Origin of the sequence: Citrobacter sp. RHBSTW-00029, assembly GCF_014104295.1 — a bacterium.
Taxonomy (GTDB): Bacteria; Pseudomonadota; Gammaproteobacteria; order Enterobacterales; family Enterobacteriaceae; genus Citrobacter; species Citrobacter youngae.
The window spans coordinates 746985-804655 of sequence record NZ_JABXRT010000001.1 but is presented as its reverse complement, the minus strand read 5'-3'; the positions used below and the strand labels follow the sequence as shown (position 1 = coordinate 804655).

Genomic DNA, 57671 nt, shown 5'->3' with positions numbered 1-57671 from the left:
TGCTGACCATACGAAACAGCAGCGCACGTCCCAGCGGCCCCGCCAGCACGCGTTCACGTACGGGCAGAACCCGGTGTGCCGAGCTGTCTTTTTTGGCCAGTTCAACCGCGGCTTCCAGCAAAATGGTCTGTGGTACAACTTCATCCACCAACCCCACTTTTAGCGCCTGTTTTGCCCGGAGCTGTTTTCCTGTCAGGATCATATCCAGCGCAGTACTGACACCAATAAGACGGGGCAATCGCTGGGTGCCCCCGGAGCCGGGAAGCAGGCCCAACTGTACTTCCGGCAACCCCAGTACGGTTTTAGCATCATCGGTACAAATACGGTTGTGGCACGCCAGCGCCATCTCCAGCCCACCGCCCAAACAGGCACCATGAATAGCGGCAACAACCGGGATCGGCAATGCATTAATTTCCGCCATGATCTGCTGCCCCTGACGGGCCAGCGTTTCGGCTTCCTGCGCGCTGCGACAGCTACCAATCATGTTGATATCCGCCCCGGCAATGAAGTTATCGGGTTTAGCCGAAATAAACACCACACCACGCAATGCTTTGTTATCGCGGATTTGTTTCAGAATGGCCCTCACCTGAGAAGCGAACTCCGCTTTCAGGGTGTTCATTTTCTCTCCGGGCACATCAATGGAGACAACGGCGACGTTATCCAGACGCACGTTGAGCGTAAAAGCCGATGTCATTTCCATTATTCTGCCTCCAGAACCATTGCCGCACCCAGACCACCTGCCGCACATGCGGTGACTAAACCAAACCCACCGCCACGGCGGCGTAGTTCATGGAGGGTTTGGGTGATCATACGTGCACCGGTGGCGGCGAAGGGGTGCCCATAGGCAATTGAGCCACCCAGCACGTTAAATTTACTGTCATCGACTTCGCCAGTGGCGTGGGAGCGCCCCAGCACTTCGCGGGCAAAACGCTCGCTGCCCAGCAACTGGAGGTTCGCCAGCGTTTGTGCGGCAAAGGCTTCATGCATATCAATAAGCGTTAAATCCGCCATGGTTAAGCCTGCACGCTCCAGGGCAAGCGGCGTTGACCACGCCGGCCCCAACAGCATGTCCTGCCAGACATCAATGGCGGTAAAGGCAAAACTACGCAGATATCCCAGCGGTACCAGCCCTAACTCTTGCGCACGCGACTCCGTCATCATAATCACGGCGGCTGCGCCATCCGTCAGCGGAGTGCTGTTAGCCGCCGTAACGGTACCGTGTTTTCTGTCAAATGCCGGACGCAACCTCGCGTAATCCGCCATCGTCGAGTTACCGCGAATATTGTTATCTTCTGAAAAAGGATCTTTAAAGGGGGGAGCGTAGGTCGTCATCACCTCATCTGCGAGTTTTCCTTCAGACCAGGCCTGAGCTGCGCGCTGATGAGAGCGGTGCGCCAGCGCATCCTGCTGCTCACGCGTGATGCCATAGGTTTTGGCCATTTGCTCGGCGGTATCTCCCATGCGTAAACCAGTGGAATATTCAGCCACTGCAGGTGGCACAGGCATCAGGTCGCGCAAGCGTAGTCGGGAAAAGAGCTTCAGACGTTGCCCGGTTGTGCGGGCTTTATTAACATCCACCAGTACTCGCGCCAGCTTTTTGCTGACGCCAATAGGCAGAACGGAAGAGGAGTCTGCACCACCGGCAATCCCAGCACGAATAGTTCCGGCCATCAGGCTTTCCGCGACATTTGCCACGGCCTGAAAGCTGGTTGCACAAGCCCGGCTTACGCTGTAAGCATCTGTATGCACATTCATCCCGGTTCCCAGAACGATTTCCCGGGCAATGTTGGGGGCTTCTGGCATTTGCACCACCTGGCCAAAAACCAGCTGTTCAATCACTTCAGCAGGTATTTCGCTGCGGGCCAGCAATTCACCAACAACCATTTTTCCCAAATCAACGGCGGGAATGCCATGAAACGCGGTAGCCTGACGGGCAAATGGCGTACGCAATCCGCTCACGATGGCGATACGGTCGCCCTGGCGGGTAACCAGCGATAAAGCCTGACTCATAACACTCCCCTGTAAAAAATAAAAATAAGTGGTCTGACCTGATCACAGTCTTAACCAATTTTTTACATTTAGCCAAGCGAGGAGAAAAGAAAGTGAGAGCTATGACACAGTGAATAGTCACTGACTGTTACGAAAATGCCCTTGCCACCGGGTGGCAAGGGCATGAGCAGAAGGGATTAACGCAGGCCCAGCTGGAAAATCAGCGTTTCAGCTTCACAGGCAAAAACAAAATCGATATCCAGACGCACACCCTCTGACTCTTCAGTGAAAGTCGGGGTGATTTTGCAAGGTTCAGACTCTACGCTACGTGCCTTCTCAGTCAGAGCGGCCAGCGTTTCTTCTGCCTCTGCGCGATTCGCGAACACGCGGCTGTAGGAAGCGGTGCAATCGGAGTTGTCCATGATGGTGCCAACATCCATACAGCAGCAAACCGGGGTTTCATCAGCACTGCATTTACTCATTGTAGATTTCCTCTGTATTCGCACCCGAGGTGCCAGATAAACGATAGGGACATTTTACGCTCCCATTATTCGCCTCTCCAGTCGTTAATTGTGCGAAATGCGATAAGTGACCGAAATCACACTTAAAAATGATCTAAAACAAAAATCGCCCAAACAGGTGAGTGCGCGCACCTGCAATTTTGCCAGCTGGATCGCGTTTCTTAGATCAGAATTGAAAATATTTATAAACATACTTGCAACATTCTGGCTGGTCCGACCTATACTCTCGCCACTGGTCTGATTTCTATGTGGTACCTCAGACCCTACACTTCGCGCTCCTGTTACGGCATGTAACATAGTTTGTATAAAAATAAATCTATGAGGTTATGGTCATGAGCCAGAAAACCCTGTTTACAAAGTCTGCTCTCGCAGTCGCAGTGGCAATTATCTCCACACAGGCCTGGTCTGCAGGCTTTCAGTTAAACGAATTTTCTTCCTCTGGCCTTGGCCGGGCATATTCGGGTGAAGGCGCTATTGCAGATGATGCTGGTAACGCCAGTCGTAACCCCGCGCTGATCATGATGTTTGATCGCCCTACTTTCTCTGCGGGTGCGATTTTCGTTGACCCGGATGTCGATATTTCCGGACGTTCGCGCATTGGTAATGACGCCAGCCAGGATAATATCGCCCCAACCGCCTGGATACCGAACGTGCATTTTGTTGCCCCGATTAACGATCAGTTTGGTTGGGGGGCGTCAGTTACCTCTAATTATGGTCTGGCAACGGAGTTTAACAATAATTACGCAGCCGGCTCGATGGGCGGAAAAACCGATCTGGAAACGCTGAACTTAAACCTGAGCGGCGCCTACCGTCTGAATAATCATTTTAGCTTCGGTCTCGGTTTTAACGCCGTCTATGCCAAAGCGAAGCTTGAGCGTTATGCAGGCGATCTGCCGCAGCAGATCGTTGCAGGCTCTGGTGGCAGGGTTCCTCCCGCCCTGGCCGCACAATACCCAGCAGATACGCAGATTGCGCGCCTGAAGGGTGACGAATGGGGCTTCGGCTGGAACGCCGGTATTCTTTATGAAGTGGATAAAGATAACCGTTACGGTTTCACCTACCGTTCGGAAGTAAAAGTTGACTTCGACGGTGATTACCGCAGCAGCCTGCCATCAATGGACCGTATTCCTGCGCAGTTGCGCCCGGTGTTCGCCAGCCTGCCTGCTGGCACTAACGGCAACACAATCGACGGATCACTTGATCTGAATCTGCCAGAAATGTGGGAGTTCTCAGGTTATAACCGCGTTGCACCACAGTGGGCGGTTCACTACAGCATGGCATATACCAGTTGGAGTCAGTTCCAGGAACTTAAAGCGAAAGGCAGCAACGGCCAGACGCTGTTCTATAAAGAAGAAGGTTTCAAAGACTCTTACCGCATCGCGCTGGGTACTACCTACTACTACGATGATACCTGGACATTCCGTACCGGTATCGCCTTCGATGATAGCCCGGTTCCAGCTAACCGCCGTTCCATCTCTATTCCGGATCAGGATCGCTTCTGGCTGAGTGCGGGTACAACCTACGCGTTTAATAAAGATGCTTCATTGGATGTCGGCATTTCTTATATGCACGGTCAGAAAGTGAAATTCGAAGAAGGCCCATACTCCTTCGAATCAGAAGGGAAAGCCTGGCTGTACGGTATGAACCTGAACTACGCATTCTGATTTTCATCAAACGTAAAAAAGGTGAGCTTTTTAGCTCACCTTTTTATTTGCTTCAATTCCTTACTCAGAATCGATCTCTTTTAACTCATCCTGAATATCTTTTGCGTTCGGGTTTTCTTCTGGTTTGAGTTTACCGCCATTCGCAATAAAGTCATGGCGCTGGAAGTAAGCTTCACGCACCATGATGTAAGGATCTGAAGATTGACGCAGCAGACCGTCAGAATCGAGCAGTTGCGCACGCGTTTCAATTCCTTCAACCGTCCATTTACCTATCGACAACGGCCAGGTTAACCAGGAGAGAACCGGATACAGCGTATCCACCATATCGCCGCCATCATCACGCAGCGTGAAACTGCCGTAGAACGGAAGCTGCATATATGGACCGTAACCGACATCATAATGGCCTAATGTGCTGCCGAAGCGGTGTGGTTCAACACGCTGCAACTTCGGATTCGCCATCCCCGCCACATCAATAAACCCGCCCATACCTAACAAGGTGTTGAGGAAGAAACGGGTAAAATGCACCATCCCCTGATAGGGATCGCCTTGCAGAAAATAGTTAACCATGACAGCCGGTTCTTCAAGGTTGCCAGTAAAGTTGCTCAAACCATTACGGGCCGGCTGCGGAACATAATCACGCCAGGCTACAGCCACCGGGCGAACAACGTATGGATCCAACACATTAAAGTTGAAGTTGTACATGGTGCGGTTGAACCCTTCAAATGGGTCCGAACGCCCCTGCTGTTCAGTACCGGAGCTCGCACACCCCACCAAAAGTGTGGTTCCCAGCGCAAGCGCCGACAGGCGAAGCTTCATAAGTGTCTCCCTGTGTATTATGGCTATCGCTGATTGCCATCCATGACGGAACGATGATGTATCCGCCTGATTAGATGTGAGCGATTGTAACAGCACGTCAATCGATGTCTATATGCCCTAACTTACTGATTTGATCATAGCCTGGTAATACAGGCACAGTGATGGTTCATTTTAACGAAGCCAATAAAAACATGCGTTACCATTTTTGCGATTTCAAGCTTTATCCACCAGCCTTCAAATAAAAACCGCTACGCTTTAGCAATACGTGCTTATTCAGGATCCTGGTATGAATGACATCGAAAAAGAGAAGATTGATCGCCACAGCGACGAGCTCCAGGTGGAAAGCGAAGAAAAGCGGAGCGGAAAAAAGATAGAGCTCAATGAGGACAGGCTCCCCTCACGTGCAATGGCGATCCACGAGCATATCCGCCAGGACGGAGAAAAAGAGATGGAACGTGACGCGATGGCGCTATTGTGGTCAGCCATCGCTGCCGGACTGTCAATGGGTGCATCGTTGCTGGCAAAGGGAATCTTTCACGTACAACTGGAGGGGGTTCCCGGCGGATTTTTGCTGGAGAATCTTGGTTATACCTTCGGCTTTATTATTGTGATTATGGCCCGCCAACAGCTCTTTACGGAAAATACCGTCACCGCCGTCTTACCCGTTATGCAAAACCCTACCCTCGGCAATTTTGGTCTGTTGATGCGTCTGTGGAGCGTAGTACTACTGGGTAATATTCTCGGCACCGGGATTGCGGCATGGGCGTTTGAATACATGCCGATTTTTGATGAGGCGACCCGCGACGCTTTCGTCAAAATAGGCATGGATGTTATGAAAAATAGCCCGACGGAGATGTTTGCCAATGCCATTGTCTCCGGCTGGTTGATTGCCACAATGGTCTGGATGTTTCCCGCCGCCGGAGCCGCAAAGATTGTCGTCATTGTCCTGATGACCTGGCTGATTGCCTTAGGCGATACCACACATATCGTCGTGGGTTCAGTTGAAATTCTCTATCTGGTCTTTACTGGCACACTGCACTGGGGCGACTTTTTCTGGCCTTTTGCCTTGCCGACACTGGCCGGGAATATCTGTGGCGGGACGTTTATCTTCGCGCTGATGAGCCACGCGCAGATCCGCAACGATATGAGCAATAAACGCAAGGAAGAAGCCAGGTTGCAAGCAAAGCGGGAAGCACAACCGCAGAAAAACCAGAAAAAACAGACCTGAATGGCGACTGTTTGAGCAGTCAGGCAGCCTGAGACTTACCGTTGAGAGTAAAAAACGCTATACTCATGCCGCTTCGTCCCCTTAGTTAAATGGATATAACGAGCCCCTCCTAAGGGCTAGTTGCAGGTTCGATTCCTGCAGGGGACACCATTCACATCTAGAACGCAACGCTCTGTTTTATTTCACCATCACGGTACTTGCCATAGCTCCACACAGTTTCTCCCCCGCCGTTTAGCGCCTGAGCATTTCGCGATGCCAGACAGGAGCCAGACCGGTTTGGCAAACCCCGTATTCTGGCATCCCGTTGGACGTTAAGGTTATAATCCTGACAACGATTTTATTGGATCAGATGCAAAAATGACAAAACTCACCCTACAAGAACAGATGCTGAAAGCTGGCTTAGTTTCCAGCAAAAAAATGGCGAAAGTGCAGAGAACGGCGAAAAAATCACGCGTTCAGGCCCGTGAAGCCAGAGAAGCGGTTGAAGAGAATAAAAAAGCACAAATTGAACGGGATAAGCAGTTAAGCGATCAACAGAAACAAGCGACGCTATCGAAAGAATACAAAGCGCAGATTAAACAGCTTATTGAAATGAACAAAATCACCATTTCCAAAGGTGATATTGGGTATAACTTCACCGATAATAATCTGATTAAAAAAATCTACGTGGATAAGGTGACACAGGCGCAATTGATTAAAGGACGTCTGGCTATTGCCCGGCTGACTGCTGAAAGCGAGCGTGACAGCGAATATGCTATTATCCCGGCCATCGTTGCCGATAAAATTGCGCAGCGCGACGACAGCTACATCGTCTTAAATTGCGAGCTAAGTCAGGAAGCGAAAGACGAAGACGATCCGTATGCTGACTTCGTCGTACCTGACGATTTAATGTGGTAAGCGAAAAATGCCGGATAATGAGTCCGGCATTTTTTCTAATAATGAGGTGACGACTCAGATGTTCATTCAATTGCCCTTATCATAACCGCACCTCTTCTCTCTAGAACTTATAATGCTCTTTACTTAGCCCGTATTTTCTCATCCGCAAATACAGTTTTTTACGCGGGATTTGCAGATATTCTGCCACTTCATTAATACGCCCTTGATGAATATTTAGCGCTTCGGTAATGATTTGCCGCTCATACTCTTCAACCCGGCGATCCAACGGTGTCGGTTCCGGCATATGCAACTGCGGATTAGCGGTTTCCGCCAATGGCAGCAACCCAACGGCAAAAAGCTCTGCGGCGTTTGCCAGCTCTCGCACATTACTTAACCACACACGACGTCGCATCCCTTTTAGCAATTCCCCGTCGACCTCCGGAATGGGGTGGTTCAGACGCAGACAGGCTTTTTGCAGGTAATGGCGAAATAGCGGTTCAATATCGTCCGGGCGCAGGGATAGAGGCTGGCAGGCGATTTGCGTCATGGCGAAACAGTAATAGAGTTCGGCCACGATCTGGTTTGTTGCCGCCAGTTCCACCAGCGATGTCGTGCCAACACCAATTAGCCGAAAAGGGCGCCGCTCCTGACTTTGCAGGTGAACCAAATGGTGCTGCTGCTCGCGCGTCAGACACGCTATATGGCTTAATACCAGCGTCCCACCTTGCGCTTGAGCAATCAGCTCATCGAGCTGAGCCGTGTTCCCGGCGGTGAGTTCTGCGCGGATAAACGGCCCCTGGGCGCTACGCCCCAACTGATGCAAATAACGGGCTCCCGTCATACGTCCCGTCCCGGGTTCCCCATAAAACCAGACGGCAAGATCCGTTTCTGCCAGTTGCTGCAGCCGTTGACGGTACTGATTTATCCAGTCGCTGTAGCCAACCAGTTCAACCTGCAGCTTTTGCTGGCAGTAATGACGACGGGCAATCACAGATTTTCGCTGCTGCAATGCCTGTGCAACCAGCAACAGCAGCTTACCGGGATCGACCGGTTTTTGCAGAAAATCCCATGCCCCTTTTTTCACCGCATCCACCGCCATCGGCACATCACCATGTCCGGTAATCAGCAGGATCGGCAACTGGTTATCATCCTGATGAAAAAGAGCCATCAGTTCGATACCGTTACAGCCAGGCATACACACGTCACTCAGGACGATACCGGGCCAGTCAGCCTGTAGCCAATTTCGGGCATCGTAGGGGTTATTGCACGCGCATACCCGATAGCCTGCCTGCTCAAGCAACAAGGTGTAAGCATCAAGGACATCGGCATCATCATCAATCAGCAGAACAGAATATTCATCACTCAACATCTTCTACATCCGTCAGGTTGAATTGCAGTACCACGCAGGCATTGCGCCCCAGTGTCGATGCCAGGCGTAGCTCGCCGTTCATCTGCGTCATTAACGAGACACAAATTGATAGCCCAATACCGAGACCAACATCCTTACTGGTGGTAAACGGTTTTAATAGCGACGGTAGCAGCGCACCAGGCCAGCCGGGGCCATTATCGCTGACAAATACACACACCGTGCTGCCCTCAACCTGCCAGTGAACGTCAATCTTCGCGGCAACCGGACAGGCATCCAGCGCATTTGCCAGTATGTTTACCAGAACTTGCTGAATTCTCACCTCATCGCCCATAACCCACACGCGCTCAACCGGCAGCGAAAGCGTACCCTGCTGCGGTTTATGCCGCATAGACAATAACTCCCAGGCCGCGCTGAAGGTTTGCCGTAAATCGACCGGATGCAGCGGTGCCCCCGGCTCGGCCCGGCGCGCAAACTGTCGCAATGAGCGGATAATGGCATCGATACGGGTAATGAGTCCTTCGGCTTTGGTTAACGTGCTTCTGGCCTGCGCCAACTGCTCCTGTTCAATTGCCCTGCCCGCAGTAAACAGATACATCGACAATGCATTCAGTGGTTGATTGATTTCGTGGGCCAGCGTGGTCATGGTCTGTCCGACCACCGCCAGTTTCGCCGTCTGAATCAATTCGCCCTGGGTCGCTCGCAGATCGGCTTCAATCTCCTTACGCTCTGCCACTTCCTGTTCAAGCTGACTTTTTTGCGTATTGAGCTGACCCAGCGTATGGCGCAGTAACCCCGCAATGCGCCCTAGCTCATCACGACCATAAACCGGGATCGAGGCATCGGTTCTGCCAAGACCAATTTGCACCACGGCCTGGTTGAGCGCGGTAAAACGCTTCACCAACCGTGAACGGATAAAGTAGTGGTTGAGTCCCCAGGCAAGAAGCAGCGCCAACAGCGTCGCCAGCAAAATAAGCCCGCCGCTAACGCGAACAATCTGCTCCAGTCGCTGGTTAAACATCTGCATTTGTTGATGGCTACTTCCCAACTGAGCCTCAAGCAATGTTCGAAAACGACCAAGTGTAGCTTCTCTGGCATGACTGGCATCAACCAGCGCTTTTTGCGCCGCGACATAATCGCGCATCGTATCGGGCATTTTATTTTTCATCATCCCGATTTCCAGCAATTCGTCGATGGTTTGCCGCAACGTGATAGTACTGGGCCAGTCGTCCAGGGTACGAATATTTTCATCCGCCGTTTTCTTCAGATTTTCCAGATAGCGAATATGATTCTCGACCAGCATGCCGTCGTCGCTACCTGACTTCAGTTCATTCAACCTGTCGCGTAAATCATCGACAATCTGGTTTTCAATTCTTGCCAGCGTGTACACCTGTTGCTGCTCATTCTGCACCTCCCTGGCGCGTTTCAGGTACAACGCCGCGTCGCCATTTTTCGCTTCAATTTGATCCAACAACGTTCCCTGCTGCCAGGTGAAATCCTGCACCAGAGAGTTCAGTTCGGTCGTGAAATCATCATGTAACCAGTCGATTCGCGCGGAAAGTTCGCTGACTTTTTCGCGTACCAGGAACATGTTGTAGAGCACCCTGTCCAGCTCGGTCATCAATGCCCGGCTATCTTGCAAAATCACCGCCAGCTGTTGCTGTTCCGCGGGTTGCAATCCCCGGCTCAGCAGTTCAATTTTGTCCAGATGTTCGATGATCTGATTACGCAGTTGCAGCCGTACGGTCGTATTGGGGGCAAGCAGGAATTCATTAAGCTGATCGACAACCAGGTTAAGATTCCCTTCAATCAAAAAAGCGGAATGTACGCGCGGAAAATAGTCATCGAGCGAATAGCGGATTTGCGAGCTTTGCTCATGCCAGGAATACAAACTGACACAGCTCACGCTCAGCGTCAGTAAAGCCCCCGTCAAAAAAGCCCCCCGCAAACTGCTGCTGATGCTGAGCTGACGAAGACGTTGCCATAGCGAACCGCCTTTCATTGTAGTTCTTCCAGTTTTGATATCGCCAGGCGCTGGTTTTTAAGAAACCAGAGTTGCCACTCCATCATTTGCTGTTCAGCAAAGCTTTTATTATCGAATTGAGCAAGCCAGGCTTCATCTTCGCTGTTCCTGGCGTCGATTGGGACCTGGGTTAACAGCGCTCTGATTTCAGGTAACGGATGTTTCAGACGAGCTTCCGCACTGTACAGCGCTCGCCAGGCATCCTTAAGCTGCGCGAGGCGGAAACTGATGGCCGTATCAAACATCCTCTGGACCAGTTGTTGACGCTTCAGGATCAGACGGTAATTAAGCGGTGGCTGTTTCATCAAAATGGCCTGTTGGGCTGCACGCGGGTTATCTGCTGCCAGCGACGTTACCGGATATTTACCGGTATTCGCATCTGCAAGGATCCGCTGCCCTTCCGGGCTCAATAAATAGCGGATAAAACGTTGTGCTTCATTGGCACGCGGGCTGTTTTTCAGCACGGCTACGTAGGTCGGCGAGACCGCCGAGTGTGGGAAGTAAGTAAAAGTCAGATTGGGGTCATTGAGCAGCAGATTGGCATAGTTATCAATAACCGGTCCCGCAACGCCCAATCCGCTCTTAATTTTGTCCGCAACACCAAAGCTGCGTGATGAGATGGTCACCAGGTTCCCGGCACTGGCCAGCAATGTCGCCCAACCTTCTTGCCACCCTTTTTGTTGCAGCAGTGATTCAACCATCAGGTGATTGGTATCGGAGCGCGATGGGCTACTCATCAACAGGGCATTTTGATATTTAGGATGCGTTAAATCACCCCAGTCCGTCGGTGGTGGCAGATGTCGCGCCGTCAGTGCTGAACGATTAATCAGCAGACCAAATCCCGAGAGAGCCACGGCTACAGACGTCGACCGTATTGACTCTGGCACCAGACGCTGGCTTTCCGGCAAGGCATTATCAAAAGGAGCAAGTTTCTGATGCTCCTGAAGATGCTGCAGTAGCATCGGCGAAGAGGTCAAAATCAGGTCAACGTTCTCCGCATTCGCGGTATCGAGCAGTTGTTCGAGAGAAGAACTGGTCCGGTTTAGCGTGCGGATCATCACTGACCCCGGCTCCGTTTGCCAGCGCTGAATAATCCAGGCCGTTGCCCCCGGGGAAAACGTCGTCGCCATCACCAGTTCCTTCCCCTGTGCCAGACAGGTCGCCGACAGCGACATAAAACACAGTGAGAGCGCCAACAAACTACCCCGACAGAAAAGTCTGTTTGTGATCCTGCTCATAAATACCAACATCTTCGAAAAATAATATTGAGACAAAATTTACCCGTTTATCACGACACATGGAAAAGATAAAACTGCTATCAAAATAACCAGACGGAATGCGATAACAGAGATAAAGAATACCTGAAAATGTCGTTTGAATTTGTTAATACCCGCACATGCTGATGATAAAAATGCATTAAGAATAGTAGCTCTGGCCTCACCATAATTCAAAAAGGTCAAAATCAGTCCCACTTTCAGCAAATTGAGTCAATAGTGACACATTTCTTCAATTTGAATTTCTTAGCCATCTATTTCACTCTTCACTGCGAAAAATCCTGATATTCACATCAATATAAATTTAGGTGATGATATGTTATCAATATTTAAGACAGGGCCATCGGCAAATAAAGTCCCGGAAGAGAAAATTCAGGAGACTTATGGTCGATACCGCATTCAGGCGTTACTTAGCGTATTTCTTGGCTATCTTGCGTATTATATTGTACGCAATAACTTCACCCTCTCTACCCCGTACCTGAAAGAACATCTGGATCTCAGCGCAACACAGATTGGTTTACTCAGCAGTTGTATGCTAATTGCCTATGGGATCAGTAAAGGCATCATGAGCAGCCTGGCAGACAAAGCCAGCCCGAAAGTCTTTATGGCTTGCGGCCTGATCCTGTGCGCCATTGTCAACGTTGGCTTAGGGTTCAGCACCGGATTCTGGATTTTTGCCGCACTGGTCGTCTTCAATGGGCTGTTCCAGGGGATGGGCGTCGGTCCCTCGTTTATTACCATCGCCAACTGGTTCCCACGCAAAGAGCGCGGACGCGTTGGCGCATTCTGGAATATCTCACACAACGTCGGTGGCGGTATTGTCGCCCCCATTGTTGGCGCCGCTTTTGCCATTCTCGGCAGCGAACACTGGCAAAGCGCCAGCTATATTGTCCCAGCCTGTGTCGCGGTGCTGTTTGCTTTTATTGTTCTGATGTTGGGCAAAGGCTCACCGCGCGAAGAAGGCTTGCCTGCTCTGGAACAGATGATGCCGGAAGAAAAAGTCGTGTTAAATGCCCGGCACGTAACCCAGGCACCGGAAAACATGAGCGCCTTTCAAATTTTTTGCACCTACGTGCTGCGTAACAAAAATGCCTGGTATGTTTCATTGGTAGATGTTTTTGTCTATATGGTGCGTTTTGGCATGATCAGTTGGTTACCGATTTATCTGTTAACTGAAAAACATTTCTCGAAAGAACAAATGAGTGTGGCGTTCCTGTTTTTCGAATGGGCCGCAATTCCTTCCACACTGCTGGCGGGCTGGCTGACCGATAAACTGTTTAAAGGTCGTCGCATGCCGTTGGCCATGATTTGTATGGCGCTGATCTTCGTCTGCCTGATCGGTTACTGGAAAAGTGAATCCCTGCTGATGGTCACTATTTTTGCCGCCATCGTCGGGTGCCTGATCTATGTGCCCCAGTTCCTTGCGTCTGTTCAGACCATGGAAATCGTCCCCAGCTTTGCTGTCGGTTCGGCGGTCGGATTACGCGGTTTTATGAGCTACATTTTTGGTGCATCGCTGGGAACCAGTCTGTTTGGTGTCATGGTCGATAAAATGGGATGGCATGGCGGTTTCTATCTGTTGATGGGCGGGATTGTCTGCTGCATTCTGTTCTGCTATCTGTCTCACCGCGGGGCGCTGGAACTCGAACAACAACGAAAAAATGCCCAACAACAGGACACGGAGTTGCAGCTTGCTGATGCCAGGTAATCGGCTTTAGAGAGAAAAAAGTGCCAGCGATGCTGGCACTTTAGTTTGCTCAGATGGAAGCCAGAAAATCAGTCAATGTGGTACACAATTGCGTTTTCAGTTATGAACCTGCGATTTAATGCTTATTGTCCCCCACCATAAAGCGAATGATCAATCCGCATGTCGGGGCAAGAAAAAGAAACAGTCCCGTTACCATTTCGTTTCCGTCAGTCAACCGTATGGTAAAGAAATAAATTAATGCCGTAAGGATAGCCATGCCGAAAAAAGAACTAATTGACGCGGCAGCGCCCATTACCTGCCAAATATAGCAACTAACGCACAGAATGCTCAATGCGAGGAAAGTCCAAAAATAGAACATAGCGTTACCTCCTGTCTGCCGTAAAAATCGACGTAAGTCCTTACACATCCTTGAGTTTATAGTCTAAGACAATTCCTATCCGTTCGCAATTCAAGCAACATTTTCGCTACAATAACTGTTCATTTTCTGAACCGGGCATTCTCCATTGACCTTTATTTAATCGTCATAAAAACAACATATTATCTATAAGTCTATTCTTGCTTTTTATCGACCAAAAAACATTTACGAAACTTGAGGAATTATTTCTGGATGACATTAATCTTCGGGTGTACATTGTGCGTCCGATCATTCATACCCCTCGTGGTTTGTCCTGACTCAGTTTTACACTCTTTACAGGAACCATTGTCGCTCATAGTGACCTAACTGTTCAGTGACAGAGAGTAACGCTGTAGACAAAGAATCTTCGCGATACATTATTTTCGTACCAACAACAGGTGCTTATGTTCCCCCAATGTAAATTTTCGCGCGCGTTTTTGCATCCGCGCTACTGGCTCACATGGTTCGGTGTCGGTGTGCTCTGGTTACTGGTGCAACTCCCTTATCCTGTTTTATGTTTTCTGGGCACCCGTACAGGTACGCTGGCGCGCCCATTTTTAAAGCGCCGGGAATCCATTGCCCATAAAAATCTCGAACTCTGTTTCCCGAATCTGTCGCAAGAAGAAAGGAACAAACTGGTCGACGAAAACTTCCGCTCACTCGGCATGGCACTGCTTGAAACCGGTATGGCCTGGTTCTGGCCAGATCGCCGGGTGCGTAAATGGTTTGATGTTGAAGGTCTGGACAACCTGCAACGCGCTCAGGCGCATAACCGTGGCGTAATGGTAGTAGGCGTGCATTTTATGTCGCTGGAACTGGGGGGCCGCGTGATGGGGCTTTGCCAGCCAATGATGGCAACCTACCGCCCGCACAACAACAAATTAATGGAGTGGATACAAACCCGCGGCCGTATGCGCTCGAACAAAGCCATGATCGGCAGAAATAATCTGCGCGGCATTGTCGGCGCACTGAAAAAAGGGGAAGCCGTATGGTTTGCGCCCGATCAGGATTATGGCCGTAAAGGCAGTTCATTTGCGCCATTCTTCGCCGTCAAAGATGTTGCGACAACCAACGGTACCTACGTGCTGTCACGTTTGTCGGGGGCGAAAATGCTGACCGTCACCATGGTGAGAAAATCTGATAACTCCGGCTACCGTCTGTTTATCACGCCAGAAATGGAAGGTTACCCGGAAGATGAAAACCTGGCCGCGGCCTATATGAACAAAATTATCGAAAAAGAGATCATGCGCGCCCCCGAGCAGTATCTCTGGATCCACCGTCGCTTCAAAACGCGCCCGATGGGTGAAGCCTCGCTATATGTCTAAAAAGAAAGGCCGAATGGCCTTTCTTCTTTTCTACGGCTGAATTACTTAACGCCCCACTTGTTCTGGAGTTCAGTCATTCGTCCGCTATATTCTCTGGCAAGGCAGGCGGGCTTATCCTGCTCTTTCCAGCATTCATTACGTCCTTTGATCCAACCTCGTTGCTCTGCTTTTAGCATTGGGTCATTTTTCGATTTAGCCAGCGCCTGTTTGTAGACCCCGTTCAATTTTAGATCCATTGCGGAGAGCGATGGGCTCTGACAGATAATCTCTTCCATACTTCCCTTTTCCACTGCGGAACAGGAGAACGATGGGCCAGCATGAGTCGATTTTTTCGCCACAGCGAAATCAACATTATCCTCAGGCTGACAAATCCCATGCTTGCGGTTTGGGCCAGCCCAGGATACTTCCGGGTTTCCGTCATCTTTTCTGGAAATTGAGACGGTATTTTTACCGCTCTTCGCCTCCCAGTAATTTTCATTGAAGCTTTTAATGGTCGCTTTTGCGCCATTAATCCATACATTGCCTTTACCATCACTATTCACACCACCAATACTTGCGCAGCTGAAATTGAACGCTTGCGGTGGAGCCGCCATTGACGTCAATGGCGCAAGAACAAGTGCTAACATCATTAATCTGGTCATTTTTAACCTTTTCATTATCAAATTCCGCGAAAAAATTAACCGCATTAACCTTAAGGTGATATGAGAATTTTCTGAGTAACAGTCACGTCGCTCAATAGCAATTTATTACCGTCAGAAATTAAACTGTCGCCGAATCACGACACTTGTAAGTTACTAAAATTAAATAAAAAAATGCCTCTTGTTTCACCTCATTTTTAGGCGTACATTAGCGCCGTCTGGAGCATTAAAGCTCAGAATTCTGAGGTGATGCAGCCAAGTAAGCGCGGGGTATTCTCCCTTTCGTTTATACTCGCATCAGCTCTCTGTCAGGTAAGCATATGTTCATTGAGACGTACCTCAGGTACGCGGAGAGATGAAAAGTGAAATATTTCTTTATGGGCATTTCTTTTATGGTCATCGTTTGGGCCGGTACTTTCGCCCTGATGATCTAAATAAAAAGACGCAGCAAAAAAACAGGAGCCATTTGGCTCCTGTTTGCGTTTGAGGAATCGTGTTATCAGTCGGTACTTTCCGTGGTCGATTTCGCACTGGCAGGCAGCAAACCATCCGCGCGAAACATTGCTTTGATGCCGCGAATTGCCTGGCGGGTACGGTCACGGTTTTCAATCAACGCAAAGCGCACGTGTGTATCACCATAGTCCCCAAAGCCAATCCCCGGCGAAACACAAACCTTCGCCTCATTCAGCAATTTTTTGGCAAATTCAAGCGACCCCATTGCGGCGTATTGCTCTGGAATTTTCGCCCACACGTACATCGACGCTTTTGGCATTTCAACCATCCAGCCCGCTTCATGCAGCCCTTTGACCAGCACATCGCGACGACGCTTATATTGCTCAGCGATATCCCGTACGCACTGCTGATCGCCTTCCAGCGCGGCAATAGCGGCTACCTGCAGCGGTGTAAACGTTCCGTAATCGTGATAGCTCTTAATGCGCGCCAGTGCGTTTACCAGCGTTTTATTGCCAACCATAAAGCCAATGCGCCACCCCGCCATGTTATAGCTTTTCGACAAGGTGAAAAATTCAACGGCAACATCACGGGCACCCGGAACCTGCATAATCGATGGCGCTTTCCAGCCATCGTAGACAATATCGGCATAGGCCAGGTCATGAACCACCAGCACGTCGTAGCGTTTAGCCAGTGCGACGACCTTTTCGAAAAACTCCAGTTCGACACACTGCGCCGTCGGGTTGGACGGGAAGCCTAAGATCATCATCTTCGGTTTCGGGTAGCTTTCGCGAATCGCGCGCTCCAGTTCATTAAAGAAGTCGACCCCTTCCACCAGCGGCACGGAACGCACCTGTGCTCCGGCGATAACGGCACCATAAATATGGATGGGGTAACTGGGATTAGGCACCAGAACCGTGTCGCCGTGATCCAATGTAGCCAACATCAGGTGAGCCAGCCCCTCTTTGGAGCCAATTGTTACAATCGCTTCGGATTCAGGATCGATCTCGACGTCATAGCGTTCCTGATACCAGCGAGAAATCGCCCGACGTAAACGAGGAATACCGCGCGATGTTGAATAACCGTGGGTATCCGGGCGCTGCGCCACGGTACACAGTTTTTCGACAATATGAGGAGGCGTGGCCCCATCCGGGTTCCCCATGCTGAAATCGATAATATCTTCGCCGCGCCGACGCGCAGCCATCTTCAGTTCAGCGGTAATGTTAAAAACGTAAGGGGGAAGACGATCAATACGCGTAAAACGACGTTCAGGGCGGGAATCAGCCATAATATCCTCAGATGTACGTTAGCGCCCGGACCGTCCGAGCGACGCTGCCACGATGGTGGCACGTTTAGAAAATAGCCTGATTAATTTCCTTCTGTCGAGAGGTACAGCAAAATATTTTTTATCGGCATAAAAGAGGAACAACATTTCTAAAACAGGAAATTCATGAATATCCACCCCTTATGAAATCACCAATTATTAACATTTTGTTGTTAAATACATTACGTTGAGGTCCGCCTTCTCTGGCGAGATATTGTAAATACAACAATCATGCAACAATCCCCTTTTAATATTGTGGTTTTTCCTCATTAGTCCATGCTGACAGGGATGCTGGTCATCCTGCCTCAGGTTACCTATCATAGAGGTTTAACCCCTTCGCAAGAGTCACCTGTGCACGAAATATTCAATATGCTGCTGGCGGTCTTTGATCGGGCAGCGCTGATGCTGTTCTGTCTGTTTTTCCTGATTCGTATCCGCCTGTTCCGCGAACTGTTGCACAAGTCAGCCCACTCGGTGAAAGAGCTGCTCGCCGTTACTGCCATTTTCTCCATGTTTGCACTGTTCAGCACCTGGTCTGGTGTACCGGTAGAAGGCTCACTGGTGAACGTGCGTATTATTGCCGTGATGTCAGGAGGAATTCTGTTCGGCCCATGGGTCGGTATCATTACCGGACTCATCGCGGGTACACACCGTTATCTGATTGATATTGGAGGTGTTACCGCCCTTCCCTGTTTTATTACCAGTATCCTTGCTGGCTGTATTGCAGGTTGGATCAACCGAAAAATCCCTAAGGCGCAACACTGGCGCGCCGGTATTTTAGGCGGGATGCTTTGCGAGTCATTGACTATGATTCTGGTGGTCGCCTGGGCCCCCACTACCGAACTGGGGCTGGATATTGTCTCGAAAATCGGTATCCCAATGATCCTTGGCAGCGTCTGTATCGGCTTTATCGTCATGCTGGTACAAAGCGTGGAAGGAGAGAAAGAAGCCAGTGCGGCAAAACAGGCTAAACTGGCGCTGGATATCGCTAACAAAACCCTGCCGCTTTTTCGTCAGGTCAATAGCGAGTCGCTACGCCAGGTGTGCGAGATTATTCGCCATGATATTCATGCAGATGCCGTCGCGATCACCAATACCCAGCACGTTCTGGCCTATGTCGGCGTTGGCGAACTGAACTACCGCGATAACGATGATTTCGTTAGCCCTACCACCCAGCAGGCGATAAATTACGGAAAAATCATCATAAAGAACAATGATGAAGCACATCGCACGCCGGAAATACACTCCATGCTGGTAATACCGTTGTGGGAAAAAGGTGTGGTCACCGGTACGCTGAAAATCTACTACTGCCATGCCCACCAGATCACCTCCTCATTACAAGAAATGGCTATCGGCCTGTCACAAATTATCTCAACTCAGCTTGAGGTTTCCCGTGCCGAGCAGCTACGTGAAATGGCAAATAAGGCAGAGTTGCGGGCACTACAAAGTAAAATAAATCCCCATTTCCTGTTTAATGCGTTAAACGCGATCTCATCGTCAGTGCGGCTTAACCCGGACACTGCACGCCAGCTCATTTTTAATTTATCTCGCTATCTTCGCTATAATATTGAATTAAAAGATGATGAGCAGATCGACATCAAGAAAGAGCTGTATCAAATTAAGGATTACATTGCCATTGAGCAGGCCCGTTTTGGCGATAAGTTGACGGTTATTTATGATATTGATGAAGAGGTCAGCTGTTTTATTCCCAGCCTGCTGATTCAGCCATTGGTTGAAAATGCCATCGTTCATGGGATCCAACCCTGCAAAGGGAAAGGTGTGGTCACTATCAGCGTGGCGGAATGTGGTAATCGGGTGCGCATTGCCGTCAGAGATACCGGTCATGGTATCGATCCAAAAGTCATTGAACGCGTTGAGTCCAATGAAATGCCGGGCAATAAAATTGGCCTGTTGAATGTGCATCACCGCGTTAAACTCCTGTACGGCGAAGGGCTACATATCCGCCGTCTTGAGCCTGGCACAGAGATTGCTTTTTACGTGCCAAACCAGCACTCACCTGCAGCAGCCCCGGCCACATTATTGCTTTAACCAGGAGTTAAGTTGTGAAAGTCATCATTGTTGAAGATGAATTCCTGGCCCAACAGGAACTTAGTTGGCTGATAAAAGAGCACAGCCAGATGGAGATTGTCGGCACATTTGACGACGGTCTGGATGTGCTTAAATACCTGCAGCACAACCGCGTTGACGCTATTTTTCTGGATATTAATATTCCGTCACTGGATGGTGTGCTGCTGGCGCAAAACATCAGTCAGTTCGCGCATAAACCCTTTATTGTGTTTATTACTGCCTGGAAAGAACACGCTGTTGAAGCCTTTGAACTGGAAGCGTTTGACTACATTCTGAAACCGTACCAGGAATCACGGATTGTCGGCATGTTGCAAAAACTGGAGGCGGCCTGGCAGCAGCAGCAAACAGGAACCCCTCTTACCAGCCCGGTGACGCGTGAAAACGATACGATCAACCTGATCAAAGACGAGCGGATCATCGTTACGCCAATCAACGATATTTACTACGCTGAAGCCCATGAAAAGATGACCTTCGTCTACACGCGACGCGAATCGTATGTCATGCCGATGAACATCACCGAATTTTGCAGCAAACTGCCTACCTCACATTTTTTCCGCTGCCACCGCTCATTCTGCGTAAACCTGAACAAAATCCGCGAGATCGAACCGTGGTTTAACAACACCTATATTTTGCGATTAAAAGATCTGGAATTTGAAATCCCGGTTAGCCGGAGCAAAGTAAAAGAATTCAGGCAATTAATGCATTTATAGAGCGATTAGTCATGACCGCGCGGATCGGTGTAAAATGGCGATCTCCTGCCGGTGCTATAAAACGTAATAAAGTGAATTTTCAATGAAATACAGACATGCGCTATCCCAGTTGTGTTTTCAGATGCTGGAAATGGGTGCGGATCGCCATACGGTGAAAAAAGCCCTCACCACCCGTCGAATGAAGGCTCGTCAGGCTGTCGTACTGCTGTGCAAGCAAGAGATGGTGCTACTGAGAGCCGGGAAACTGCCGATACAAAACGCAACAAGCACGACATCTCACTGACAATAACAGGTCGCGAGCTAACTAAACCATTAACTCGCGACCACTTCGCGTACAGAGCATGCTACAGGCTAAACTGAATTAACTAAGAGCAACCTTCCGGCACGAGTCTTACAGAATGTGCCCCAGCGTCTGGCGTAAGTGCGCGCCGGAACCAAGCAGACCTGGATTATCATGCACAATCAGATATACCGGGATATCCTGCACATAGGCTTTAAAACGCCCTTTATCCTCAAAACCACCGCGAAAACCCGACGCTTTAAAGAATTCCAGGAAGCGCGGCACTATGCCTCCGGCAATGTACACCCCGCCAAACGTCCCCAGCGTTAATGCCAGATCGCCGCCAAACCGGCCCATGATGACGCAAAACAGCGACAGTGCACGGCGACAGTCAATACAGGAATCGGCCAGGGCGCGTTCCGTAATGTCTTTCGGTTGCAGATTTTCCGGCAAACGTCCGTCGGATTTTACAATCGCACGATACAGATTTACCAGCCCAGGACCAGAAAGCACGCGCTCCGCAGAAACGTGACCAATCTCAGCCCGCAGCACTTCCAGGATAATCGCTTCTTCCTCGCTGTTCGGCGCAAAATCTACATGCCCCCCCTCGCCTGGCAGGCTCACCCAGCGTTTATCCACATGAACCAGATGCGCCACGCCGAGACCGGTGCCTGCGCCATAGACCGCAATAGGTTTGCCCTCGACAGGCTCAGCGCCGCCAAACTGGATCAAATGATCTTTTTTCAGCATTGGGATTGCCATTGATACGGCTGTGAAATCATTGATGATTTCCAGATGGCTAAAGCCCAGATTCTTTTTCATCTCGGCAATAGAAAATGCCCAGGTATGGTTGGTCATGGCCACCCAGTCACCGGTTATTGGACAGGCAATAGCGATACAGCCATCTTTGACGCTAACGCTATGCTCATCCAGGTACACGCGCACAACGGCTTCAAGGCTTGGGTAATCCAGCCCGGAATAGGTTTTCGCCTGCGAAATCTCGCCACTGGCAATATCGCACAGAGCAAGACGCGCATTGGTGCCGCCAACATCACCCACTAAAGCATATTTTGTCATTCTTCCACGGCTCCGCTAAAGTCAGAATACATCTTTGTCACACTGTAAATTCATGGGGGCATAACAACAACGCCCTGAAGGCTGATGCCCGTGGAATATCGATCCAGGTCACAGAATTACTTTATCGTTTCAGCACCTTTTGCAGCGATGCCGTTGGGCAGGCTGTGCAAACTACGTCTATGACTCTGCATTAAGGAATAGAAAATGCTCCATCCGCGAGCCAGAGCGATGCTCTTGCTATCAACGCCTGCGTTGCTGATTGGTGTAGCGTCCAGCCTGGTGCTGATTGCTGTAATGAAAGTGGCTTCCGTTTTACAGCAATTTTTGTGGGAACGTCTGCCCATAAGCATCGGTATTGCCCAGGATTCTCCATTCTGGATTATTACTATGCTGACGCTTACCGGGGTCATGGTCGGGCTCATCATCCGCTACAGTCATGGTCATGCTGGCCCTGACCCAGCCTGCGAACCCTTAATTGGTATGCCCGTTTCGACGTCTGCATTGCCCGGACTGCTGGCCGCCCTGATAATTGGCCTCGCGGGTGGCGTCAGTTTGGGTCCAGAGCACCCCATCATGACCGTTAACATTGCGCTGGCAGTGGCGATTGGTAGCCGCATGTTTCCGCGAATTGCAAAGCTGGACTGGACCATCCTCGCCTCTGCTGGCACCATCGGGGCGCTATTTGGTACCCCGGTTGCCGCTGCGCTGGTCTTTTCGCAAACGCTGAACAGCTCCAATGATGTCCCCCTATGGGATCGTCTGTTCGCACCGTTAATGGCCGCCGCGGCAGGTTCACTCACCACCAGCCTGTTCTTTCATCCCCACTTTTCATTGCCTATCGCGCACTATACGCAGATGCATCTGGTCGATATCTTCAGCGGCGCGGTCGTTGCTGCCATTGCTATCGCGGCGGGGATGGTGGCCGTGTGGTGCCTGCCTCGTTTGCACCATCTGATACATCGCCTGAAATACCCGGTGCTGATCCTAGGCGTTGGAGGCTTTATCCTCGGTATTCTGGGTGTTATCGGAGGACCACTAACCCTGTTTAAGGGCCTGGATGAGATGCAGCAAATGGCATTTAGCCAGACACTGGGAGCCTCGGACTATTTCATGCTGGCGGTGATAAAGCTGGCTGCACTGGTTGTGGCTGCAGCGAGTGGTTTTCGCGGTGGGCGGATTTTCCCTGCGGTATTCGTTGGCGTCGCGCTGGGGCTGATGCTGCACGCCCATGTCGAAGCCGTTCCTGCCGCGATTACGGTCTCCTGCGCCATTCTGGGATTGGTACTGGTCGTCACTCGTGATGCATGGCTGAGCCTGTTTATGGCGGCAGTGGTGGTGCCGGACACCACCCTACTACCGCTGTTGTGCATCGTTATGCTTCCGGCCTGGCTGCTCTTAGCCGGAAAACCAATGATGATTGCTGACCACCCCGATAAGTAGCTATCCCCCGTTGCGGGATTCCAGCGCACGGGTCACCGTGCGCAAGAGTTCTGGAAGGTCAGCCTTCGGCAACACCACTTCTATCAACGAGAGGCGTTGCGGTTTTGCCAGACGAGCCAGAACCTCTTCCAGTTGGACAGCCTGCTTCACGCGCCAGCATTCCGCCTGACATTCACGACTTAGCGCCTGTGGCACCAGCGTCCAGCTCCATCCGGCTATATCATTGTATCGCTGGTTCGCACCATGAATAGCACGTTCCACGGTATAACCGTCATTATTGAGCAGTAAAATAACAGGAGTTTGCCCGTCTCTAAGCATGGTTCCCAATTCCTGAATGGTGAGCTGTGCCGCACCATCGCCAATAATCAGGATCACCCTACGGTGCGGGAAGGCTGTTTGCGCCCCAAATGCAGCAGGCAAAGCGTAACCGATTGACCCCCATAGCGGCTGGACCAGAACCTCCGCCCCGGCAGGAAGTGACAGCGCAGCTGCGCCAAATGCTGCGGTCCCCTGATCGACAAGGATAATGTCGTCGGGGGCCAGATACTGTTGCACCGTATGCCAGAAATTTTCCTGCGTCAGAGGGCCTTTCTCAACCTGCAGACGCCCGGCACAAGGACGTTCAGGCGGAAGCGAAAACGACATTTCCAGGCACAGTTCCCGTAGCGTAGTAACCGCCTGTTCCATCGGGATGTTAAACCAGCTTCCCCCAACCCGCGACGCATGGGGTTGAACCTCAATAGTGCGCTCGCGAGGTAAGTTTTGCGTAAACCCGGCGGTCAGCGTGTCAACAAACCGGGTACCGACGCAAATAATCGTATCAGCATCTTCTATCGCCTTACGCACATAATCACTGCTGGCCCCCGCACTGTATGTGCCCACAAACGCAGGATGCCGCTCATCAAACAATCCTTTGCCCATCAACAGCGTGGCATGAGCCATCGGCGTTTCCGTCATCCAGCGTTGTAAAACGGGCTGCAAGCCAAATCGTAGCGCGAGAAAATCGGCTAATAGCGACACGCGTGAACTGTCCAGCAACTGCTCACGTGCATGATAGCGAAACGCAGCAGCTACACTACTTTCCGGCTCGCTCAAGGGAACAATGAGTATGTCACTCGGTGGTGTAGCAGGTTGTTTCGCAACATCAGCAGGTAGCATCAGGTAACCCGGTCGTCTTTCGGTTAACATCGCTTGCAACACGCGGTCAATTTCATAGCAGGCATTTTGTTCATCCAGCACTGCACTGGCGACCGTCACTGACTGTTGCATACGGTAGAAATGCTGAAAGTCACCGTCGCCGAGAGTGTGATGCATTAACTCGCCACGACGCTGAGCGCTGCGACATGGGGCCCCGACAATATGCAGGACAGGAACGTATTCCGCGTAACTTCCTGCAATACCATTAATTGCGCTTAACTCGCCCACACCAAAAGTGGTAAGCAGCGCTCCCGCTCCGACTACCCGGGCATAGCCATCCGCGGCATACGCCGCATTCAATTCATTCGCACACCCGACCCAACGCACGCTTGAGTGCTCAATGACGTGGTCAAGAAACTGTAAATTGTAATCGCCCGGCACACCAAACAGATGGTCAATGCCACAGCCTGCCAGCCTGTCCAGCAGATAATCAGCAACGGAATACGGGGTTTGCATGACAGCTATCCTTCTGACGGTAACCTCATGTTGAGTATCGAAGAACTGCGATGACTGTCCAGGAATGTCGCTGCGAAGGAGGTGGAAAGCAGGATGTACAGTTTTGGCGATTTAAATTTCCTTGAAGAATCGATTGTGTAACCGTATACACTGAAAGACACATATGTTCTGGAAGGAGGCGACATGGTTTATCAGGCTAACGAAAATCGCTATCACACAATGGAATACCGCCGCTGCGGTCAGAGCGGGCTCAAACTGCCGATTGTCTCTCTGGGTTTGTGGCACAATTTTGGTGATACCACTCAGGTCGAAAACAGCCGGACCTTATTACAGCGCGCCTTCGATCTGGGGATCAGCCATTTTGATCTGGCGAATAATTACGGCCCGCCGCCGGGTTCTGCTGAACGAAACTTCGGCCGCATCCTGCAGGAAGATTTTTTATCGTACCGGGATGAACTGATAATCTCGACCAAAGCGGGCTATACCATGTGGGAAGGTCCTTACGGTGATTGGGGATCGCGCAAGTACCTGATTGCCAGCCTCGATCAAAGCCTGAAACGTATGGGACTGGAGTATGTTGATATCTTCTATCATCACCGCCCTGATCCCCAAACTCCGCTCAGAGAAACCATGAACGCGCTGGATCATATTGTGCGTCAGGGGAAAGCGTTGTACGTAGGACTCTCTAACTATCCGACTGATCTCGCCAGACAGGCGATCGAAATACTCGATGATTTAGGGACGCCATGTCTCATCCACCAGCCGAAATATTCCATGTTTGAGCGCGAGGTTGAGAGGGGACTGCTATCACTCTTACAGGAGAAAGGTGTGGGCAGTATCGCCTTTTCCCCGCTGGCTGGCGGGCAATTAACTGACCGCTATCTGAACGGTATTCCGGCGGATTCCCGGGCAGCGAGCGCCAGTCGTTTTCTCAACCCAGACCAGATCACCCCACAAAAACTGGAAAAAGTCCGTGCTCTTAATGCGCTGGCCGAGCGCCGGGGACAAAAACTGTCCCAAATGGCGTTAGCCTGGGTTCTCCGCGATGATAAGGTGACGTCAGTACTGATTGGTGCCAGCAAACCTGCGCAAATTGAAGATGCCGTTGGCATGCTGGCAAACCGTCATTTATCTCCCGAAGAGTGTGCGGAGATCGACGCCATCCTGGGTTGATGGAAATAAAGACACATTTATTAACAAAAAGTGCGCTCTCTGACGATTTAAGAGTTAAGGCGATGAAACGGGGCTTTACTGCCCCGTAATATTGCGTTAACAGGCCGGCTACGGCTCGATCGTGAAGGAGAGAAAGAATGTTCAGGTCACTGATTCTGGCGGCAGTGTTATTGGCTTTTGCACCGCTGGCCGCAAACGCTGGCGAAATCACCCTGCTGCCGTCGATTAAATTACAAATTGGCGATCGCGATAACTACGGCAACTACTGGGACGGTGGGCGCTGGCGTGACCGGGATTACTGGCACCATAATTATGAATGGCGTAAAAATCGTTGGTGGCGTCATGACAACGGCTATCATCGCGGCTGGGATAAGCGCAAAGCTTATGAGCGTGGCTATCGTGAAGGCTGGAACGATCGCGATGACCATCGCGGGCGTGGACATGGCCACGGACACAGCCATTAATGTAACAAATCCCCATCATGCGGGGAGTACTGCTCACAAAAATCATCGAGTTACCCAAGGCCTGTGTCTATACCCAGGCCCTTTTTGCATCACGCTTCGCCAATCGCCAGATGACGAGCAGTCACATCCGCTCCCCCCTGTTTTCCCGTAAATTTCCTGTTCATTTCACAAATTCGCAAAATCGGAAAAAAAAATTCCGATTTATCGTGTTTTTTTTGAACTTTGCGCGATAAATATTAACATTAATTTAATATTATAAAACCTGGGGTGAGCGCTAATGAAAAAACAAGAAAGACAAAAGGCCATTCGGGTTAAGCTAGTAACCGATAAGAAGGTTTATGTTAGCGAATTAGCAAAGGAATTATCTGTCACAACTCGCACGATCCGTAATGACTTAAATGAATTAAGTCAGAATAGTCTTTTCTCATTATTTCATGGCGGTGCACAAATAAAAAGCGCATCTGATGAATCATTATTTGAGCAGTCTTTCACCAACACCATATTGAATGGGTTCAAAAACCACAAAGAAATTACATCGGTTTCTGCTCATGCCAAGCAAAATAGCTATATTGATGATAGCATTTACATACTTGGTTCATTTAATATAGATATTGTTTCTGAAACGACGACATTTCCTCAGATTGGCCAGACTATCCGAGCGTCTGCAACCCGTTTTTATGCCGGAGGCAAAGGCACAAACCAGGCAGTTGCCGCAGCTAAAATCAATAATAATGTTCATCTTACCGTTAAGTTAGGAGCCGATGAGTTTTCAAAAAAAGCCAAAAGATATTTAACCAATACTGAAATTTCTTCTTTTTCTTTTTTTGAAAATGAAATGTCATCCACGGGCATTGCAATGGTATGGGTTTCAGGTGCCACAGGTGACAATATGATCAGTATCGATCTTGGGGCCAATGAAACATTTACCCAGGAAGATATTCTATTGGATATTGATACCATTCGTAATTGCAAAGTTTTTTTAACTCAGCTGGAGAATAATTTTCCGATCACACGTTTCGCTATCATGCAGGCAAAACTCGGAAAATCGCTGGTTGTCCTGAATCCGGCACCTTATGTTTCAGAGATCAAAGAAATATTGCATTTAATTGACATTATTACGCCGAACAAAATTGAAGCTGAAGCGTTATCTGGTATCAACATTGTTGATATCTATTCGGCCAAAAATGCCGCCAGGAGCATTTATGTGCAAGGCGCAAAATGCGTCATTATCACGTTAGGTAGCGACGGTTGTCTGATCTTTGATGGCACAGTTTTCACTCATATTCCTGCCTATAAATCAGCCGTCGTCGATACCAGTGGAGCAGGCGATGCCTTTACCGGGGCACTGGCTGCATGCATTGCAAACGGTAAAGGACTCATCAATGCAGCGCAGTACGCTTCTGCGTTTGCCTCGTTGAAAGTTGAACGTAAAGGTGCATCAAATATGCCCAACAATTCACTCGTTTATCATCGTATGCAGTAGCTGTTTAGAGCATCATTCAGCCCCTACACCTATAGGATAATTTCATGAAAAATAAAATGTTTTATCGTGTTATCGGTGCCACAGTCGGTTTAGCGCTTTCCGCCACTTTCACCGTCCCCGCTTTTGCCGCCGATACTCAGACGCATAAACCTAAAGTCGCGCTGGTGATGAAGTCACTGGCAAATGAGTTTTTCCTGACCATGGAAACCGGAGCAAAAGAGTATCAGAAAAAAAATGCCGACAAGTTTGATTTGATTTCTAACGGCATCAAAAACGAAACGGATACGGCAAATCAAATCCAGATCGTTGAACAAATGATTGTCTCGAAAGCCGACGCGATTATCATTGCGCCATCAGACTCGAAAGCCCTTGTACCGGTCATTAAGAAAGCAATTGATGCAGGTATTATTGTCATCAACATTGATAACAAATTTGATGACAGTGTGCTTAAAGATAAAAACCTGAATATTCCTTTTGTTGGCCCGGATAACCAAAAAGGTGCAAAAGAAATTGGCGATTATTTAGCGAAGCATCTTAAGGCAGGCGATCAGGTTGGTATTATTGAAGGCATCCCTACCTCCAGCAACTCTCAGCAACGTACTCTGGGCTTCCAAAATGCAATGGCGCAGGGCGGAATGAAAGTCGTTTCTGTGCAATCTGGCCAATGGGAAATTAACAACGCCAATGCGGTCGCGGCGGCAATGTTAAGTGAGTATCCTGATATCAAAGCACTGTTAGCCGATAACGATAATATGGCATTAGGTGCCGTTTCTGCCATCCGCTCTGCCGGGAAAAAAGGACAGGTTCTGGTTGTCGGCTATGACAATATCGAAGCGATTAAGCCCATGTTAAATGACGGTCGTGTTTTAGCAACTGCGGACCAATTTGCCTCTCAACAAGCTGTATTTGGTATTGATGCCGCCCTTGATGCCTTAAAAAATGGCAAAAAACAGAATGAGCTCTCTAGCAACGTAGAAACACCAATAAAACTGATCGTCAAACAATAAGCGGAAAACAGTGCGCCGCTGTGGTACTGCCATCAATTGAGTATCAGAGCGGCTTACCGGATAAGGCCAGAATATGAAAAGTGGGCAAGAAATCCTCTCAATACAGGGGGTAGGTAAAACCTACAGTGAACCTGTTCTGGTGGATGTAACGCTAGCATTATATCCAGGAAAAGTACTGGCCCTGACGGGAGAAAACGGTGCCGGGAAAAGTACGTTATCAAAAATTATTGGCGGGTTAACCAACGCAACGACCGGAAAAATGGTTTATCAGGGGCAGCCTTACGCACCTGCGAACCGAAAAGAGGCGGAAAAGCTGGGTATTCGCATGGTTATGCAAGAACTCAATTTACTGCCTACGTTGTCGGTTGCAGAAAACTTATTTCTCGAACAACTTCCGCATCGATTCGGCTGGATCGATCGAAAAAAGCTAGCAGAAATGGCCCGTCCGGTGATGGCAATGGTTGGGCTGCAATCGGTCGATCCAACTACGCTGGTGGGCGAATTGGGTATTGGTCACCAACAGATGATCGAAATCGCCAGAAACCTGATTGGTGAAAGCCGGGTACTGATTCTGGATGAACCGACAGCCATGCTCAGTAGCCGTGAGGTCGAACTGCTGTTTAAACAAATAGCGCTCTTCAAAGCCCGGGGCGTTTCAATAATTTATATTTCTCACCGACTGGATGAGCTTGCGATGATTGCTGATGACATCGCGGTGCTACGTGATGGTCATTTGGTTTGCGTGGACGATATTAAACGCTATACCCGCGATCAACTTGTTTCGTTGATGGTCGGCCGCGATTTAGAAAGTTCATTTGATTTAAGTGGACGCCAGGCAGGTCAACCCATTCTGAAAGTGGAAAATTTTAAGCGTGGGAAAATCATTCGGGACACGTCGTTTACCTTGCACAGTGGCGAAGTGCTCGGCATTAGTGGCCTTGTCGGCTCTGGCAGGACAGAGCTGCTACGCGCTATTTTTGGCGCAGACAAAATAGACAGTGGCACATTACTGATTGGTACGCCACTTAAACCGGTGGTGATCCGTTCGCCTGCACAGGCTATCCGACATGGTATTGCATTAGTCACGGAGGATCGTAAAGGTGAAGGGCTTCTGTTACCACAGTCGGTTGCCGCAAATATCTCGTTGGGTAACAGCGACAAAATTAGCCATTTGTCGGTCGTTAACACATTGAGTGAAACCACATTAGCGAATAAACACATTAAAAGCTTAGGCGTTCGTACAACGAACACTTCACAGGCCGTGGAAAGCCTGTCAGGTGGTAATCAGCAGAAAGTTCTCATTAGCCGGTGGCTGGAACGAGACTGTGAAGTCGTCTTATTTGATGAGCCGACTCGCGGTATTGATGTGGGTGCCAAGCAAGATATTTATCAATTGCTGAATACGTTAACGGCTAAGGGAAAAGGTGTTGTTGTCGTTTCCAGTGACCTACGCGAACTGATGCTGGTTTGCGATCGTATTGCGGTCATTTCCGATGGCAAGTTAGTGAACACATTTACACGTGATAACTGGAGCCAGGATCGCATTTTAGCGGCTGCATTTTCGGCCTATCAGCATTCAGAAGAGACTGTCAGCGAGTAGCCGGGGATAAAAAATGAAAAACAATTTTGCGACAAAACAAGCGGCAGCAGAGAAAAGAAATACACCGACGTCATGGAAAGGCCTAAGTAGCTATATCGGGCTGCTCGGGGCGTTAGCCGCCATGATCGTCCTATTTTCATGCCTCAGTTCTCATTTCTGGAGCATGAACACTTTCAGCACTATTGCAAATCAGATCCCCGATTTAATCGTCATGTCGGTGGGGATGACATTTATCTTAATCATTGCCGGCATCGACCTTTCCGTTGGATCGTTGCTGGCGCTTGCTGCTGCAGTCGTCAGCGTCACCTATTTAAATTTTCATTGGACGCCCTGGCTGGCCGCGCTTTCAGGCGTAGCACTCGCAACATTCGTTGGGGCACTAACGGGTCTGATTACCGTTGCCTGGCGTATTCCGGCGTTTATCGTCTCACTGGGTGTTCTGGAAATGGCCCGCGGAGCAGCGTATCAGTTAACTGACTCGCGGACCGCGTATCTCGGTTCTATTTATGATTATTTAGCCGACCCCATTCTCTTTGGCGTCTCCCCTTCTTTTATTATCGCGATCGTTGTCATTGTTGCCGGGCATCTGGTGCTGACGCGAACCGTATTTGGTCGCCATTTGATCGGTATTGGCACCAATGAAGAAGCCGTTCGATTATCAGGTATAAATCCAGGTCCCTATAAGATTGCAGTCTTTGCCTTGATGGGGGGATTATCCGGTCTGGCCTCGCTGTTTCAGGTTGCCCGCCTTGAAGCCGCCGACCCCAATAGCGGCGTTGGCATGGAACTACAGGTGATTGCCGCAGTTGTGATTGGTGGCACAAGCCTGATGGGAGGACGTGGCTCTATTATCTGTACGTTTCTTGGCGCGTTGATCATTTCCGTTCTGGCTGCGGGACTGGCGCAAGTTGGCGCAAGCGAACCGACAAAACGTTTTATAACAGGAGCCGTGATAATCGTTGCAGTGGTACTTGATACCTACCGTAGCCACTTAAATAAAAAATAATCATGAGGGTTACCCGGCTTGACCGGGTAACCACAGCGGATGAAAGCCCTGCTACAATCCGAGCGCGGTCCCGACCAGCAACCAGATATTCAGTGCCACGACCAGCACCACAATCACCCAGCCAACCTGTTTTACCCAACGGCTATTAACTAAATCCCCCATCAGTTGGCTGTTGCTGGTAAAAATCAGTAGCGGTACCAGCGCCAGAGCGATACCAAAACTGAGTAATACCTGACTCATCACCAGTATCCGGGTGGGATCAAGCCCCATTAAAATCACAATAAATGACGGCATCATGGTGACGCTACGGCGCACCCAGAGCGGGATATGAAAGCGGATAAACCCTTGCATAACCACCTGCCCCGCCAGCGTGCCAACCACGGTAGAGGAAAGCCCTGCCGCCACCAGACTTAAACCAAACACGGTTGCCGCAGCATGACTTAACAGCGGTTCAAGCGTCAGATAGGCCTGGTCCAGGTCTGCGATACCAGTATGCCCGCTAAAGTGAAACGCGGCTGCTGCAGTCGCCATCATCGCCAGATTGACAAATCCGGCAATCGTCATGGCGATAGCCACATCCCATTTCGTCGCTGCGTAACGCTGCTGGCGCGTACCACCGTGCAAATGCTGGGTTAAGGAGGAGTGCAGATAAATGACGTGCGGCATGATGGTGGCGCCAAGCACACCGGCCGCCAGGAACACCGCTTCAGAATTAGGCAGGCTCGGTATAACCATCCCTTTGCTCAGCTGCACAAGGTTCGGTTGGGAAAAGATCAGCTCGACAATATATGCCGCAGCCACGAACAACAACAAACCGCCGATCACTTTTTCCAGGGGTTTCTGCCCGCGGCGCTGCAGCATCAGAATTAAAAATGTCGCAATACCCGTGAGCACAGCCCCCTGCAGCAGCGAAACGCCAAGGATGAGTTTAAAGCCAATCGCAGCCCCAATAAATTCTGCAAGATCGGTCGCCATCGCAATAATTTCGGCCTGTACCCAGTAAAACCAAACCACTGGACGAGGATAATGATCACGGATCTGTTCCGCCAGATTTTTGCCGGTGGCAATGCCAAGCTTGGCCGATAGCACCTGAATCAGCATCGCCATCAGGTTTGCCCAGACCACAACCCACAACAGTTTGTAGCCAAAGCTAGCCCCTGCCTGGATATTGGTAGCAAAGTTACCAGGATCGATATAGCCGATCGCCGCGATGAACGCAGGTCCCATTAATGCGAGCTTCAACTTGCGCGCTGCCCGTCCACTGCTACTCTCAACGCGATCGTTAGTCATTTTAGTGCCTCAGAAACATAGCCTTTGCTATGTTTCAAGCTACGCCTATTGAGAATGATTATCAAATTCATTTTAATGGGTGAAGTTGATTTCTCTGATAGCGTTTGTCTATGGAACGGTAAGAAATTTAGAAATGCCAGTAAGATGTTTGATTATTGTTATGAGATTAGCACAGTGACATAACTTTTCACTTCCATACTAAACATAACAGAAGTGTATCACCGATCACTAATTTTGAATCTCGTCACAGGTCCTTATTATAGTGTGTGTTTGATCTCGTTTTCTTTACTGTTGTTACATAGAATGTGCACGAAAACTAAATCTGCCTCAAATTTGGAGCAAATATGGACCGCGTTCTTCACTTTGTCCTGGCCCTTGCCGTGGTTGCGGTACTCGCACTGCTGGTAAGCAGTGACCGTAAAAAAATCCGCATTCGTTATGTTATTCAATTGCTTGTTATCGAAGTGTTACTGGCATGGTTCTTCCTGAACTCTGATGTCGGCCTGGGCTTTGTAAGAGGCTTCTCCGAGATGTTTGAGAAACTGCTCGGATTCGCTAATGAAGGGACTAACTTTGTCTTCGGCAGCATGAACGATAAAGGCCTGGCATTCTTCTTCCTGAAAGTGCTGTGCCCTATCGTCTTTATCTCCGCCCTGATCGGTATTTTGCAGCATATCCGTGTTCTGCCGGTTATCATCCGCGCGATTGGTTTCCTGTTATCCAAAGTGAACGGTATGGGCAAGCTGGAATCATTCAACGCCGTCAGCTCCCTGATCCTGGGTCAATCCGAGAACTTTATCGCCTATAAAGATATCCTCGGTAAAATGTCTCGCAACCGCATGTACACCATGGCAGCAACGGCGATGTCTACCGTTTCCATGTCTATCGTCGGCGCGTACATGACCATGCTGGAACCAAAATACGTTGTTGCTGCGCTGGTTCTGAACATGTTCAGCACCTTTATCGTTCTGTCACTGATCAACCCTTATACCGTTGATGCCAGCGAAGAAAATATTCAGATGTCCAATCTGCACGAAGGTCAGAGCTTCTTCGAGATGTTGGGCGAATACATTCTGGCAGGCTTCAAAGTTGCGATTATCGTTGCAGCAATGCTGATTGGTTTCATCGCGCTGATCGCTGCCCTGAACGCCCTGTTCGCTACCGTGACCGGTTGGTTTGGCTACAGCATCTCCTTCCAGGGCATCCTGGGTTACATCTTCTACCCGATTGCGTGGGTGATGGGTGTGCCGTCCAGCGAAGCACTGCAGGTGGGCAGTATCATGGCAACCAAACTGGTTTCCAACGAATTCGTCGCAATGATGGACCTGCAGAAAATCGCCTCTACGCTCTCTCCGCGCGCTGAAGGCATTATCTCTGTGTTCCTGGTTTCCTTCGCGAACTTCTCTTCTATCGGTATCATTGCAGGCGCAATTAAAGGCCTGAACGAAGAGCAAGGTAACGTGGTTTCCCGCTTTGGTCTGAAACTGGTATACGGTTCTACGCTGGTCAGCGTACTGTCTGCTTCCATTGCAGCACTGGTGCTGTAAGACGACATCAATACAGCCGTTACCAAACCGGGGAGATTCTCCCCGGTTTTTTTATGTCTGTTATCCAGCAATATAAGCAAATAAACGAGAAACGCAGGCAGGAATCAAATGCAAAAAACCCCCGCTTTTCAGCGAGGGTTTCAATTTTGGTGGAGCTAAGCGGGATCGAACCGCTGACCTCTTGCATGCCATGCAAGCGCTCTCCCAGCTGAGCTATAGCCCCACGATGCGTTTACGTACCAAATTCATTGGGATTAAATTTGGTGGAGCTAAGCGGGATCGAACCGCTGACCTCTTGCATGCCATGCAAGCGCTCTCCCAGCTGAGCTATAGCCCCGTCACGTAAAGCTTGTCGAGTTGACGGGCGGCATCATATGAATTCCCTTCGCGTGTGTCAACGGCAAAATTAACTCATAGAATTCAATCGCTGAAAAAGCAGGCAAATGGAGAACATTGCGCAACAACTCGCATTCAGTAGTTAAACGCGTCACGGTTTCTACTAAAATGGTGCTATAAAATGAGCCACTAATTAACCCCACGACCATTCAGGGAATCGTTATGTTCAAGGAACGGATGACGCCAGAAGAACTTGCTAATCTGACCGGATACAGCCGACAGACCATCAATAAATGGGTGCGCAAGGAAGGTTGGGCTACCTCACCCAAACCCGGTGTTCAGGGCGGTAAAGCCCGTCTGGTTCATGTTACCGAACAAGTTCGTGAATACATTCGCAGCGCTGAGCGTTCAGCGGAAGGCTTATCAGATAATTTATCTTTATCCGGTGACACCTCCATCGAAGCTCTACTGATAAGACTCGCCAAAGAAATGACGCCATCAGAACAGAAAATGTTTACGTCGCTGATCCTGCGTGAAGGCATTACGGGTTTATTACAACGCTTAGGGATTCGCGACAACAAATAATATGAAAAAATTACGCAGTAAAATGACCACCGAAGAGCTGGCTGAATGTCTCGGTGTCGCCAAACAAACCGTCAATCGTTGGATCAGAGAGCAAAACTGGACAACCGAAAAGTTTCCCGGTGTTAAAGGTGGTCGCGCGAGGCTTATTCATATTGATGCCGGCGTCCGAGAGTTTCTTCTCAATATTCCAGCTTTTCGCAAGGCACCGGAATTTTATCAGGCAGAAGAACCGCTTGCCGAGTATACACACGTGGTTCGCAGTCACGCCTGCCGTCAGATAATCAGCGCACTGGATAACATGTCGCCAACGGAACAGGAAAAGCTGGCGATGTATATTTCGCGCGAAGGTATTCGCACTTTCCTGACCCGTCTGGGCATTGATGAGTCTGAATAACAGGCAAAAAAAACGGCAGGATGCACTCCTGCCGTTTTTTTATCGATCACTCTGCCTTACTGCTGACTTTCACGCTCAGCAATAAACGCGAGCGCCTTGTTAATACGTTCAATGCTGCGAGATTTACCAATCGCATGCACCGTAACGTCTAACGCCGGAGACTGACCCGCACCGGTTACGGCTACGCGCAGCGGCATCCCGACTTTACCCATGCCCACTTCCAGCTCATCAGCGGTTGCCTGAATCGCGTGGTGCACGTTTTCCGCGGTCCATTCACTGATAGCAGCCAGTTTGTCGCGAACCACTTCCAGTGGCTGACGCGCAACCGGACGCAGGTGTTTCTTCGCCGCATCGGCATCGAACTCAGCAAAGTCTTCATAGAAATAGCGGCAGCTCTGCGCCATCTCTTTCAGCGTCTTGCAGCGTTCACCCAGCAGTTTTACCAGCTCAGACAACTGCGGGCCGACGCGCGTATCGATATTTTCCTGCTCAATGTGCCACTGCAGATGCGTCGCCACATATTCTGGCGCCAGTGCATTAATGTAGTGGTGGTTCAGCCACTGCAGTTTTTCAGTGTTAAATGCGCTCGCAGACTTGCTCACCGCCCCAAGAGAGAACAGCTTGATCATTTCTTCACGGGTGAAGATCTCCTGATCGCCGCTGGACCAGCCCAGACGTACCAGATAGTTCAGCAACGCTTCCGGCAGGTAGCCGTCGTCACGATACTGCATCACGCTGACCGCACCGTGACGTTTAGAGAGTTTTTTGCCGTCGTCGCCGTTGATCATCGACACATGCGCGTAAACCGGCACCGGCGCGTTCAGCGCTTTCAGGATGTTGATCTGACGCGGGGTGTTGTTGATATGGTCTTCACCACGAATGACGTGGGTGATTTCCATATCCCAGTCATCAACAACGACGCAGAAGTTATAGGTCGGGGAACCATCTGTACGGCGGATAATCAGGTCGTCCAGCTCCTGGTTGCTGAATTCGATCGGCCCACGGATCTGATCATCAAAAATAACGGCCCCGTCCTGCGGGTTAGCAAAACGCACCACGCAAGGTTCATCAGCAGCGTGATGTTCGTGACCGTGACGGCAGCGACCGTCGTAACGTGGTTTTTCACCTTTTGCCATCTGTTCTTCACGCAGCTGTTCCAGACGCTCTTTGGAGCAGTAGCATTTATATGCCGTCCCCGCTTCCAGCATCTCATCGATGACAGCATTGTAACGGTCAAAACGTTTAGTCTGGAAATACGGGCCTTCATCCCACTCCAGATTCAGCCAGTTCATGCCATCCATAATGGCTTCAATAGCTTCCGGCGTGGAGCGTTCGAGATCGGTGTCTTCAATACGCAGCACAAACTCACCGCCATGGTTACGTGCAAAAAGCCAGGAATAAAGAGCAGTACGCGCACCGCCGACGTGCAGGTAACCTGTCGGGCTTGGCGCGAAGCGAGTTTTGATTTTCATGAAATGGCCTTACGTTTATAAAGATGCCGACAACCGGCAAATCCAGGGAAGATTATCAGGCTGGTATTCTATCACTGTGGTCTGATTCCTCAATGTTCATCGGGTTGGAACATCACGCTTTGCCATTTTCGTATACAAATCATGCGACATGGATTGTTTTGCGATCGTTTTGTTTAAATTTACGACGAACGAACAATTTCTTTAGAAAATGCGTTGACTCATTTTCAACTCTCCCTATAATGCGACTCCACACAGCGGGGGTGATTAGCTCAGCTGGGAGAGCACCTCCCTTACAAGGAGGGGGTCGGCGGTTCGAACCCGTCATCACCCACCAACTACTTTACGTAGTCTCCGCCGTGTAGAACAAGAAATTGAGAAGTGGGTGATTAGCTCAGCTGGGAGAGCACCTCCCTTACAAGGAGGGGGTCGGCGGTTCGATCCCGTCATCACCCACCACTTTCTCGCCAGCTGGATTTCTTGTTAAAATGTGAAGTACCGAAGTGGGTGATTAGCTCAGCTGGGAGAGCACCTCCCTTACAAGGAGGGGGTCGGCGGTTCGATCCCGTCATCACCCACCACTTCGGGTCGTTAGCTCAGTTGGTAGAGCAGTTGACTTTTAATCAATTGGTCGCAGGTTCGAATCCTGCACGACCCACCAATGTAAAAAAGCGCCCTAAAGGCGCTTTTTTGCTATCTGCGATTTATAAGATTCGAATCTGCCGCAGGTTCGGTGTTGAGCGCAGCGAAACAACGGAGCCGTTTACGGCGACGGCCCGAAGGGCGAGCGAAGCGAGTCATCCGGCACAGACATCATACCGTCAAAGCCGCCACCAGTTTTTCCAGCGCTGGCGTGGCCTGCTGCTGTTCATAGACAATATACAAATCCGCCGGAATACGTTCTTCTAACGGCCGGAATACCACGCCAGGCCAGCTCATCTGGGCATAGCTATCGGCAATCAGCGTAATCCCAATCCCCATGCTAATCATCGCCAGCACCGTTTGCGGCTCCCTCACCTCACGAATAATCATCGGTGAAAATCCGGCGCTCAGGCAAACGCGCTGTAAAAATGCCCAGTCGGTATGAATGGAGGGCATCGTGACAAAATATTCATTTCTCAACGCTTCCAGCGGTACGGATTCACAGGCGGTAAGAGCATGTTCTTCCGGCATGGCCACCAAAAATGAGGATTCATGTAAGCGCAGGCTGGTAAATCCGGGAGAAGGTTCAGTAGCCATGCGCCAAATTCCCGCATCCAGTTCACGTCTTTCCAGCATCGTCATCTGCATGGCAGGCATGTTCTCGCGAAACTGCACCTCAACGTTGGGATTTTCCTTCAGAAAACGCCGCATCACCGGACGCATTTTTCCCCACATTGCGGTACCAATGACGCCAAGCTCAATTCGCCCTGCCTCACCGCGACCAATCTGTTCCACTCGTGCCAGCGCCTGATTAGCACTGGATAACAGTCTGCGCGATTCTTCCATCAAAATTTTTCCGGCGTGGGTTAACGCCACGCTGCGGGAATGACGGATAAATAGCAACGTGCCGAGCTGCTGTTCCAGCTCTTTGATATGCGTACTGAGCGGCGGTTGCGACATATTCAGGCGAGCAGCAGCGCGTCCAAAATGCAGTTCTTCTGCGACGGCAAGAAAATAACGCAGTAACTTCAGATCGATGCGGTGCGTGCGTTCCATGGATAATGCGCTCCTGAGTGAAGAATAATGCGCAAAGTTACCACATTGCATCGCAGAAAATGAAACGGCGGGTATCAGAACCCGCCGCTAAAGGAGCATTAATGTGCCGGTGATTTCTGCGCCAGTCGTTCAGGCTCATGCTTATATTTAAAGAACAATGCAAAGATAACCGCCAGGACCAGCGCGTAAGCGGCAAACACCAGCCAGATAGTTTGCCAATCCTTGACGCCATCGACAGAAAAATAGTCCACCGCCATCCCGCTCAGGATTGAACCCACCCATGCGCCAATGCCATTTACCATCGTCATAAACAGCCCCTGGGCGCTGGCGCGAATGCTTGAGTCAACTTCCTGCTCGACAAATACCGACCCGGAGATGTTGAAGAAATCAAACGCGCAGCCGTAAACGATCATCGACATAAGCAGCAACACAAAGCCAAACGGGGACGGATCGCCAAAGGCAAAGAAGCCAAAGCGCAGCGTCCACGCCAGCATGCTCATCAGCATCACCGTTTTGATGCCAAAGCGTTTGAGGAAGAACGGGATAGTGAGGATAAAGCCCACTTCCGCCATCTGAGAAACCGACAGCAAAATGGAGGGATATTTCACCACAAAGCTGTTGGCAAACTCAGGGTTACGGGCGAAATCATGCAGGAACGGATTACCAAAGACGTTGGTAATTTGCAGCACCGCCCCCAGCATCATGGCAAACAAAAAGAAAATTGCCATGCGTGGATTTTTAAACAAAACAAACGCATCCAGCCCCAGCTTACTGGCCAGCGTGGCGGATTCTTTTTTCTCCGCAACCGGTATTTTCGGCAACGTCAGCGCATACAGAGCCAGCAGCAGCGATGCGCCTGAAGCGATATACAGCTGCGCGCTGCTCAGCTCCAGCCCCATTAAGCTGACCGTCCACATCGCCACAATAAAACCAATCGTGCCAAATACACGAATTGGCGGGAACGCGGTGGCCGGATCCTGACCCGATTGTGCAAGGCATGAATATGAAACGCTGTTCGATAACGCAATCGTCGGCATATACGCCATCGCGTTAACCAACATCACCCAGAACATGGTCTGTGGATCGGTAACGGTTGTGGCGTACAGCAACACGCCAGCACACACCAGGTGACACAGCATATAAGCGCGCTCGGCACGCAGCCACTTATCGGCGATGATCCCCATAATGCCCGGCATAATAATCGCTGCCAGACCTTTCGAGCTGTAGACCATACCCACATTCGCGCCGGTAAAATCCAGGGTGTTAATCATGTAAGAACCCAGGGTAACCAGCCAGCTACCCCAGATAAAATATTGCAAAAACGACATGAGCTTTAAGCGAGATGCGATACCCATTTTTCCGTTCCTTGCCAAAAAAGTAAGACCCCGCAAGCGGGGTCATGTTTTAATTATTCAGGCCAGTTTGCGCAAAAAGCCGCAGATCAGATTGATAAAATTCTGCTGCGAGAGTTCCGCTGCCGCCAGCGTCTGCGCGTGAGATAACTTCACATCCCCCAAACCTTCCGCCAGGTTGGTGATGGCAGCCACCGCAACCACTTTCAGACCGCAGTGGCGCGCAGAGATAACCTCAGGCACCACCGACATCCCCACCACATCGCCACCAATGATTTGCATCATGCGGATTTCTGCCGCGGTTTCAAAGTTTGGCCCCGGATAAGAGACAAATACGCCTTCGCTCAGAGGGAAACCTTCTTCTGCGGCAACGGTTTGCAGGATTGCACGATAGTCAGCATCATAGGCATTCGCCAGCGAAAAGAATCGCTCGCCAAAACGCTCATCGTTAAGTCCCACCATCGGTGTACCCGGCATCGTATTGATGTGATCGCTAAGCGCAACCAGACTACCTGGTCCGACTTCGGGGCGCAAAGAACCTGCGGCATTGGTACAAAATAACAGTTCACAGCCCAGCAGCTTCAGTGTGCGAATGGCATCGGTCATCACCGTCATGCCACGACCTTCATAAAAATGCCCACGCCCTTTCATACAGGCCACTGGAATACCGGCCAGATTTCCCAGCACCAGCTCACCGGCATGACCATGTACGGTACTGACAGGGAATCCCGGCAATTTCTCGTAAGAGATGGCCACTGCATCCTCGATTTGATCCGCCAACGCGCCGAGGCCTGAGCCAAGAATAAAGGCTACGCGCGGCGTGAAATCGGGTTTGCAACTACGAATGATGTCGGCGCTGTACCAGGGATTTTGCGAGAAAAGAGAGTGACTCATGAGATGTCCTTAATACTGAGTAGTCGAAAATAATGTCGCGTACCGCACTGTTATAGCGAGACTACGCAATCGATTACCAATACCGTTTATCCCGACAACCGATAGTAAATCGGTATCGATGAGTCGCACTAAACCAGCCTGAAATCACATTTTTTTCGGGCCAGAAATGGCACAGAAATAGAGATACATGCAGATTTGGGATTTTTATTATTAAACTCTGCTCGGCCGTATTGTCGCTGAAGTTCTGTTCACTAATGCCGATACTCATGTTTTATGGCGTGAGGAATCCGTATGACAACTATCAACGTTTCCACCCCAACTGTTCAAAGCAGTAGCGGCGGAAAAGCACCAGCCGGGAATGATATCTCCGCACAGATTGCGCAAATCACCCAAAAGATAACCAAGCTAACCCAGCAGCTCAAAGATATCCCCAACAGCAGTGGCACTATTGAGCAGAAACGCGAGCAGCAGGAACTTATTCAGACCCAAATCAAGATGTTACAAGCCCAGTTGGATCAATTGTTGCGTCGGCAGGCCGAGGAGTCGCAGCAAAAGCAAAGCGCCGATCAGAGAAAAGCTGAAGGCATCAACACGGCTTCCGACCAACATCAGGTCGATATTTATATCTGATACAACGGATCGCGGGCACGACCGGCGGTTAATTCACTGGCCTGCATTCGCACCACGTCCCACAATGCCTGAGCGGCGGTTGAGAGAGAGCGATTTTTGCGCCGCGCCAACATCAGTTGTCGTTCCACAACAGGCGTCAGGCGCTTAACCTGCAAGTGGCTACCCTGCGGTAAGGGGAGCGCCAGTGCGGGCAGCACGCTGATGCCAATCCCCGCTTCAACCATCGGGAACAGCGTTGCCGGGTGTCCAATCTCCTGAACAATATTGGCATCAATGGAAAAATGGGCCAACGCCGCATCGATCAGCGGTCGGCTGCCGGAAGCGTAATCCTGTAACACCAGACGTTCGTGGTACAAATCCTGCCAGTTTACCCACTCACGTTGGGCTAACGGATGATCATGGCGACACAGCAGCAGGAACGGTTCGGACAGTACGGCTTCACACTGCAGATCGGTCACGGCGCCCGGGTCAATCACAATGCCAAAATCCACCTCTCCCTGACGAATACTCTCCAGTACCCATTGTTGTGGCCTGTCGTGCAGGACAAAATCGATTGCCGGATAAAGCTGGTTGCTCTGCGCAATACACTGCGGAATGAGATGCGCGGAAATCGTCTGGCTGGCAGCAACCCGCACCGTACCGGTTAACTGCGTACCCACCTGCCCGGCTTCACGCAGCGTACTGTGCAGTTCATCCAGAATGCGTTCCAGCCGTGCCGCCAACTGGTGTCCGGCTTCCGTCAGCACCACCTCGCGCGTTGTACGATCCAGTAGCCGGACACCCGTCTGCCCTTCCAGCTCTTTTACACTATGACTAACCGCCGACTGGCTTAAGCCGATGATATCCCCCGCCCGGCTAAAACTTTTGGCCTGAGCGACGGTGACAAAGATACGTAATTGACGCAAAGAATAATTCATCGATTCTATTCATATATAGATGCAATAAATCAATTTTATTTCTCAAACGGAAAAACGCAAAATGTTGCTACCGAATTTCAGGAGTCTTTATGAAACTTTTTCGTATTCTTGATCCGTTCACGATAACGCTGATTACCGTTGTTTTATTGGCGTCGTTTTTCCCGGCCGAAGGTGGCTTTGTGCCTTTCTTTGAAGGCTTAACTACCGCCGCCATTGCGCTGCTGTTTTTTATGCACGGCGCCAAACTCTCTCGTGAGGCGATTATTGCCGGCGGTAGCCACTGGCGTTTGCATCTGTGGGTGATGTGCAGCACGTTCGTTGTCTTCCCGGTGCTGGGCGTCCTGTTCGCCTGGTGGGCGCCCGTCAACGTTGACCCGATGCTGTACACCGGATTCCTGTACCTGTGTATTTTGCCCGCCACGGTGCAGTCGGCTATCGCCTTTACCTCAATGGCAGGCGGTAACGTTGCCGCCGCCGTGTGTTCCGCTTCGGCCTCCAGCCTGTTGGGTATCTTTCTTTCGCCGCTGCTGGTAGGCCTGGTCATGAATATGCATGGCGCAGAAGGCAGCCTGGAACAGGTGGGGAAAATCATGCTGCAGCTGCTGCTGCCGTTCGTGCTGGGGCATCTCTCGCGACCGTGGATTGGCAACTGGGTGTCAAAACATAAAAAATGGATCGCAAAAACGGATCAATCTTCCATTTTACTGGTGGTTTACTCCGCCTTCAGTGAGGCCGTGGTTAATGGGATCTGGCACAAAGTGGGGGTCGGTTCACTGCTGTTTATCGTGGTTGTTAGCATCATATTGCTGGCCATCGTGATTGCTATCAACGTCTTTGTCGCGAGGAAATGCGGTTTCAGCAAAGCTGATGAAATCACTATTGTCTTCTGCGGATCGAAGAAAAGTCTGGCCAACGGGATCCCCATGGCAAACATCCTGTTTCCGACATCGGTAATTGGTATGATGGTGCTGCCATTGATGATTTTCCACCAAATTCAGCTGATGGTGTGCGCCGTGCTGGCGCGTCGCTACAAACAACAGACGGACGCGCTGCAGGCGCAGCAGAAGAGCCGCGCCGCGAAGGCCTAAAGCGGGCGTTTCAGGGGCTGAACCAGTTGAGTCAGCCCCTCAGTTTTAATCAGCAGCGTGATTTGCATCAGCTCACCCAGTTTGCCCGGCGGAAATTCATCCTTACGGGCAAACCACAGCAGATACTCTTCCGGAACGTCAATCAGCCGACGCCCTTTATATTTGCCAAAGGGCATGACGGTATTGGCGATCTCTATCAGCTGCTCTTTTTCCATCTCAGGCACCCAGCAAGCGGATCATTTCAGCTTCGTCGATAACGGCAATGCCCAACTCCTGCGCTTTTGCCAGTTTAGAGCCCGCCGCTTCCCCCGCAATCACCAGATCGGTTTTCTTCGACACGCTCCCCGCCACTTTTGCGCCCAGCTCGGTCAGACGCGATTTGGCGTCATCGCGTGACATCAGGCTCAGGCTACCGGTCAGCACAATCGTTTTACCGGCAAACGGGCTGTCGATTTCTTCAGCGTTGATAACCACCGGCGCTGGCCAGTGGATCCCCTGCGCCAGAAGTTGCACGATCACCTCGCGGTTACTCTCTTCGGCAAAGAAGTTAAACACGTGAGTGGCCACCACAATGCCCACATCCGGTACTTTTTGCAGCTCTTCAATGGAAGCCGCCTCCAGCGCATCCAGCGTACCGAAATACGCGGCCAGACCCGCAGCCGTCGCTTCGCCGACTTCACGAATACCCAGCGCGTAGAGGAAACGGGCAAACGTGGTCTCTTTCGCTTTTTCCAGCGCATTCACCACGTTTTGCGCAGACTTCGGCCCCATACGATCGAGGCCGGTCAGCTTACCGGCGGTCAGCGTGAACAGATCCGCTGGTGTGTGCACGTACTCTTTCTCGACCAGTTGATCGATAATTTTGTCGCCCATACCGTCAACATCCAGCGCACGGCGGGAAACGAAGTGTTTGAGTGACTCTTTACGTTGCGCACCACAGATTAAACCGCCAGTGCAGCGAGTAACGGCTTCGCCTTCCACACGCTCAACGTCAGAGTTGCATACCGGACAGTGGGTGGGAAACTCGATTTCGCGCGTATCTTCCGGGCGTTCGGAGAGTACGACGTTCACCACCTGTGGGATGACATCGCCCGCACGGCGAATAACAACTTTGTCGCCAATACGCAAACCCAGCCGCTCGATTTCGTCAGCGTTATGCAGCGTTGCGTTACTCACCAGCACACCAGCCACCTGCACTGGCTCGAGGCGAGCGACAGGCGTAATCGCGCCGGTACGACCGACCTGAAACTCAACGTCGCGAACAAAAGTCATCTGTTCCTGCGCCGGGAACTTAAAAGCTACCGCCCAGCGCGGTGCGCGGGCAACAAAGCCCAGTTGCTCCTGCAGCGCCATGGAGTTGACTTTGACAACCACGCCGTCAATATCGAATCCAAGCGTCGGCCGGTCTTCTTCAACCTTATGATAGTAAGCGAGTACTTCCTCCGGAGAGTCGCACAACGTTACCCTGTTGCTGACCGGGAGGCCCCACGCTTTAAACTGCAGCAGGCGACCCAGATGGGTATCGGGCAGTTCGCCGCCTTCCAGCACGCCGACGCCATAGCAGAAGAAAGTAAGCGGTCGCTTCGCTGTAATACGTGGATCGAGCTGGCGTAATGACCCAGCCGCCGCATTACGCGGGTTAGCAAACACTTTGTTGCCAGTACGGCGGGCCTCTTCGTTGATTTTTTCAAACCCGGCCTGCGGCAGGAACACCTCGCCGCGCACTTCCAGACGCGTCGGAATGTTATCGCCACGCAGTTTTAACGGGATCGCGCGGATGGTGCGCACGTTCGAGGTAATGTCCTCGCCAGTCGTACCATCACCACGCGTTGCCGCGCTAACCAGCACACCGTTTTCATACAGGATACTGACCGCCAGGCCGTCCAGCTTAAGCTCGCAGCACCAGGTCAGTTTATCCGTGCTCTTCAGTCTGTCCTGAACGCGCTTATTGAAAGCGAGAAAACTCTCCTCATCAAACACGTTATCCAGCGACAGCATCGGCACTTCATGACGGATCTGGCTGAATGCCGCCAGTGGTGCGGCACCTACGCGTTGGGTGGGTGAATCGGGCGTGACAAGTTCAGGATGCCGCGCTTCCAGTTCACGCAGTTCGCGCAGCAGACGATCGTATTCCGCATCAGGAATTTCCGGCGCATCCATCACATGGTAGAGATACTCATGATGGCGAAGCGTGGTTCGCAGTTCTGTCAGTTGTTGTTCGATTGATTCCATATCGCACCATCAATGATAAAAAACCCCCGACAGGCGGGGGTTCAGAAAGGAGAGGTCACGCCAGAGGAAAATCAGGCGTGAGATTCTTTAACTTCGCGGATGCGGTCCTGATACTCGCGCAGTTTCTGCGGCGTCATCATGCGACGTTGATCGTCGAGCACCACACCGCCCACTTCATCGGCAATGTGCTGTGCGGACTGCAGCATCAGCTTGAAGTTTTGCAGCTCGTCACCATAGGACGGAACCTGCATAAAGATAGTGACGCCCGGCGTGCTGAAATCGCCGGTCATCTCAGGGTCAAACGTCCCTGGGTTAACCATATTGGCAAGACTGAACAGCGACGGGCCACTACCATCCGGGCTGAGATGACGATGGAAAATATTCATATCGCCAAATTTAAAACCAGCCTGCTGAATGCTGTTGAGCAACACTTCACCGTTGAGCTCGCTGCCGTGATGCGCCGCAACGTTCATAATGATGACCGCTTCTTTACGCTGCGGTTTTTCAGCTACGGGCGCTTCTTCAACAACCGGTTCAGGCTGCGGTTGCTGTTCAACAACAGGCTCTGCTGGCTGGAAGGTCTGTGGCGCAGGTTGTGGCGCGGGCTGCTGAACCTGCGGCGCAACGGGCTGATGTTGCATCGGCTGCTGCGCAGGTTGCTGCTGAACAGGCTGATGTTGCACCGGCTGCTGCGGTTGTACGGGCTGCGGCGGCTGCTGAACATGCGGCGGCGGTACAGGCGCTTGTGCAGGCTGCTGCGCGTGTTGACGCGGCTGAGCAGACGCATAAGGCGGCTGGTACTGGTGTTGCGGCGACTGAGGAGGAACACCATGTTCCTGAGCGCTGCCGGGAGCATGATTCACACGATGCACGCGGACTTCGCCCACGCCTTCGTCTTCCTCGACGTTGTCGTCGTAGGAATCCTCGTCATCACGTTTAGACTTCATGCGTTTCAGTGGGCGATCGCGGAATATAGAAGACCGTTCTTTACGGCTAGTCCAGAAACCATGTACCAGTAAAGCGATTATGGCGATCGCGCCAACAATGATTAATATCAGACGCAAATCCTGCATCATTATATTCTCTGTTGTTCTAACACCTTGCCACCACGGCAAACATTTACTCACTAAGAGTATTTGCCGATTACGCCAAGTGCAAGTGCACTCTTGGCTTTCACGGCATAAAGATGAATAAAAACGTGCTTTTTGCTGTTTTTTCGAACATTTCTGAACAGCCTAACGCTCAACAACCCGGTAAGATACGCAAAGTTTACCAGAGCTCATATAACAAGGAGTATGTCCTGACCATGGTTTCATCATCTGCAGTTGTACCTCGCAGCGGTTTTTATTACTTTTCTCAGGGATGGAAACTCATCACTCAACCGGGAATTCGTCGCTTTGTTATCCTGCCTTTACTGGTGAATATTCTGCTAATGGGCGGCGCATTCTGGTGGCTGTTTACGCAACTGGACAGTTGGATCCCTGCGCTGATGAGCCACGTCCCGAACTGGCTACAGTGGCTTAGCTATTTGCTATGGCCGATTGTCACGATCTCCGTGCTACTGGTGTTTGGCTACCTGTTCTCTACCATCGCCAACTGGATTGCCGCACCGTTTAACGGCTTGTTGGCGGAACAACTCGAAGCCCGCCTGACAGGTGCAACACCGCCTGACACTGGCGTTCTTGGCATCATGAAAGATGTGCCCCGTATTATGAAGCGCGAATGGCAAAAGCTGGCGTGGTATCTCCCGCGCGCCTTTGTGTTACTGCTCCTCTATTTTATCCCCGGCGTGGGGCAGACCGTTGCCCCGGTACTGTGGTTCCTGTTCAGTGCGTGGATGCTGGCTATTCAATATTGTGATTATCCGTTCGACAACCACAAAGTGCCCTTTAAAGAGATGCGTATCGCCCTGCGCACACGCAAAGTCACCAACATGCAGTTCGGTGCGCTAACCAGTCTGTTTACGATGATCCCGGTGCTCAATCTGTTCATCATGCCGGTTGCGGTTTGTGGTGCCACGGCGATGTGGGTAGACTGCTATCGTGCTAAACACGCGTTATGGAAGTAATGCAAAAATGTGTAAAACAGGGGGGGCTTATGCCGTCCCTTATTCCATACTGACGTCGAATATTTCCTTTCTGAATATAGATATGCTAAATCCTTACTTCCCCATACTTTCTCAACAGGTATGCTGAAGCGGTATCCCAATTTCATACAGTTAAGGACAGGCCATGAGTAAGATTTTTGAAGACAACTCGCTGACTATCGGTCATACGCCGCTGGTTCGACTGAACCGTATCGGTAACGGACGCATTCTGGCGAAGGTGGAGTCACGTAACCCGAGCTTCAGCGTCAAATGCCGTATCGGTGCCAATATGATTTGGGATGCCGAAAAACGTGGTGTACTGAAGCCGGGCGTTGAGTTGGTCGAACCAACCAGCGGCAACACCGGGATCGCGCTGGCCTACGTTGCTGCCGCCCGTGGTTACAAACTCACCCTGACGATGCCAGAAACCATGAGCATTGAGCGTCGCAAGTTGCTGAAGGCATTGGGTGCAAACCTGGTGCTGACCGAAGGCGCGAAAGGCATGAAGGGCGCGATTCAAAAGGCAGAAGAGATTGTTGCCAGCGACCCAGAAAAATTCCTGCTGCTTCAGCAATTCAGCAACCCGGCTAACCCGGAAATCCACGAGAAAACTACCGGCCCGGAAATCTGGGAAGATACCGATGGTCAGGTTGATGTGTTTATCTCTGGCGTAGGTACCGGCGGTACGCTGACCGGGGTGACTCGCTACATTAAAGGGACCAAGGGCAAAACGGACCTCATCACCGTTGCCGTTGAGCCGACAGATTCTCCGGTTATAGCCCAGGCGCTGGCGGGCGAAGAGCTGAAACCGGGTCCGCACAAAATTCAGGGCATTGGCGCAGGCTTCATTCCTGGTAACCTTGACCTGAAGCTTATCGATAAAGTGGTTGCCATCACCAATGATGAAGCGATTTCCACGGCGCGCCGCCTGATGGAAGAAGAAGGTATTCTGGCAGGTATCTCTTCAGGTGCTGCGGTTGCTGCCGCGCTTAAGCTCCAGGAAGATGAATCCTTTACCAATAAGAATATAGTGGTTATTCTACCGTCATCGGGTGAGCGTTATCTGAGCACAGCACTGTTTGCCGATCTCTTCACTGAGAAAGAACTGCAACAGTAATGCCAGCATGTTAAAAACGCGTAAAAAAGCACCCTTTTGGGTGCTTTTTTGTGGCCTGCTTCAAAGTTTCAATCCACCTGGCATTGATTCAACCCGCCGGAACTGGTATTTAACCAAACTAATTATTTTGATGCGCGAAATTAATCGTTACAGGAAAAGCGCTAGCTGAATCGATTTTATGATTTGGTTCAACTCTTCCTTTCGCGGCATAATGTTTAATGACGAACGAAACGTCAGCGGCAAGAAGTTGCCAGCAACGGATTGCACCGAACTCCTTTTGTGTCGCGTCCTGTTTACGTCGGCGCTAACAATACAGGCTAAAGTTGAACCGCCAGGCTAGACTTTAGTTCCACAACACTAAACCTATAAGTTGGGGAAATATAATGTTCCAGCAAGAAGTTACCATTACCGCTCCGAACGGTCTGCATACTCGCCCTGCTGCTCAATTTGTTAAAGAAGCAAAAGGCTTTACATCTGAAATCACTGTGACTTCCAACGGCAAAAGCGCTAGCGCAAAAAGCCTGTTTAAGCTGCAGACTCTGGGCCTGACTCAGGGCACCGTTGTTACCCTTTCCGCAGAAGGCGAAGACGAGCAGAAAGCAGTTGAGCATCTGGTTAAACTGATGGCTGAACTCGAGTAAGTTCAACGAGTTCTTTTAAATATCAGTCACAAGTAAGGTAGGGTTATGATTTCAGGCATTTTAGCATCCCCGGGTATCGCTTTCGGCAAGGCACTGCTGCTGAAAGAAGACGAAATCGTCATTGACCGGAAAAAAATTTCTGCCGACAAGGTTGATCAGGAAGTTGAACGTTTTCTGAGCGGTCGTGCCAAGGCATCTGCGCAACTGGAAGCGATCAAAACCAAAGCTGGTGAAACATTCGGTGAAGAAAAAGAAGCCATCTTTGAAGGGCATATCATGCTGCTCGAAGATGAGGAGCTGGAGCAGGAAATCATAGCCCTGATTAAAGATAAGCACATGACGGCTGACGCAGCTGCACATGAGATTATCGAAGGTCAGGCCACAGCCCTGGAAGAGCTGGATGATGAATACCTGAAAGAACGTGCGGCTGACGTACGTGACATCGGTAAACGCCTGCTGCGTAACATCCTGGGTCTGGCAATTATCGACCTGAGCGCTATCCAGGAAGAAGTTATCCTGGTTGCCGCTGACTTGACCCCGTCAGAAACCGCACAGCTGAACCTCGAAAAGGTGCTGGGTTTCATTACTGACGCAGGTGGACGTACCTCTCATACCTCAATTATGGCGCGTTCTTTGGAACTGCCTGCCATCGTCGGTACCGGTAGCGTCACCTCTCAGGTGAAAAACGACGACTATCTGATTCTGGATGCCGTAAACAATCAGGTTTACGTCAACCCAACTAACGACGTTATCGAACAACTGCGTGCCGTTCAGGAGCAGGTTGCTACCGAGAAAGCGGAACTCGCTAAGCTGAAAGATCTGCCGGCTATCACGCTGGACGGTCACCAGGTTGAAGTGTGTGCCAACATCGGTACCGTTCGTGACGTTGAAGGCGCTGAGCGTAATGGCGCTGAAGGCGTAGGTCTGTATCGCACCGAATTCCTGTTCATGGACCGTGAATCGCTGCCGACTGAAGAAGAACAGTTTGCTGCGTATAAAGCCGTGGCTGAAGCCTGTGGCTCTCAGGCGGTCATCGTCCGTACCATGGACATCGGCGGCGATAAAGAGCTGCCGTACATGAACTTCCCGAAAGAAGAGAACCCGTTCCTGGGCTGGCGTGCCGTACGTATCGCCATGGATCGTAAAGAGATCCTGCGTGACCAGGTTCGCGCTATCCTGCGTGCCTCTGCTTTCGGCAAACTGCGCATCATGTTCCCAATGATCATCTCTGTTGAAGAAGTGCGCGCACTGCGCAAAGAGATCGAAATCTACAAACAGGAACTGCGCGACGAAGGTAAAGCATTTGACGAAAGCATTGAGATTGGCGTGATGGTGGAAACACCGGCTGCGGCAACCATTGCGCGTCACTTAGCCAAAGAAGTTGATTTCTTTAGTATCGGCACCAATGATTTAACGCAGTACACCCTGGCAGTTGACCGTGGTAATGATATGATTTCACACCTTTACCAACCAATGTCGCCATCTGTGCTGACGCTGATCAAGCAAGTTATTGATGCTTCTCATGCTGAAGGCAAATGGACTGGCATGTGTGGTGAGCTTGCAGGCGACGAACGTGCTACACTTCTGTTGCTGGGGATGGGTCTGGACGAATTCTCTATGAGCGCCATTTCTATCCCGCGCATTAAGAAGATTATCCGTAACACGAACTTCGAAGATGCGAAGGTGTTAGCAGAGCAGGCTCTTGCTCAACCGACAACGGACGAGTTAATGACGCTGGTTAACAAGTTCATTGAAGAAAAAACAATCTGCTAATCCACGAGATGCGGCCCAATTTACTGCTTAGGAGAAGATCATGGGTTTGTTCGATAAACTGAAATCTCTGGTTTCTGATGATAAGAAAGACACCGGAACTATTGAGATTGTTGCTCCGCTCTCTGGCGAGATCGTCAACATCGAAGACGTGCCGGATGTAGTTTTTGCTGAAAAAATCGTTGGTGATGGCATTGCTATCAAACCAACCGGTAACAAAATGGTTGCCCCTGTAGATGGCACCATCGGCAAAATCTTTGAAACCAACCACGCTTTCTCTATCGAATCCGACAGCGGCATTGAGCTGTTTGTTCACTTCGGTATTGATACCGTTGAACTAAAAGGCGAAGGCTTTAAGCGTATCGCTGAAGAAGGTCAGCGCGTGAAAGTGGGCGACCCGGTTATTGAATTCGATCTGCCGCTGCTGGAAGAAAAAGCCAAGTCTACCCTGACTCCGGTTGTTATCTCCAACATGGACGAAATCAAAGAACTGATCAAACTGTCCGGTAGCGTGACCGTGGGTGAAACCCCGGTTATCCGCATCAAGAAGTAATTCTTGCGTAGGCCGGATAAGGCGTTTACGCCGCCATCCGGCAATCAGGCAATACCTTGCCGGATGGCGCTACGCTTATCCGGCCTACAAAGAATCTCGTATCGTAGGCCGGATAAGCGTAGCGCCATCCGCCATTAAATGTGCGCGGTCATCGGTCGATAATACGCCTCACGCATCAGGATTTTCATGCCCTCCGGCCCGCTCTCCAGCATCCGCCGTTCCGAATCCGCCACCAACAACTCACAGTCGTAGCCACCTGCAATGCCAAACATAGCTCGCGCCACGCAGATATCTTCCAGCGCCGTTGTCCCGCTGGTGTCAAAATGTCCAACCATACGCCCATTCTGGCGAACCACCAGCCGGTAACTCTTCATCGCGCCTCCCCTGCCGGTGGCAGAATTAACTCATCACAACCGCACTGGTTGGTCCACGTCATCACTTCCAGCACGCGCTGTGCAGCATCGTGCGTGGCAGCAGTAAGTGGTTTTCCCAACACGATACCGCTCACCAGTTCAGCGCAGAACAGATCGCCGGTCCCCTTCAGGTCTGTTTTCACCCGCGGATGGGCTAGCACCTCAACCGTTTCAGCTGTCACGACGGCAACCTGAATGACCTCCTCGGTTTCTCCCGGTGCGCTGGTGATTACCACCCATTTCAGCGTATCGGTGAGCAGCGATTTGGCTGCCGATATCGCTTCATCCAGCGTGCGACAAGGTTTACCGCTCAATATCTGCAGCTCAAACACGTTTGGCGTCAGTCCCTGTGCCAGCGGTAGCAGATGCTTGCGATACGCCTGCGGTATTTCGGCCTTTACGTACATGCCGCTGTCCGTATCGCCAATCACCGGATCGACCAGAATACACAGATCCGGGTGGGTAGCCCGAACGGTCTCCAGCCACTGTGCCAGCAGAGCGATTTGTTCCGCACTGCCCATATACCCCGTGGTCACCGCTTTTAACTCACGTAACGCATCGCGTTCATTTAAGGCGCGAAGATAGCCGCTAAACCAGTCGGCCGGGATAACACCACCATAAAAGGTCTCATAATGCGGTGTATTGCTGAACAGTACCGTTGGGATCGCAGTGACGCGTAATCCCTGCGCTTTGATGGCTGGGACGGCGATACTGTTGCCTACGCTGCCATACACCACCTGTGACTGGACGGCGACGATATCGGTTTGCAACGCCCGATGCTTGTCGTCGAAGAGCACTGACTGTATTTCACTCTCCTGCTGCATAAACTTCTCCTCTCGCTGGACAGCGGGCTATCGCCTCACTATTATCGTCATATGCTAAAATTCATTTTGTCATAGGTCAATAATGATCGACGGAAAAACCGCTAACGAAATTTTTGACAGTATTCGTCAACATGTCGCTACAGGCACGTTGGCAGCAGGAGAAACGTTGCCGCCGGTGCGTGAACTAGCAACAGCATTGAACGTTAACCGTAATACTGTCGCGGCGGCTTATAAACGCCTTGTCACCTCCGGACTGGCGCAGAGCCTCGGACGCAATGGCACAGTGATCAAAGAAATATCTGCCCCCGTTGCGCTGGAAGGTGGCAATCCGGATACCGCGCTCGTCGATCTTTCCGGCGGTAATCCAGCGCCTTCGCGTCTTCCAGACCTCAGCCGTTATTTCGTGCAAATAAATAAGAATCCGCGTTTATACGGCGATGCCGCCGTATCACCCGGTCTTAAAGTGTGGGCCGCGCAATGGATGCAGGACGCAATGCCAGGCAAGGGAGAAATCGATATCACCAGCGGCGCTATTGACGCCATTGAACGTCTGCTATGCGCCCATTTGCTGCCTGGCGATAGCGTTGTCGTAGAAGATCCGTGCTTTTTGAGCAGCATCAATATGCTGCGGTATGCCGGGTTCTCGGCAAGCCCTGTCAACGTTGACCACGAAGGCATGCAGCCAGAGATGCTGGAAATTGCGCTACAAAAAGGTGCGCGGGCGGTGATTATGACGCCGCGCGCCCATAACCCGACGGGATGCTGCCTGAGCGCATCCCGCGCGGCGCAATTGCAGGAAATCCTGGCCCGTTATCCGCAAACGCTGGTTATTGTCGACGACCACTTTGCGCTGCTGTCCGCTTGCCGCTGGTATCCGGTGATAGCAAAAGAAACCACCCACTGGGCCGTCATCCGTTCGATGTCTAAAACATTAGGCCCGGACTTACGCCTTGCCATCGTTGCCAGCGATCCGGTTACTTCAGCAAAACTGCGGTTGCGACTCAACTCCGGCAGTCAGTGGGTCAGCCATCTGCTTCAGGATTTAGCCTGCGCCTGCCTGAGCGACGAAGAATATCAACATACGCTGGTGCAGACTCAGCAGTTTTACGCAACACAGCAGCAAAAACTGACCACCGCTCTCAGAGGATATGGCATTGATCTGCCCGTCGCTGATGGTCTGAATCTGTGGCTGCCTCTGTCGCACCACAGTCAATCACTTGCTTTTGCCCTGGCAAAATCCGGTTGGCTGGTACGCGAAGGTGAGGTGTTTGGTGTGAATACACCATCGCACGGTCTGCGCATTACGCTGTCGACCTTAAACGACAGCGATATTCATAAGCTGGCGGCTGATATTCATCAGGCGCAAAAGCGCTAACAGGAGAGAAAAAGTGCGAGTTCATTTTGTTATTCATGAGTCTTTTGAATCTGCTGGCGCGTATCTGCCGTGGGCAGAACAACGTGGCTATACCATCAGTTGGTCACAGGTTTACGCCGGAGAATCGGTTCCCGCCAATGCCGATGGCTTCGATATGCTGGTCGTCTTTGGCGGTCCGCAGTCTCCACGCACCACGCTGGCAGAGTGCCCGTATTTTGACTCTCAGGCTGAACAGCACCTGATCAATCAGGCGATTTCAGCACGCAAAATTGTGGTGGGGATCTGTTTGGGGTCGCAGTTAATCGGTGAAGCGCTGGGTGCGAAAGTATGCCAGAGCCCGGAAAAAGAGATTGGCCACTACCCGATCGCTCTGACCGAAGCAGGCCAACAGCATCCGTTGTTCAGCCATTTTGGTTCACCGCTTACCGTCGGTCACTGGCACAACGATATGCCGGGATTAACCGATCAGGCGACAATTCTTGCCGCCAGCGAGGGCTGCCCGCGACAAATCGTACAATACGGTAATTTCGTTTATGGTTTTCAGTGTCATATGGAATTCACCGCCGAAGCAATCGAGGGGCTGATTCAGCATTCAGAACAAGAGTTAGCAGAGGCCAAAGGAAAACGTTTTATCCGCTCTGTCGCTGAAATGCGCGAATGGGATTACCAGCAGATGAATGAAAAACTGTGGCAGTTCCTGGATAAACTGGTAGAGAACCGTAACGATTCATCATTGAAGGCCGGATAAAACACGTAACGTCTTATCCGGTGATCGTGTCGTATGTTTGCCTGATGGCGCTACGCTTATCAGGCAAACAAATTAGATCCCTGCGCCCTGGTTAAAGTGCTCATCGCCAAAAACGCCGGTCGAAAGGTAGCGATCGCCGCGATCGCAGATGATCGCCACCACCACGGCTCCAGGTGTAGCACGTGCCACGCGTAACGCCCCCGCCACCGCGCCGCCAGAGCTGACACCGCAGAAAATGCCTTCACGAACGGCCAGCTCACGCATAGTGTTTTCCGCATCGTTCTGATTAATATCCAGCACTTCATCCACCAGCGAGGCGTTAAAAATGCCTGGCATATACTCCGCTGGCCAGCGGCGAATTCCCGGAATACTGCTGCCCTCTTCCGGCTGCAGACCCACGATTGTGACCGATTTTTCCTGTTCACGCAGAAAACGCGACACGCCGGTAATGGTGCCTGTTGTTCCCATACTGGAAACGAAATGGGTAACGCGGCCTGACGTCTGCTGCCAGATTTCCGGGCCGGTTGTGGTGTAATGCGCGTATGGGTTATCCGGGTTGTTGAACTGGTCCAGAAGTTTTCCTTCGCCGCGTTGCGCCATTTCCAGAGCTAAATCACGCGCTCCTTCCATCCCCTGCTCTTTGGTCACCAGAACCAGTTCAGCCCCGTAGGCACGCATCGCCGCACGGCGTTCCTGACTCATGTTGTCCGGCATTAACAGCTTCATGCGATAGCCTTTCAGCGCGGCGATCATCGCCAGCGCAATCCCGGTGTTGCCGCTGGTTGCCTCGATCAGCACATCACCCGGCTGAATTTCTCCACGCTTTTCCGCTTCGACGATCATCGACAGCGCGGCGCGGTCTTTCACCGAACCCGCAGGATTATTGCCTTCCAGCTTGACCCAAATTTCACTACCGTTATCCGGCGTCAGACGTTGTAATTTCACCAGAGGCGTATTGCCAATCGTTTGTTCTAATGTGTTCATGAGTGCTGTCCAATAAAAAGCCGGGTGGCGCTGCGCTTACCCGGCCTACAAAATCACGGCATATGCGGTAGGCCCGGTAAGCATAGCGCCACCGGGCGATAAACCTGCAAATTAACCTATCAGGCAGATTCCGCCAGAGCAAGCTCCGCTTCGCGCGTTTCAATGCGCTGTTCGCCGTTATACAGACGTGCATTTTGCAGCCCAACAAACAGGCGCTCACCGCGACTCGGGGGATTATCGCCCTGCATTACTACCGTCAGCGGTTCGTTATACCACCCCAGCGGCTGCACAACTAATTGGGTGTAGTGACCTTTCGGACTGGCTTCCAGTACCTGAACAGGCAGCGGTGAATCCAGGCTGGTACGGCGGCTGACGTCCACTTCCCACGGACGCAGGAACAGATCCACCGGTCCCTGATAGCCTGGCGTATAGCCCAGCGGCCAGCGGTGTGCGCCGACGTGGAATTGTCCACCGCGAATCGTCCCTTGCAGTCGGTTAACCTCACCCATAAACTCCAGCACAAAGCGGGTAGCCGGTTCGCGCCATACCTGATCGGGCGCATCGGCCTGTTCGATATGGCCCTGGCTCATCACCACCACGCGGTCTGCGACTTCTGTCGCTTCTTCCTGATCGTGAGTAACAAACACGCTGGTGAACTTCAGCTCTTCATGCAACTGACGCAGCCAGCGACGCAACTCTTTACGTACCTGAGCATCGAGCGCGCCAAACGGCTCATCGAGCAGCAGGATCTGCGGTTCCACCGCTAACGCTCGTGCCAGCGCCACGCGCTGTTTTTGCCCACCGGAAAGTTGCGCCGGAAAGCGATCCGCCAGATGGGCAAGCTGCACCATCTCCAGCAATTTGGTGACTTTCGCTTTGATGGTCACCGCATTTGGACGCTCGCGACGCGGTAACACCGTCAGGCCAAAGGCGATGTTGTCGAAAACGGTCATATGGCGAAACAGCGCGTAGTGCTGAAATACGAAGCCAACTTTACGATCACGCGCATGTAAGCGACTGACGTCAGTACCATGAAAGCGAATATGCCCGCTGGACTGATGTTCCAGCCCGGCAATAATGCGCAGCAGCGTGGTTTTGCCCGAGCCAGATGGCCCCAGCAACGCGACCATCTGACCTGAAGGAATATCCAG

At 51.0% G+C, this 57671-nt stretch carries 53 protein-coding genes and 7 tRNA genes (2 of these 60 cut by a window edge); 33 read left to right on the top strand and 27 right to left on the bottom strand.

Annotated features, from left to right (window positions below):
• From fadJ to HV041_RS03850, 3 genes are all read right to left on the bottom strand, one after another.
• On the bottom strand, nt 1-700 hold the 5' end (the start) of the coding sequence (gene fadJ, locus HV041_RS03860) for a fatty acid oxidation complex subunit alpha FadJ (RefSeq protein WP_121584858.1). The gene continues 1448 nt to the left of window position 1, outside the view; 700 of the gene's 2148 nt are visible here — the first part of the coding sequence; the start codon lies at nt 698-700; the stop codon falls past the left edge of the window.
• Nucleotides 700-2010, bottom strand: coding sequence for an acetyl-CoA C-acyltransferase FadI (gene fadI, locus HV041_RS03855; RefSeq protein WP_121584859.1), 1311 nt, complete (start codon nt 2008-2010; stop codon nt 700-702). Before fadI ends, fadJ begins: the two co-directional genes overlap by 1 nt.
• A gap of 176 nt (nt 2011-2186) precedes the next feature.
• Nucleotides 2187-2471 (bottom strand): YfcZ/YiiS family protein, encoded by a 285-nt coding sequence (locus HV041_RS03850; protein WP_005129756.1) that lies wholly within the window; start codon nt 2469-2471, stop codon nt 2187-2189.
• A 371-nt stretch (nt 2472-2842) separates the two neighbouring features.
• Here HV041_RS03850 and fadL point away from each other — a divergent pair, with 371 nt between their 5' ends.
• The gene (gene fadL / locus HV041_RS03845; protein ID WP_005129763.1) at nt 2843-4174 is read left to right on the top strand and encodes a long-chain fatty acid transporter FadL; all 1332 of its coding nucleotides are present in this window, start codon (nt 2843-2845) and stop codon (nt 4172-4174) included.
• 60 nt (nt 4175-4234) lie between these two features.
• On the opposite strand, the gene mlaA is transcribed toward fadL, so the two are convergent.
• Entirely contained in the window at nt 4235-4990 is a 756-nt protein-coding gene (mlaA, locus tag HV041_RS03840) for a phospholipid-binding lipoprotein MlaA (protein WP_005129765.1), read from the bottom strand.
• Nucleotides 4991-5276: 286 nt separating this feature from the next.
• Between mlaA and HV041_RS03835 the strand changes: the two genes are divergently transcribed.
• The 3 genes from HV041_RS03835 to HV041_RS03825 all read left to right on the top strand — a co-directional run bounded on the left by HV041_RS03835 (nt 5277) and on the right by HV041_RS03825 (nt 7115).
• Nucleotides 5277-6218, top strand: coding sequence for a formate/nitrite transporter family protein (locus HV041_RS03835; RefSeq protein ID WP_005129767.1), 942 nt, complete (start codon nt 5277-5279; stop codon nt 6216-6218).
• Between the two features lie 75 nt (nt 6219-6293).
• A tRNA-Arg gene (locus tag HV041_RS03830) sits at nt 6294-6368 on the top strand.
• Nucleotides 6369-6575: 207 nt separating this feature from the next.
• Nucleotides 6576-7115 carry a DUF2058 domain-containing protein gene (locus tag HV041_RS03825; RefSeq protein WP_048211015.1) on the top strand — a complete coding sequence of 180 codons (540 nt, stop codon included), beginning with the start codon at nt 6576-6578 and terminating at the stop codon, nt 7113-7115.
• Between the two features lie 100 nt (nt 7116-7215).
• On the opposite strand, the gene pgtA is transcribed toward HV041_RS03825, so the two are convergent.
• From pgtA to pgtC, 3 genes are read right to left on the bottom strand one after another with little or no spacing between them, the layout of a single operon-like run.
• Entirely contained in the window at nt 7216-8463 is a 1248-nt protein-coding gene (pgtA, locus tag HV041_RS03820; RefSeq protein WP_048212549.1) for a two-component system response regulator PgtA, read from the bottom strand.
• Nucleotides 8453-10462 carry a two-component system sensor histidine kinase PgtB gene (gene pgtB, locus HV041_RS03815; protein WP_061068242.1) on the bottom strand — a complete coding sequence of 670 codons (2010 nt, stop codon included), beginning with the start codon at nt 10460-10462 and terminating at the stop codon, nt 8453-8455. Before pgtB ends, pgtA begins: the two co-directional genes overlap by 11 nt.
• Complete coding sequence (pgtC, locus tag HV041_RS03810) at nt 10459-11658, bottom strand: phosphoglycerate transport regulator PgtC (RefSeq protein WP_105242214.1); 1200 nt, start codon at nt 11656-11658, stop codon at nt 10459-10461. Before pgtC ends, pgtB begins: the two co-directional genes overlap by 4 nt.
• A 415-nt stretch (nt 11659-12073) precedes the next feature.
• On the opposite strand from pgtC, the gene pgtP reads away from it, so the two are divergent.
• A complete protein-coding gene (gene pgtP / locus HV041_RS03805; RefSeq protein WP_040231431.1) occupies nt 12074-13465 on the top strand; it encodes a phosphoglycerate transporter PgtP in 1392 nt (463 codons plus the stop codon).
• Between the two features lie 115 nt (nt 13466-13580).
• Here pgtP and HV041_RS03800 read toward each other — a convergent pair whose 3' ends face one another.
• A complete protein-coding gene (locus HV041_RS03800; protein WP_048211012.1) occupies nt 13581-13823 on the bottom strand; it encodes a DUF2545 family protein in 243 nt (80 codons plus the stop codon).
• 440 nt (nt 13824-14263) lie between these two features.
• On the opposite strand from HV041_RS03800, the gene lpxP reads away from it, so the two are divergent.
• Nucleotides 14264-15184 carry a kdo(2)-lipid IV(A) palmitoleoyltransferase gene (gene lpxP, locus HV041_RS03795; RefSeq protein ID WP_048211011.1) on the top strand — a complete coding sequence of 307 codons (921 nt, stop codon included), beginning with the start codon at nt 14264-14266 and terminating at the stop codon, nt 15182-15184.
• Between the two features lie 41 nt (nt 15185-15225).
• Here lpxP and HV041_RS03790 read toward each other — a convergent pair whose 3' ends face one another.
• On the bottom strand, nt 15226-15840 hold the full coding sequence (locus tag HV041_RS03790; protein ID WP_121584860.1) for a lysozyme inhibitor LprI family protein: 615 nt from the start codon (nt 15838-15840) through the stop codon (nt 15226-15228).
• 344 nt (nt 15841-16184) lie between these two features.
• On the opposite strand from HV041_RS03790, the gene ypdK reads away from it, so the two are divergent.
• Nucleotides 16185-16256, top strand: a complete 72-nt coding sequence (gene ypdK / locus HV041_RS03785; protein ID WP_010723117.1) for a membrane protein YpdK — start codon at nt 16185-16187, stop codon at nt 16254-16256.
• 65 nt (nt 16257-16321) lie between these two features.
• Here the strand turns inward: ypdK and alaC are convergent, their stop codons facing one another.
• Nucleotides 16322-17560 carry an alanine transaminase gene (gene alaC, locus HV041_RS03780; protein WP_061068244.1) on the bottom strand — a complete coding sequence of 413 codons (1239 nt, stop codon included), beginning with the start codon at nt 17558-17560 and terminating at the stop codon, nt 16322-16324.
• A gap of 387 nt (nt 17561-17947) precedes the next feature.
• On the opposite strand from alaC, the gene HV041_RS03775 reads away from it, so the two are divergent.
• The 3 genes from HV041_RS03775 (at nt 17948) to HV041_RS03765 (ending at nt 20677) form a co-directional block, all read left to right on the top strand.
• The gene (locus HV041_RS03775) at nt 17948-19645 is read left to right on the top strand and encodes a sensor histidine kinase (RefSeq protein ID WP_086523807.1); all 1698 of its coding nucleotides are present in this window, start codon (nt 17948-17950) and stop codon (nt 19643-19645) included.
• Between the two features lie 14 nt (nt 19646-19659).
• Entirely contained in the window at nt 19660-20394 is a 735-nt protein-coding gene (gene ypdB, locus HV041_RS03770) for a two-component system response regulator YpdB (protein ID WP_182294046.1), read from the top strand.
• Nucleotides 20395-20476: 82 nt separating this feature from the next.
• Nucleotides 20477-20677 carry a hypothetical protein gene (locus tag HV041_RS03765; RefSeq protein ID WP_121584862.1) on the top strand — a complete coding sequence of 67 codons (201 nt, stop codon included), beginning with the start codon at nt 20477-20479 and terminating at the stop codon, nt 20675-20677.
• A 108-nt stretch (nt 20678-20785) separates the two neighbouring features.
• Here the strand turns inward: HV041_RS03765 and glk are convergent, their stop codons facing one another.
• Nucleotides 20786-21751 (bottom strand): glucokinase, encoded by a 966-nt coding sequence (glk, locus tag HV041_RS03760; RefSeq protein ID WP_048211007.1) that lies wholly within the window; start codon nt 21749-21751, stop codon nt 20786-20788.
• 204 nt (nt 21752-21955) lie between these two features.
• On the opposite strand from glk, the gene HV041_RS03755 reads away from it, so the two are divergent.
• Nucleotides 21956-23191 carry an ion channel protein gene (locus HV041_RS03755; RefSeq protein ID WP_121584863.1) on the top strand — a complete coding sequence of 412 codons (1236 nt, stop codon included), beginning with the start codon at nt 21956-21958 and terminating at the stop codon, nt 23189-23191.
• Here the strand turns inward: HV041_RS03755 and HV041_RS03750 are convergent, their stop codons facing one another.
• Nucleotides 23192-24844 carry a thiamine pyrophosphate-binding protein gene (locus HV041_RS03750; protein ID WP_121584864.1) on the bottom strand — a complete coding sequence of 551 codons (1653 nt, stop codon included), beginning with the start codon at nt 24842-24844 and terminating at the stop codon, nt 23192-23194.
• A gap of 183 nt (nt 24845-25027) precedes the next feature.
• Here HV041_RS03750 and mgrA point away from each other — a divergent pair, with 183 nt between their 5' ends.
• The 6 genes from mgrA to HV041_RS03720 all read left to right on the top strand — a co-directional run bounded on the left by mgrA (nt 25028) and on the right by HV041_RS03720 (nt 31577).
• Complete coding sequence (gene mgrA, locus HV041_RS03745; protein WP_048211004.1) at nt 25028-26017, top strand: L-glyceraldehyde 3-phosphate reductase; 990 nt, start codon at nt 25028-25030, stop codon at nt 26015-26017.
• A 137-nt stretch (nt 26018-26154) separates the two neighbouring features.
• A complete protein-coding gene (ypeC, locus tag HV041_RS03740) occupies nt 26155-26481 on the top strand; it encodes a DUF2502 domain-containing protein YpeC (RefSeq protein WP_121584865.1) in 327 nt (108 codons plus the stop codon).
• Nucleotides 26482-26758: 277 nt separating this feature from the next.
• Complete coding sequence (locus tag HV041_RS03735; RefSeq protein WP_121584866.1) at nt 26759-27964, top strand: PfkB family carbohydrate kinase; 1206 nt, start codon at nt 26759-26761, stop codon at nt 27962-27964.
• Between the two features lie 44 nt (nt 27965-28008).
• Complete coding sequence (locus HV041_RS03730) at nt 28009-28971, top strand: sugar ABC transporter substrate-binding protein (RefSeq protein WP_101742351.1); 963 nt, start codon at nt 28009-28011, stop codon at nt 28969-28971.
• A 73-nt stretch (nt 28972-29044) separates the two neighbouring features.
• Nucleotides 29045-30571, top strand: a complete 1527-nt coding sequence (locus HV041_RS03725) for a sugar ABC transporter ATP-binding protein (protein ID WP_061068250.1) — start codon at nt 29045-29047, stop codon at nt 30569-30571.
• Between the two features lie 13 nt (nt 30572-30584).
• Nucleotides 30585-31577 (top strand): ABC transporter permease, encoded by a 993-nt coding sequence (locus HV041_RS03720; RefSeq protein WP_061068251.1) that lies wholly within the window; start codon nt 30585-30587, stop codon nt 31575-31577.
• Nucleotides 31578-31628: 51 nt separating this feature from the next.
• Here the strand turns inward: HV041_RS03720 and HV041_RS03715 are convergent, their stop codons facing one another.
• Nucleotides 31629-32867, bottom strand: a complete 1239-nt coding sequence (locus HV041_RS03715) for an Nramp family divalent metal transporter (protein ID WP_121584867.1) — start codon at nt 32865-32867, stop codon at nt 31629-31631.
• A gap of 344 nt (nt 32868-33211) precedes the next feature.
• Here HV041_RS03715 and nupC point away from each other — a divergent pair, with 344 nt between their 5' ends.
• Nucleotides 33212-34414, top strand: a complete 1203-nt coding sequence (gene nupC, locus HV041_RS03710) for a nucleoside permease NupC (protein ID WP_048210997.1) — start codon at nt 33212-33214, stop codon at nt 34412-34414.
• Between the two features lie 147 nt (nt 34415-34561).
• Here nupC and HV041_RS03705 read toward each other — a convergent pair.
• Both HV041_RS03705 and HV041_RS03700 read right to left on the bottom strand, forming a co-directional pair.
• A tRNA-Ala gene (locus tag HV041_RS03705) sits at nt 34562-34637 on the bottom strand.
• 38 nt (nt 34638-34675) lie between these two features.
• A tRNA-Ala gene (locus tag HV041_RS03700) sits at nt 34676-34751 on the bottom strand.
• Nucleotides 34752-34972: 221 nt separating this feature from the next.
• Here HV041_RS03700 and HV041_RS03695 point away from each other — a divergent pair.
• Together HV041_RS03695 and HV041_RS03690 are read left to right on the top strand one after the other, a co-directional pair.
• A complete protein-coding gene (locus HV041_RS03695; protein ID WP_003028277.1) occupies nt 34973-35335 on the top strand; it encodes a YfeC-like transcriptional regulator in 363 nt (120 codons plus the stop codon).
• 1 nt (nt 35336) lies between these two features.
• Nucleotides 35337-35729: a YfeC-like transcriptional regulator gene (locus tag HV041_RS03690; RefSeq protein WP_061068253.1), complete on the top strand. Its 393-nt coding sequence runs from the start codon at nt 35337-35339 to the stop codon at nt 35727-35729.
• 56 nt (nt 35730-35785) lie between these two features.
• Here the strand turns inward: HV041_RS03690 and gltX are convergent, their stop codons facing one another.
• Entirely contained in the window at nt 35786-37201 is a 1416-nt protein-coding gene (gene gltX / locus HV041_RS03685; protein WP_121584868.1) for a glutamate--tRNA ligase, read from the bottom strand.
• A 258-nt stretch (nt 37202-37459) separates the two neighbouring features.
• Between gltX and HV041_RS03680 the strand changes: the two genes are divergently transcribed.
• The 4 genes from HV041_RS03680 to HV041_RS03665 all read left to right on the top strand — a co-directional run bounded on the left by HV041_RS03680 (nt 37460) and on the right by HV041_RS03665 (nt 37859).
• Nucleotides 37460-37535 (top strand) — tRNA-Val (locus HV041_RS03680).
• Nucleotides 37536-37581: 46 nt separating this feature from the next.
• Nucleotides 37582-37657, top strand: a tRNA-Val gene (locus HV041_RS03675).
• Nucleotides 37658-37703: 46 nt separating this feature from the next.
• Nucleotides 37704-37779 (top strand) — tRNA-Val (locus HV041_RS03670).
• A 4-nt stretch (nt 37780-37783) separates the two neighbouring features.
• Nucleotides 37784-37859: transfer RNA gene (locus tag HV041_RS03665), tRNA-Lys, on the top strand.
• Nucleotides 37860-38011: 152 nt separating this feature from the next.
• On the opposite strand, the gene HV041_RS03660 is transcribed toward HV041_RS03665, so the two are convergent.
• From HV041_RS03660 to xapA, 3 genes are all read right to left on the bottom strand, one after another.
• Complete coding sequence (locus HV041_RS03660) at nt 38012-38896, bottom strand: LysR family transcriptional regulator (protein ID WP_115643121.1); 885 nt, start codon at nt 38894-38896, stop codon at nt 38012-38014.
• A gap of 98 nt (nt 38897-38994) precedes the next feature.
• Complete coding sequence (locus tag HV041_RS03655) at nt 38995-40251, bottom strand: nucleoside permease (protein ID WP_061068295.1); 1257 nt, start codon at nt 40249-40251, stop codon at nt 38995-38997.
• Nucleotides 40252-40308: 57 nt separating this feature from the next.
• Nucleotides 40309-41142: a xanthosine phosphorylase gene (gene xapA, locus HV041_RS03650; protein WP_048210993.1), complete on the bottom strand. Its 834-nt coding sequence runs from the start codon at nt 41140-41142 to the stop codon at nt 40309-40311.
• A gap of 291 nt (nt 41143-41433) precedes the next feature.
• Here xapA and HV041_RS03645 point away from each other — a divergent pair, with 291 nt between their 5' ends.
• Nucleotides 41434-41772: a FlxA-like family protein gene (locus tag HV041_RS03645; RefSeq protein WP_048210992.1), complete on the top strand. Its 339-nt coding sequence runs from the start codon at nt 41434-41436 to the stop codon at nt 41770-41772.
• Here the strand turns inward: HV041_RS03645 and HV041_RS03640 are convergent.
• Nucleotides 41763-42689, bottom strand: a complete 927-nt coding sequence (locus HV041_RS03640) for a LysR family transcriptional regulator (protein WP_048210991.1) — start codon at nt 42687-42689, stop codon at nt 41763-41765. The genes HV041_RS03645 and HV041_RS03640 overlap by 10 nt on opposite strands.
• Before the next feature lie 89 nt (nt 42690-42778).
• Between HV041_RS03640 and HV041_RS03635 the strand changes: the two genes are divergently transcribed.
• On the top strand, nt 42779-43777 hold the full coding sequence (locus tag HV041_RS03635) for a bile acid:sodium symporter family protein (RefSeq protein WP_061068297.1): 999 nt from the start codon (nt 42779-42781) through the stop codon (nt 43775-43777).
• Here the strand turns inward: HV041_RS03635 and HV041_RS03630 are convergent.
• The 3 genes from HV041_RS03630 to zipA all read right to left on the bottom strand — a co-directional run bounded on the left by HV041_RS03630 (nt 43774) and on the right by zipA (nt 47085).
• Nucleotides 43774-43992, bottom strand: coding sequence for a DUF3820 family protein (locus tag HV041_RS03630; RefSeq protein ID WP_048210989.1), 219 nt, complete (start codon nt 43990-43992; stop codon nt 43774-43776). The two genes, HV041_RS03635 and HV041_RS03630, sit on opposite strands and share 4 nt — an antisense overlap.
• A 1-nt stretch (nt 43993) precedes the next feature.
• Complete coding sequence (gene ligA, locus HV041_RS03625; RefSeq protein ID WP_121584869.1) at nt 43994-46009, bottom strand: NAD-dependent DNA ligase LigA; 2016 nt, start codon at nt 46007-46009, stop codon at nt 43994-43996.
• A 71-nt stretch (nt 46010-46080) separates the two neighbouring features.
• Nucleotides 46081-47085 (bottom strand): cell division protein ZipA, encoded by a 1005-nt coding sequence (gene zipA / locus HV041_RS03620; protein WP_121584870.1) that lies wholly within the window; start codon nt 47083-47085, stop codon nt 46081-46083.
• A gap of 230 nt (nt 47086-47315) precedes the next feature.
• Here zipA and cysZ point away from each other — a divergent pair, with 230 nt between their 5' ends.
• From cysZ to crr, 5 genes are all read left to right on the top strand, one after another.
• A complete protein-coding gene (gene cysZ / locus HV041_RS03615; protein WP_086523404.1) occupies nt 47316-48077 on the top strand; it encodes a sulfate transporter CysZ in 762 nt (253 codons plus the stop codon).
• A 163-nt stretch (nt 48078-48240) separates the two neighbouring features.
• Nucleotides 48241-49212 (top strand): cysteine synthase A, encoded by a 972-nt coding sequence (gene cysK, locus HV041_RS03610; protein WP_005121957.1) that lies wholly within the window; start codon nt 48241-48243, stop codon nt 49210-49212.
• A 383-nt stretch (nt 49213-49595) separates the two neighbouring features.
• Nucleotides 49596-49853 carry a phosphocarrier protein Hpr gene (gene ptsH, locus HV041_RS03605; RefSeq protein ID WP_002913505.1) on the top strand — a complete coding sequence of 86 codons (258 nt, stop codon included), beginning with the start codon at nt 49596-49598 and terminating at the stop codon, nt 49851-49853.
• 45 nt (nt 49854-49898) lie between these two features.
• Entirely contained in the window at nt 49899-51626 is a 1728-nt protein-coding gene (gene ptsI, locus HV041_RS03600) for a phosphoenolpyruvate-protein phosphotransferase PtsI (RefSeq protein WP_005121951.1), read from the top strand.
• A 40-nt stretch (nt 51627-51666) separates the two neighbouring features.
• A complete protein-coding gene (crr, locus tag HV041_RS03595) occupies nt 51667-52176 on the top strand; it encodes a PTS glucose transporter subunit IIA (protein WP_000522253.1) in 510 nt (169 codons plus the stop codon).
• A 134-nt stretch (nt 52177-52310) separates the two neighbouring features.
• Here crr and HV041_RS03590 read toward each other — a convergent pair whose 3' ends face one another.
• Both HV041_RS03590 and pdxK read right to left on the bottom strand, forming a co-directional pair.
• Nucleotides 52311-52550 carry a hypothetical protein gene (locus HV041_RS03590; protein ID WP_005121950.1) on the bottom strand — a complete coding sequence of 80 codons (240 nt, stop codon included), beginning with the start codon at nt 52548-52550 and terminating at the stop codon, nt 52311-52313.
• On the bottom strand, nt 52547-53413 hold the full coding sequence (gene pdxK, locus HV041_RS03585; protein ID WP_121584871.1) for a pyridoxine/pyridoxal/pyridoxamine kinase: 867 nt from the start codon (nt 53411-53413) through the stop codon (nt 52547-52549). Before pdxK ends, HV041_RS03590 begins: the two co-directional genes overlap by 4 nt.
• An 82-nt stretch (nt 53414-53495) precedes the next feature.
• On the opposite strand from pdxK, the gene ptsJ reads away from it, so the two are divergent.
• Both ptsJ and HV041_RS03575 read left to right on the top strand, forming a co-directional pair.
• Nucleotides 53496-54788, top strand: coding sequence for a transcriptional regulator PtsJ (gene ptsJ, locus HV041_RS03580; RefSeq protein WP_121584872.1), 1293 nt, complete (start codon nt 53496-53498; stop codon nt 54786-54788).
• A gap of 13 nt (nt 54789-54801) precedes the next feature.
• On the top strand, nt 54802-55536 hold the full coding sequence (locus tag HV041_RS03575; RefSeq protein ID WP_040233515.1) for a type 1 glutamine amidotransferase: 735 nt from the start codon (nt 54802-54804) through the stop codon (nt 55534-55536).
• 72 nt (nt 55537-55608) lie between these two features.
• Here the strand turns inward: HV041_RS03575 and cysM are convergent, their stop codons facing one another.
• Nucleotides 55609-56520 carry a cysteine synthase CysM gene (gene cysM / locus HV041_RS03570; RefSeq protein ID WP_121584873.1) on the bottom strand — a complete coding sequence of 304 codons (912 nt, stop codon included), beginning with the start codon at nt 56518-56520 and terminating at the stop codon, nt 55609-55611.
• A 119-nt stretch (nt 56521-56639) separates the two neighbouring features.
• A protein-coding gene (gene cysA, locus HV041_RS03565; RefSeq protein WP_005121940.1) for a sulfate/thiosulfate ABC transporter ATP-binding protein CysA crosses the window boundary here: on the bottom strand, nt 56640-57671 show its 3' portion. It continues 66 nt past the right edge of the window; 1032 of the gene's 1098 nt are visible here — the last part of the coding sequence; its start codon lies beyond the right edge, outside the window; its stop codon occupies nt 56640-56642.

Coding starts and splice junctions, on each gene's coding strand:
- ptsH (WP_002913505.1), top strand. CDS start 49,596: ATGTTCCAGCAAGAAGTTACCATTACCGCTCCGAACGGTCTGCATACT.
- cysM (WP_121584873.1), bottom strand. CDS start 56,520: ATGAACACATTAGAACAAACGATTGGCAATACGCCTCTGGTGAAATTA.
- mlaA (WP_005129765.1), bottom strand. CDS start 4,990: ATGAAGCTTCGCCTGTCGGCGCTTGCGCTGGGAACCACACTTTTGGTG.
- cysK (WP_005121957.1), top strand. CDS start 48,241: ATGAGTAAGATTTTTGAAGACAACTCGCTGACTATCGGTCATACGCCG.
- pgtB (WP_061068242.1), bottom strand. CDS start 10,462: ATGAAAGGCGGTTCGCTATGGCAACGTCTTCGTCAGCTCAGCATCAGC.
- HV041_RS03850 (WP_005129756.1), bottom strand. CDS start 2,471: ATGAGTAAATGCAGTGCTGATGAAACCCCGGTTTGCTGCTGTATGGAT.
- HV041_RS03835 (WP_005129767.1), top strand. CDS start 5,277: ATGAATGACATCGAAAAAGAGAAGATTGATCGCCACAGCGACGAGCTC.
- HV041_RS03735 (WP_121584866.1), top strand. CDS start 26,759: ATGAAAAAACAAGAAAGACAAAAGGCCATTCGGGTTAAGCTAGTAACC.
- pgtP (WP_040231431.1), top strand. CDS start 12,074: ATGTTATCAATATTTAAGACAGGGCCATCGGCAAATAAAGTCCCGGAA.
- ligA (WP_121584869.1), bottom strand. CDS start 46,009: ATGGAATCAATCGAACAACAACTGACAGAACTGCGAACCACGCTTCGC.
- HV041_RS03750 (WP_121584864.1), bottom strand. CDS start 24,844: ATGCAAACCCCGTATTCCGTTGCTGATTATCTGCTGGACAGGCTGGCA.
- HV041_RS03730 (WP_101742351.1), top strand. CDS start 28,009: ATGAAAAATAAAATGTTTTATCGTGTTATCGGTGCCACAGTCGGTTTA.
- glk (WP_048211007.1), bottom strand. CDS start 21,751: ATGACAAAATATGCTTTAGTGGGTGATGTTGGCGGCACCAATGCGCGT.
- lpxP (WP_048211011.1), top strand. CDS start 14,264: ATGTTCCCCCAATGTAAATTTTCGCGCGCGTTTTTGCATCCGCGCTAC.
- alaC (WP_061068244.1), bottom strand. CDS start 17,560: ATGGCTGATTCCCGCCCTGAACGTCGTTTTACGCGTATTGATCGTCTT.
- ypeC (WP_121584865.1), top strand. CDS start 26,155: ATGTTCAGGTCACTGATTCTGGCGGCAGTGTTATTGGCTTTTGCACCG.
- HV041_RS03635 (WP_061068297.1), top strand. CDS start 42,779: ATGAAACTTTTTCGTATTCTTGATCCGTTCACGATAACGCTGATTACC.
- ptsJ (WP_121584872.1), top strand. CDS start 53,496: ATGATCGACGGAAAAACCGCTAACGAAATTTTTGACAGTATTCGTCAA.
- HV041_RS03715 (WP_121584867.1), bottom strand. CDS start 32,867: ATGACTAACGATCGCGTTGAGAGTAGCAGTGGACGGGCAGCGCGCAAG.
- HV041_RS03790 (WP_121584860.1), bottom strand. CDS start 15,840: ATGAAAAGGTTAAAAATGACCAGATTAATGATGTTAGCACTTGTTCTT.
- fadL (WP_005129763.1), top strand. CDS start 2,843: ATGAGCCAGAAAACCCTGTTTACAAAGTCTGCTCTCGCAGTCGCAGTG.
- HV041_RS03640 (WP_048210991.1), bottom strand. CDS start 42,689: ATGAATTATTCTTTGCGTCAATTACGTATCTTTGTCACCGTCGCTCAG.
- HV041_RS03765 (WP_121584862.1), top strand. CDS start 20,477: ATGAAATACAGACATGCGCTATCCCAGTTGTGTTTTCAGATGCTGGAA.
- ptsI (WP_005121951.1), top strand. CDS start 49,899: ATGATTTCAGGCATTTTAGCATCCCCGGGTATCGCTTTCGGCAAGGCA.
- HV041_RS03590 (WP_005121950.1), bottom strand. CDS start 52,550: ATGAAGAGTTACCGGCTGGTGGTTCGCCAGAATGGGCGTATGGTTGGA.
- HV041_RS03645 (WP_048210992.1), top strand. CDS start 41,434: ATGACAACTATCAACGTTTCCACCCCAACTGTTCAAAGCAGTAGCGGC.
- HV041_RS03725 (WP_061068250.1), top strand. CDS start 29,045: ATGAAAAGTGGGCAAGAAATCCTCTCAATACAGGGGGTAGGTAAAACC.
- gltX (WP_121584868.1), bottom strand. CDS start 37,201: ATGAAAATCAAAACTCGCTTCGCGCCAAGCCCGACAGGTTACCTGCAC.
- xapA (WP_048210993.1), bottom strand. CDS start 41,142: ATGAGTCACTCTCTTTTCTCGCAAAATCCCTGGTACAGCGCCGACATC.
- nupC (WP_048210997.1), top strand. CDS start 33,212: ATGGACCGCGTTCTTCACTTTGTCCTGGCCCTTGCCGTGGTTGCGGTA.
- HV041_RS03825 (WP_048211015.1), top strand. CDS start 6,576: ATGACAAAACTCACCCTACAAGAACAGATGCTGAAAGCTGGCTTAGTT.
- zipA (WP_121584870.1), bottom strand. CDS start 47,085: ATGATGCAGGATTTGCGTCTGATATTAATCATTGTTGGCGCGATCGCC.
- HV041_RS03655 (WP_061068295.1), bottom strand. CDS start 40,251: ATGGGTATCGCATCTCGCTTAAAGCTCATGTCGTTTTTGCAATATTTT.
- pdxK (WP_121584871.1), bottom strand. CDS start 53,413: ATGCAGCAGGAGAGTGAAATACAGTCAGTGCTCTTCGACGACAAGCAT.
- HV041_RS03690 (WP_061068253.1), top strand. CDS start 35,337: ATGAAAAAATTACGCAGTAAAATGACCACCGAAGAGCTGGCTGAATGT.
- HV041_RS03695 (WP_003028277.1), top strand. CDS start 34,973: ATGTTCAAGGAACGGATGACGCCAGAAGAACTTGCTAATCTGACCGGA.
- pgtC (WP_105242214.1), bottom strand. CDS start 11,658: ATGTCGCTGTCGGCGACCTGTCTGGCACAGGGGAAGGAACTGGTGATG.
- crr (WP_000522253.1), top strand. CDS start 51,667: ATGGGTTTGTTCGATAAACTGAAATCTCTGGTTTCTGATGATAAGAAA.
- HV041_RS03660 (WP_115643121.1), bottom strand. CDS start 38,896: ATGGAACGCACGCACCGCATCGATCTGAAGTTACTGCGTTATTTTCTT.
- HV041_RS03755 (WP_121584863.1), top strand. CDS start 21,956: ATGCTCCATCCGCGAGCCAGAGCGATGCTCTTGCTATCAACGCCTGCG.
- pgtA (WP_048212549.1), bottom strand. CDS start 8,463: ATGTTGAGTGATGAATATTCTGTTCTGCTGATTGATGATGATGCCGAT.
- mgrA (WP_048211004.1), top strand. CDS start 25,028: ATGGTTTATCAGGCTAACGAAAATCGCTATCACACAATGGAATACCGC.
- HV041_RS03800 (WP_048211012.1), bottom strand. CDS start 13,823: ATGTTCTATTTTTGGACTTTCCTCGCATTGAGCATTCTGTGCGTTAGT.
- HV041_RS03630 (WP_048210989.1), bottom strand. CDS start 43,992: ATGGAAAAAGAGCAGCTGATAGAGATCGCCAATACCGTCATGCCCTTT.
- cysZ (WP_086523404.1), top strand. CDS start 47,316: ATGGTTTCATCATCTGCAGTTGTACCTCGCAGCGGTTTTTATTACTTT.
- fadI (WP_121584859.1), bottom strand. CDS start 2,010: ATGAGTCAGGCTTTATCGCTGGTTACCCGCCAGGGCGACCGTATCGCC.
- HV041_RS03720 (WP_061068251.1), top strand. CDS start 30,585: ATGAAAAACAATTTTGCGACAAAACAAGCGGCAGCAGAGAAAAGAAAT.